Here is a 57671-nt window from a genome sequence, read left to right as displayed (position 1 = left end):
CCGCTCACCCAGGCCGGGCGGCGTGTGCTGGCCGCCGGTCGGTCGCTGGTACCGGTCACCGGGCCACTGTTCGCCGATGACGGCGTCGCCCGCGTCACCGATGTGGTCGCCGACAGCGATGTCCCGGTCGGCGCTCAGTCGCTGTATCGCGCCATGCGCGCGCTGGTGGCCGAGCGGCCGCTGTGGGTGCGGCGCATGGTCGGCGAACGCGCCGACGGCACGATCGAGGTACGGTTCACCGGCCGCGACGGCGCCCCGGTGCTGGTGGCGCTCGACCGGGACTTCGTCGCGTTCGACGGTCACCTCGCGTATCAGGCCGATCGGCCGGGACAACCGTTGTGGCCCGCCGCCATCCAGCGGGCCTGGGATCTGTACCGCGCGAGCCTGCCTGGCGAACTGGCCGACAACGAGTTCGACACCGCGCTGCGACCACCCGAAACCGACACCGCCGCCGAGGTCTGGGCCCCCGGGGGGATATGGCGGGTCGGCGGTGCCCGGGTACGCGCGAATTCCCTGCACCCGATGGACCTCGGGGCATCGTCGTTGGCGAGCCTGCTCGGCGATGCCAAGGCCGCCGCCGCGATCGCCGCGCTCGACGCCCGGTTCCGTGCCCGCGAGCGGGTGGCCGCGCAGCACCGGCTGTGGGAGTCGTTGCGTGCCCACCGGGCCGAGCTGGCCCGGAATCGCGGCTCTGCCAGGGGTTTCGACCTCGTGGTCCAAACCATGCTCGCGCGCCGCTACGACGACGCCGCCGCGTTCGACACGTTGCTGCGCCACCACCTCGGCGGCACCGACTCACGACCGGTGCGCCAACTACGCCGTCTGCTGCGGTCGGCAGAGCTCGATCCGATCGCGGACTGGCCGGAACTGCTCGACGCACTGACGACGACCGGCCGCGCCGCGAACGGCGGATACCACACCGGCACGGCCGATCTGGCGCGGTGGTTGCGAGCGAACGGCCCGCGTACGGCAGCCGGGTTCACCGCCCTGTTGCGCAGGTACAGCGCAGGTGTCGCGCTGTCGGCCGACCGGTGGGAGCGCGCCATCGATACGGTGCACGACCTGCTGACAGCATGGGAGAGCGATGCCCCGCTCCCGCAGGCAAGCGCCGCCCACGCCGGTGCGACGCTGCGCGCCTTGTTCGAGCGCACCGAGACACTCGTGGTGAGCACTCGGCCGAACTGGCCGACGACTCCACAGGACGTGGGCGTCGAAGGCGACTCCAGGTACCTGGTGACCGCGATCCACACCGACACGGCCAACGAGGTCGTCCTCGTCGAACTCCTGGACGCGCACGGCCGCCTGACCCTGCTCGAACCGCGCCATCTCAACCAGATCAGCTGGCTCACCGTCGCAGGCCGGGCCACACGCACGGCAGTATCTCTCGCGACCCCCACCGAGAGCGCGCCCATCCCGGCGACCCCGATGATGATGGACGTCGACGATCCCGTTGAGCTGCCCGGGCAGCCGATGGACATCGATGACCCCGCTGAGCTGTCGGGGCACTGGCCGGACAACCCGAACACCCCCGATGACGAACTCGCCGAGGATCTGCGCCGCCTCTTCGCCGAACCGGAAGCGCCCCCGCCACCGGTCCCCGTCGTCGCCCCGAACGCGCGGACCGTTGGCGCCGGTCTCTCGGTGGCTGCTCGACACCTCGGGCTCCAGATGCCGACGACGACCTCGCGCTTGGTCGGAGCCGAGCGCGGGTTGTACGTCAGTGACATCGACCGGAACCTGATCCGGATACGTCCAGTGGACCGGCCGAAGGTGGTGCGGCGAGCCAACGGCGTCGTCACCATCGAAATCGACCGCGAACGCCACCGCTTCGCCGAGCACGTCGTGACGGCCGCTTTCAGGACGCGACGGCGGGGCAGTACCACCCTCCTGCCACAGGGCACCGGCGTGGTGATCGACCGCGCGGGCCAGGCGGTGACCCTGGCGGGGAGAAAGTTCGTCATCGAGGCCGCCATGGCCGACTCGAGCATCGGGGTGCGCCTCGACGGTGCCGAGTACCATCGGGTCGCCCGCCGTCATGTGGTGGTCGAGCAGATCAAGGCGCGCGGCCCCCTCTTCGGCCCGACGAACCTGCCGATGCCGTTCGACGCGCTGCAAGGCGGGCTCGGTGACTGTTATCTGATCGCCGAACTCCGCGCCCTGGCCGACCGGCAGCCGCGGTTACTGGTCGAGATGATCACGGAGCACACCGCGCCCGACGGTCTGCGCACCTTCGACGTCCGGTTCTACAACCCGGTAACCGATGGCTGGGAATGGGTTCGCGTCGACGACACCTTCTACGCCAACGCGCGCGGTGAGGCCATCTACGCGGCGCAGCTCCCTGATCAGCCGCTGTGGCCTGCGGTCATCGAGAAGGCGTGGGCGGTCTACCGCGGCGCCGACAAGGGCGGCGGGTTCCCCGGCATCGTGGGCGGGAACTCGGACGTGGCAGGTGAACGCCTGCGCTCGGCCACGCTCCCCGGCTCGGCAGGCCGCACCCGTGCGGTGACCGCGCGCGAAATCGCCCTGTTCCATCATCCCTTCGAGCTCGATGACGAGACCATCGCGCACATCGTCACCGAGCACCCGAGCGAGGCCGACATCGAGTTCGGCCGCGCGGTGCTCGATCTGGAACCGGCGTTCCAGCGGTGGCGGTCCACCCCGGAAGGTAGGCGCGCCGACCGCGCGTTCAGCGCGTTCCTGCCTACGGCGACCGCTGGGCTCGTCGGCAAGCTGCGCTCGGCGCTCTCGAGCGTGGCCACGGTGGACGCCGACGGCACGGTCGTCGTGACCTCGACCGATGAGCGGTTGCGCGCGTTGTTGGACGTCGACGCGGACGTGCTGTCGACCGTCCTCGGCGGCCGCCTGGTCCGCGACGCGGTCCTCGCCGCCGCGCGTAGGTGGCTCGCCACCTACGGCGACGACGCCGGTTACCGGTCGTGCAACACGCCAGTCGAGAACGACTACTTCATCGACTATCTGAGTAAGCAGTGGAACCATCGGGTGACCCGGCTCGACAACGCGTGGCGGGCCTGGCAGGCGGACGCGCCCCTCGCCCACGACACGCTCGGACGCTGGCTCGCCGAGCGGATCGACTGGTTGCGCAGCCGTGGCGACAGCGTCACGCTCGGCACCAAGGACAGCTACGGCGCGGGCGAGGGCAAGTCGCCGTATGGCCTGTCCGCGAACCACGTGTACACCGTGCTCCGGGTGCTGCGTCCCAAGGGGCCACGCTCGGTACCGACGGCGGTGGTCGTCAGTGATCCTGGCATCCCCGACTCCGAGATCACGGTGCCGATCGCGCAGTTGAACCAGTTCGATTGCTTCTCGTCGGTCGGCGCCGGCGCCAGTGCCGCATTCCCCGGCGTGATCACCGCCCCGGCGTCGCAGGGACGCACCGCCCGTCCGCCCGTGGCCGGATTCGCTCCGCCGCCGAATCTGCCTGCGTCCATGCGCCGCGCCGGCGGAGCGTTCAACTCGCGCGCGCGGACCGAGGCGGCCACGCGATGGTGGCACGACCACGGCGCGAACTGGTGGGCCGCACTGGGATTCGACCGGATGGACGCGCAGTCGCGGTACGCGCTCGGCACGCGTTATCACCGGTTGCGCAAGATGGACGGCATCCCGGTCGCGGTGCGCGACGCGCTGAATCGCGGCTACCTCAGCGCCGAACTCGAACAGCTCACCGAACGCGAGCGGCTCGACACGCTGAGTGCGCGCGCGAGCAAGCGGCTCGTGCTGGTCCGGCGATTCGCCCGGACGCTGGACACCGCGCGCGACGCCATCGACGCGATCGCGGGCACCGAGCACTTCGTCGCCCCGGCGATCTATCTCACGCGCTGCGAACCCGACGCGTTCGGCGGTCTGGGTGCACTGGCGTTCGCCTACGGCGACCCCGAGCGGGCGAGGTCGGTGCTCTGGCATGTGCCGAGCGGTGCGTACTCGGGCGCGCTGTCGGGGGCCGAACTCTACGCCGGCCTCACCCAGCGGGAACAGGCCGGCCGCGGCGCCGTCGTGGTCTGGATGGATCACGCCGAGGCGTTCGAGCGTTCACTGGTCAGCGATGTCCGCAACGCGGTCTCGGCGCCGATGACCACGGCGCGTCAGCGCTTGGCCGACTCGGTGGCCCGGTTCCGGACCCTCCGTCATGTGTTGGCCGACAACGGATTCGCGCCCGAGCCGCGGTTGCTCGAAACCATCGATGAGCGGTGGCGCACCGACTCCGTGCGCAACCTGCTGCCATTGGCCGCGACCAGGGGAGGCCGTCGCACCCCTGCGGCGCTGGCCGAGGAGATTCTGACCGTCGAGGGAACCGTGCTGCCCGCGGGCACGACGGTGGAGATCGTGCGAGACAGCGCGCGGCCCGACGAGGTCCGGCTGCGCACCGCCGATAGCCGTTGGCACACCGTGAACGCCTCGGTCTACGCATCCGCGCTGCCGACCCTGGTCGAGGCCACCGGCCCGCTGTTCGTACCAGGACGGATGCCGAGCGTCGACGACGTCGTGCTCGGCGGGTTCACCCACGGCGGGGCACACATGCTGGCCGAGGAACTGCGCACCCTGGTGCGCGAACGGCCCGGCTGGGTGCGGCGGATGGTCCGCCGGCGCGCGGACGGGATGTTCGTCGTCCGTTTCACCGGCCCTGACGGGGAACCGGTGCTGGTCGAGGTCGACGGTGTTTTCGCCGAGTACGCGGGCCGAAGTGTGTACCAGCTCGATCGTCCGGGTCAACCGCTGTGGCCTGCGGTGCTAGAGAAGGCGTGGGCGGTGTACCGCGAGCGGCACCCTGACCAGCTGGAGCCTGCCGCCGGGCGAGCGGCTATCGGCGAGCACCCGGTCGCGGTGAGCGAAGCCGAGGTGACCGCCGCGTCACGCCACAGCGCATCGGTCGCGCTGCGGCCGACCGGACTGTGGGAGCCGGGCGGCCCCTGGGCCGACGCCCACGCGAGGACCCAGCGCTTCACCATGCATCCGATGCGGCTGTCCGAGTCGCAGCTGGGCCAGGCGCTCGGTGACCCGGTGGCGGCGCGCGCGCTCACGACGATCGCGGCCGCCTATCACGCCCGCCGGCAGCTCGTTGGCGCTGCCGAGCTGTGGGAGGCGGCGCGCGCCTACCGTGCCTGGCTCGATGATCCACGCCACGAGGTGAATCTCACCTCGCGGTTCGACAACGCGATCCAGGCCATGGCCGATCCGAATTACCATGACCCGCACGACTTCGCCGGCTGGCTCGACAGGGAGTTCGGCCAGACCTGGACCGAACCGTTGCGCGAGCTGCACGCCCACGTCGTCGCGATCGGATCCGATGCGCTGGCCGCCTTCCCCGAACTCGCCGACGCCCTCAGCGCAACCGGTGTCCACGAGGCCGGCCAGCCGACCGCGGGCGCGAGCTTCCTGCGCTGGTTGCGCGGCCGCGACCTCAGCGTCCCGCACGCCCTGTCGGCGTTCGTCCGCGAGGAATTCGCGCGGCTCGGCATGGACCGCGCGCGGCGGCTCACCGCCGGTGAGTCCGCGGAACAGCTCGGCTGGCTCTTCAGGTTCTCCGACGAGGACGCCACGACGGTGGTGGACAAGATCGAACGGATGCTGTCGGCGTGGGCCACCCCCGCTCCGCTCGACCTACCGACGGCGACGGTCGCCGCGAGCATGCTGCTCGACCGGTTCCAGGCGAGCCGGACGCTGGTGGTCACCACCCATCCCACCTGGCCCCTCACCCCGGTCACCGGTCTGCGCGGCGACAGTCGCTACGAGGTCACCGCGATCCATCGCGCCGCGCTGAACGGTCGCGTGGTGAGCGCGAGCCTGACCGATGCGCACGGCGTGACGGTCGACGTCCCGATCTGGTACTTCAACCAGTTCGCCGCGCTCACCACCGACGGCGTCGGCGTGCGCACCGCGACAGTGCTCCCCGTGGTCGAGCCGACCGCTCGCCCGCTCGTGCCCACCGACCTCACCACGGCCGACGCACTGCCGGTGCTCCCCACCGCGAGCACGTCGGCGCCACGCACCGGCCCGCTCATCGGCCCGGCCGGACCGGTGCCGCAAGACCTCGACGCACTGGGTGATTGGCCGTTCTTCGAGTCGCTGCGCGCGCACTTCGCGATCCCCGGCGCAATCGAGTCGGCCCTGCGGGTGGTCGTCGGCCGACCGGCAGACCGTGCGATCGGGCTGCACGGAGTGCTCGTCGACGGCGCGGGCAATCTCGTATTCCCGGACGGTCGGATCATCGCGCCGAACAGCGTCGTCGCCGTCGACGTGCTGGTCTCGGCCGCTGGACAGTCACGCTGGGTCCGGGTGGCGCCGATCTCACCGCATGCGGGGTTGCTGCCGCCGGGCACGCCGATCTGGCCGCTGCTGTTCCTCGAAGCGCACCGCAGTCTCGAACCGGAGAGTGTGCTCGGCGCGTCGGGCCTGGCCCATCCCCTGCGACTACCGGAAACGACGTTGGCGTCGCTGCTCGGCGACCGCGCGGCGGCCTCGGCGATCGTCGGACTCGCGCGCGACTACCGAGCGCGAGTGCACGTCGCGCAGCACACGGACCTGTGGGAACGCGTGCGACGGGTGCACGACATGGTTGCCGCCGCCGATCCCTACGCGAGCAGACGTTTCCGCCTGGTGCTCACCACCATGACCCGGACGCAGTACGACGATCCGGCGGCCTTCGCCGCGTTCCTCGCCGGGCAGTTCGGCCGGGGGCTTGCCCCGCAGCTGGTCGCCACGGTGACGGCGCTGCTGACCTTGCTGCGCGGCCATGTGGTCGCCACCGACCGCGACCTGTTCACCGACTGGCCCGAGCTGATCGCCGCCGTCCGGCCATCCACCGGGGATGCGCCGCCGAGGTTCGCGGAGTGGTTGCGCGCCAACGAGGTCGCCACCCCCAGCGGGCTGACGCAGTTCCTGCGCGCCGGACTGTCGCGCACCGCACTGAACGCCGAGGGTGTCGACACCGCCATAACGCGGACACTCGAACTGCTCGACGGCCTCGGCGACGACCATCCGCTGCCCCGCCCGCTGACCGTCGCCGTCGGCGCCACTGTGCGGGACCTCTTCGAGTCGAGCCGGACGCTGCTGGTGACCACCCGTCCGATCGCCACGGACGTCCAGGCCGGTGGGCTGCGCGGCGATCAGCGGTACGAGGTCGTCGCCGTCACCACCGCGGGTGACTCGGGTGTGGTGCTCAGCGCCACGCTCGTCGATCGAGCGGGGCGACGAACCACCGTGCCCGCGTGGTACTTCCACTTCTTCGCCGAGCTGACGACGGACGGGGCAGGCGAACGGGCCGCCACGCCGCGACCCACGCCCGCCGGGCTCGATCGAGACATCGCGGTGCCCGCCAGGGACACGGCTCAACCCAGCGTCGTGATCACCGGCTACTGGGCCCAGGCCGTGGCGCCGGTCACCACCGCGCACGGGGCGACACTGCCCGCAGGCGTGCCCATGCTGTTGGGTACGCGGACCGCGCGCCCTGGCTACCTGGTGGCGAACATGTACGGCGTCGACTACCTGATCACCGAGGCCGAGGCGGACCGTGTCGGGCTGCCTGCGCCGACCCGGTTGACCGGTCCGCTGTTCGGACGGCGCGGACCGGTGGGCGATGACCTTGCGGCGCTGAGTGATTGGCGTGCGTTCCGCTCGCTGGCCGAGCATTTCGCCGTCTCCGGCGCGATCGGCGACGCGCTGCGCCTGGTGCTCGACGACCCGGCCGGATCGGTGGTCGAGGTGACCGGGCTGCGGGTCGACGCCGCGGGCGACCTGGTTCGCCCGGACGGCAGCACCATCGCGCAGGCCGGCGTGACGGCCGTCGACGTGCTGGTCGGGCATCCGGCTCGATGGGTGCGCGTGGCGCTGTCCTCACCGTTTGCCCAGCTCGTCCCCCCCGGCGCCCCGCTGTGGCCGCTGCTGTTCGCCACGGCCAACGGCGCGGCGGGGGCTCGGTCGCACGGAACCGTGCCGCCCGGTTCGCTGGTGTCCCCACCCGTGACCGAGGTCGAGGTGCTCAGCAACTCTGCTGTGACGGCCAGTCAGGTGGCCGACCAGTCGGCGCCACTGCCGATCGTGCCGAGCGGCCTCGACATCGGGACGCTCGCCGTGCCTCCGGCCGGCGCGTACGGGCACACGCTCGTGAGCACCGGGTACCTGGCAAGCGCGACGCGCCCTGTCGCGACCCTGGTCGGCGTGGGGTTGCCCGCCGGGGTACCTGTGCGGGTCGGCACGGTGAGCGCGCCGCCCGGACGGGTGCTCGTCGAATGGGACGGCGTCACCTACCAGGTCGAGGAAACCGTCGCAGCCGGTGCCGGCCTGCCGATCCCCGGCAGGCTCCCTGGTCCGCTCTTCGGGCCGATCGGCCCGCTCGCCGAGGACCTCGCCTTCCTGGGCACTCTGCCGGTCGCCGATGCGATGCGCGCGCTGCTGAATGAGCCAGGTGGGATCACCGGCGCGTTCCGGCTCGTGTACGACAGCGCCGACCCGAAAACGGTGGACGTGGCGCGGATTCGCTATGACGCGGTCGGTCGGCCGGTCATCGCGTCGGACACGATGGTGACCCCGGTCGGCGGGGCGGCACCGTTCGATTTCTCCACCGACATCCTCGTCGAGGACGTGTTCGCCGTCGACGTGCAGGTGCTCGTCGGTACCGAGCCGACCTGGATTCGGCTCGGTCCGTACTCACCGCTCGCCGGGCAGCTGCCGCCGGGTGCGCCCACCTGGCCGCTGTTGCTCTTGCAAGCGCACGTGGCGGCCATGTCGCTGCAACCGGTCACGACCTCGTCCGTGTCCTACTTCGACGGGCCGCGACCACTGGTCGGTCCGCTGCTGCTGACCTCGCCGGTGGCCGGCCTGCTCGCCGCCGCCGAATCCGGCGATCCGGACACCCTGGCCCAGTTCGACTCCCGCTCCTTCGTCGCCGACCAGATCCGGGAGCTCACCCCGGCGACGCCGGACGCGCGTGCCTACGCCGACTGGTGGCGCGAGCACGGCGAGACATGGTGGACCGCACAGGAATTCGAGCGCATGGCGGCGATCGATCGTAGGGAGTTCGTCCTGGCCCATCGTCGGCTGGCGATGGTGCGCGACATTCCCGTGCACGTGCGCGACGCACTGAACCGTGGCTACCTCAGCGCCGAACTCGAACTGCTCACTCCGCGAGCGGCATCGGGTCTGCTCAGCGTGACCGAGGCGGCGCGGCTGGCTGCCGCGCGCGAGCTGCGTCAGCGCATCCGACGGATCGAAGCCCAGGTCGCGTACGCCGCCGTCCTGACCGCCACCGAAGCGCCTGCGGTGTATCTGGCCCACCTCGACTTCGACGAACTCACCCGCGACGACCTCGGCGACGTGGACGCCGCCGACGCCATGGAGTTCGCGTACGCGCTGCGGCCTGCGCACGAGCCCACGCTCACCGGCGGCCTCACGCACCCGAACCTCACCCGCGTGCTCGACCAGAACGACCTGGACCGGTGGCTCGGCGACGGCCCGCTCGACCTGGCCGGCGCCACCGCGGCGGGCAACCAACTGCGCGCGGTCTACGAGGCGAGCACGAGCCTGGTGGTGTACACGCGGCCGAACGCCGGGCACACCCCGGCCGGACTCGACGGCGGCCGGTACTACGAGGTCACCGGCGTCTTCACCGCAGGCCCGCACGGTCGGGTGCTGCGCGCCCGGCTCACCGACGCGAACGGCGCGCACACGCTGGTTCCCGCCTGGTACTTCAACCAGTTCGCGCGCCTGATCACCGTGGGCGACAGTGCCCGTTTCGCGTTGTCGGTCCCGGGCCCCGCCGGCTTCGACGACCCCATGGTGCCGGTGAACGCGCGCGCCGGCATGGGCCAGGTGCTCGGCGGGCACCTGGTCCGCGGCAACGGCCCGCTCACGACCGTCGACGGGCAGCAGTTGACCCTGATCGACACCCCGGTGCGCGTCGGGTGGCTGCCGGGCCTGCCCGACCAGATCCGGGTCGAGGTCGCGGGCACCGCGCATCTGGTCGACGTCACCGAGGCGGAGCGGATCGGCTTGCCGATCCCCCGAGCACTGTCCGGCCCGCTGGTGGGAGCCACCGGCATCGCGGTCCAGGACCTCGACGCGCTCGCCGACTGGCCCGCGTTCCAGTCGTTGCGCGCCTACCTCACCGCGGTCCCCGACGCGATCGGCCGGTCGCTGCGATTCGTGCGCGACAGCGGCGAGACGCTCGACGGCAGTGACGTGCGCGCGCTCGAGACCGGTGAGCTGGAGTTCGGCGACGGCCAGGTGATCGCGTCCGAGACGATCGTCGCCGTCGATGTCCTCCTGCCGCTCGACGATCGGCCGACGTGGATCAGAGTCGAGCTGTCGTCACCACTGACCGACCTGCTGCCACCGGGCGCGCCGAGCTGGCCACTGCTGTTCGCGCAGGCCCAGGGCGCGGCGCGGGTGCTCGACGAGCGGGTCGGCGCGCCACCGCTACTCGCCGACGCGGGCGGTGCACTGCCTGCGCCGAGCACGACCCTTGTCGAATACGCGAGCGTGCCGCGCAGGTTCGACGAGGACGATCCGAACATCGCCTGGTTCACCGAACAGGGCAGAGAGAGCCTGCGGCTGGTCGTGGGTCTCGACGGCCGGTTGTACCGCGCGAGCGACGGCAGCCTCTTCGACACCACGCGCGGCGTCGCGACGGACTCGCTCGCGCCCGACATCACCGTCGGCGCGAAGCGCGGATGGGCGAATCAGCGCGCGCTCGTCGCCGTCGACGAGTTCGGCAATATCTACGCCATCCCGGAGTCCGAGCAGCAGAGCTTCGAGGACCGGGTCACGCACGTGAGCCTGCTCGACGGCGGGCCCGCGGTCTTCGTCGGCGAGATCGAAGTGCGCCGAGGACGCCCGGTGATCCTCGCGGTGCACAGCACCGAATACCACGCCCCCACGATGTGGGCGGATCCGCTCGAACGCCTCGCAGCGGGCGTCGACCGACTCTCCACCGCGTCCGCGCTGCTCGTGGTGGCCAAGTACGGCGATCAGTGGGTCGATATCGCCGAGCTCACCACCGAGGATGCCGCGTGGCTCAGCCACATCGATGACGACGTGCTGCCCTCGCTGCTCACTGATGACACCGGCGATCCGACCCCGACCGTCGCCGCGTTCGCCGCCTCGGTGTCCACCACCCCGCCTCGGGTGGTGCGCGGTTCGGCCACCACGCCGCCCGCCTCGATCCCGCTGACCATGCCGACCACCCGCTCGGCCCTGACCGGCACGACAACAGGGTTGTTCGTCAGCGACGACATGCGCGGGCTGATCTACGTCGACGTGCACGACACACTCGAGGTGATCGCCCGCACGGCCGACCTGGTGACCGTGCTGTACGCGGGACTGTCGGTCGACCTGCCATCGGCGGTGGTGGAGCGCGGCTTCACCGATGCAGGCACCCAGCTGCTCGTCGCACGCACCGGCATCATCGTGGCCGATGCCAGCGGGCGGGTCGTGGAGCCTGCCGAGCGGGAGTTCACGATCAGCGCGAATATGGTCGACCAGCAGATGAGAGTCGATCTCGGTGCAGCCGGTCGGTTCCGGGTCGATGGCGACCATGTCGTGGTCAAACAAGTCACGGCGACGGGACCATTGTTCGGTGCGGATGGCCCGCACGCGACGGATCCGGTCCAGGGACAGATCGGGGATTGCTACCTCGTCGCCGAACTCATCAGCCTGGCGAGCAGGCAACCCGAGATGATCACCGAGATGATTACCGAACGGGTCCAAACCTGGGACGGCAAACGCATTTTCGATGTCCGGTTCTACGATCCAGGGGCCAACAGCTGGGTATGGGTCGCGGTCGACAACACCTTCTACGCCGACGACACCGGCAAGTTGATGTACGCGGTACACGACCCGACGCGACCGCTGTGGCCTGCCATCATCGAGAAGGCGTGGGCCGTGCATCGCCGCGGCGGCCGGGGTGGGAGCTACCAGGACATCGTCGCCGGCAATGCGGGAAAGGTCGGTCGACTGCTGCGTCCGCCGACGATGGACGGTCTCGCCGGTCGTACCAGGCCGACGCACGCGGTGCATCGCAACGTGCTCGGGTATCCCTTCGACCTCGATGTCGAGACCCTCGGTGAGGTGGTCGGCCATCTCGACTTCGCTCGCCTCGTGCTCGACCTGCCGCGAGCCTACGAACGCTGGCTCACCGGGCCGGGGGCGACGACCCGACTCGATGGCTCCTTCGCCGCGTTCCTCACCGAGCGGACGCGGACCATCGGCGACGCGGTCCGAACGGTGATGGCCGCGCTCGGCGGACACTCCACGGCCGACAAGCTCCGCGCGCTCATCGATCGCGACCCGGTGACGCTGGCCGAGGAACTCGGCGGGCACGGCGTGCGCGCGGCGGTCGTGGCCGCCGCCCGCGGCTGGCTCGCCGCGTACCGTGACGACGCCGCCTACATCGCCTTCAGCGGCGGCAGTGCCATCGCCCGCGACCCCAACCTCTTCGTCGACGAGCTGGCCGCGACGTGGCAGCACCGCATCCAACGCTTCGAGCGGGCAATGGCGGCCTGGAACTCCGAGCACCCGCTTCCCACCGACACGCTCGGCCGCTGGCTCGCCGAGCGGATCGACTGGCTGCACCGCCGAGGCGACACGGTGACCCTGGCCACGCGACCGACCTATAGCAGCGGCCGTGACGGCCACGCACCATCCGGGCTCCAGCGCGCGCATGCCTACGCCGTGCTCTCGGTCACACGTGCCGACGGGCTGCAGTCGCCGCCGACACATGTGGTCCTGCGCGACCCGGGGATCGCCGGTTCCGAGATCTCGGTGCCGGTCGCAGAACTCAACCAGTTCATCGAGTACTCGGCCGTCGGCGCGGGCAGCCACGTGCTGTTCAGTGACGATCCGGTGCGCGGTCAGCCGGTGAGCACGTCGACCGCGCAGCAACAGCGCTCACGACCGCGGACAGTGGCCACGGTTGTCACCGAACCGGCACCGGCTCAACCGAACTCGGCCACCGTCCCTTCCGAGGCGGTTCGGCCCGCCGCACGGACACTGTTCGGTGACATCGCCGCCCGGCTCACTCGGCGCCGAAACGACCGGCGAGCGGCTGCGGAAAGTCAACCGCGCCAAGCGAGTTGGTGGCAGCGCGCGTTCCGTCGCCAGCGTCCGGTCACCATGGACGCGCCGCGTGACCGGCGCGTCGCCGAAGCTCGAGCGCACCGTCCGCCGCCGCGCCACCGGATCCCCCTACCGCTCCCCGCGGTGGTACCCGCCGCCGCGGCCGACCATCGGGTGCTGAGCGAACGCGAGCGCGAGCGGCTGCGCCTCGTCATCGGCGCGGACGGGCGATTGCGCCGCGCGAGCGACGGCAGCGTGTTCGACACCACGCTGCGCGCACGGCCCGGCTCGTCCACCGCGCACGCGGTCTCGCGGGTGGTTGATCGGCGCGCGCTGTTCGTCGTCGACGCGTTCGGCAACCTCTACGCCATCGACGACAGCGAGCAACCAGCGGAACGGCGCACCCCGAGCAGCCTCCTCGCTGGCGGCGCGGCCGTATTCGTCGGGGAGATCGAGGTGCGCGACGGCATCGCGTCCGTGCTCCGGGTGCGCGGCGACGAGTACCCGATCACCGGGCCGATGGCGCTCGACGCGCTCGCCTTCCTGCGCGCGGGGCCCAATGCCCTGCGCACCCATCAGGATTTCCGCCTGCTCCGCTCCGCGAACGGGGTGTGGGTCGACATCGCCGACCCGGCGAACCTCCTCGACGAGCAGCCGAGACCGCCACTGACGGATGCGGTGCCCGAGCCGATCGCACTGGTCCCCGACGGCACAACCACCCCGGTGATCGGCGTCTACCCCCGCGCGGAACTGGTGCCGATGCCCGACCTCGGCCTGCGCACCGAGGACGGGCGAGTGCTCACGCCATTGCCCGGCGGACTCCTGCGCTACACCGAGAGCACGGCGTCGGTCCGGGTGCGCGATGGCGGCACCCAGGTCTGGGTCACCGGCGCGAACGGCGCAGGCTGGGTCAGCGTGGCGCGGCTCGAGGCCGCGGGCTTCGCCAAGGACCCGGGCGCGGGTCGGATGCTCGCGCGCCGCCAGGTCGCCGGGCCGGACGGTCCGGTGGTGTTCGCCGGTCCGGTCCGGGTGGTGCGCAAGGAAACTCGCGCAGTCGAGGGCAGGCAGCAGGTGTTGGTCGGGCGTGCGGGCCGCGCCGACGCGTGGGTCTACGCCGACGCGCTCGGCCTGCCGAACCTCACCACGCCGCGCGGGCCGCTGTGGCGCAACGAGACCGGACCCGTGCTCGCGGATCTGGCACAGCTGGGTGACTCGCCCGAGGTCCGGCAATTGCGGCGGCTCGTCAGCGACGAGCCGGGCCGGATCATGCGGATGATCCGCACCCTCGCGGGCGACGGCCACGAGGTGCTGCTCAGCGTGGACGGGCAGGCGCAATGGGTGCAGGTCGACGGTCGAACGACCGTGCCGAACAGGCCGGATCAACCGACTTGGCCGCTGCTGATCATCGAGGCCGCCGCGCGCGCCCGCTTCGCCGGCGAGCAACACGACGAGTTCCTCGCCTACCGCGATGTGATCTTCGATCTCGACGGCACCGCGCACAAACAGGGCCCCGACGCGGCTGGCCACGATGCGCTCGCGCAGCGAATCAGCCAGTGGCAGAGCGACGTTCACGCCGCCGCCGACTTCGACGAGGTGGACGAGCCGGGTCGAGGCGAATCGACGCAGCTGCCCGCGTCGATGGTGGTGCTCGGCATGGACACCAGCACCGAGCCGGCCCGATTCATCCTGCACGACGAGTTCGCGCGCGAGAGCATGGTCCGCACCGAGCAGTGGTTGGTCGACAACGGCTACGTGCACGACGTGCTGGCCGGGAAGGTCACGCGCCTCGACGACTCGGCCCTCTCGCTCGCACCGGCTGTCGACTTCGTGCGCGATCTCGGCCTGCGCATGGTCAACGGGGCGGCGCGCAATGTGCTGGGCGGCTACCCCGTGAGCGCCGTCGGCTACGTGGCGGCCGCGCTCGCGGGTGGCGGCCTGCGGCACTACCTGGGGGAGTGGTGGCGGTGGGGGCGCGCTGGTACCCATCCAGGACTCACCCTCACCCTCGTGCACGCGGTCGGCGGCCGGGAACTGCTCACCGCGTTGACCGCCGAGCGGCCGATAGACGCGCTGACCGAGTGGTTCGCCGGTCAGCGGATCGGCGACCTCACCGATCGCCTGCGCCAGTTCCTGCGCCAAGTGCGCACTGACCCCGATGCGCTGCCCGCTGACCGGAGTCCCTACGACGCGGCCGTGCGTCAGGCACTCACAGTGGCCGCCGAGGGCGACGCCCGGCTCGTGCTGCTGGGTGAGGCCGCGCGGGACAGCGTGCCGGCCCAGGTGCTGCGGCACCTCGGGGTGTGGGATCGGGTGATGTCGGCCGGTCGGTTCGTCGACCTGCTCGACGAGTGGGGTCGGCTGCCGTCCTCGGTGCTCGTGCGCGCGCTCGGCGACTTCTTCGCCGGGGTGCGCGCGGGACGCATCACCTTCGCGACGACCACCCTCTTCGACCGAACCGTCGTGGCCGCTATCGACTACCTGGCGCAGAACCACCTCGACCAGCTCGCGACGAGCAAGTACCTGTGGGTCGCCCTGGCCAGGACCGTTCTGCGCGGGATGGGGGAGAATGCGTCCGCGCCTTTCACCACCATCGGGCGTCAGGCCCGCCGCCTACTCGCGACGATGCGGACCGAGTCGGTCCCGCGCGAGCGCGACGCTGTCATCGAGCGCGATGCTGTCGTCGAGCGTGACGTCGAGATCGGGCGCGACGCCGACATCGGGCGGAACGCCGTTATCGAGCAGGACGCCGTTATCGGGCGGAACGCTGTCATCGAGCAGGACACCGTCATCGAGCAGGACGTGTGGACCTCGCTCTCGACGCCCATGCCAGGCAGCTGGCCTACCAGCGCCCCCAGCACCGATGCGGCCGGTTGGTTCGGGCGCTCCGCCATGAGCCAGGCGCTGCGCGGCTACCCGGTGACCGCGCTCGGCTACCTGGTCGGGGCGTTCGCCGTGCGCGGATTCTGGGACTACGTCGCCGAATGGCGGCGATCGCGACGGACCGAAGCGACCGCCCCGCCGACCGGATTCGCCTGGACCGTCCTGCGCGAAATCGGCGGTGGCGCGCTGATCACGGCCCTGCTCGACCGGCATCCGATCGACGCGGTCGCCGACTGGTTCGCCAAACAGTCCTCGGCGACCCTGCTCAGCGGTCTCGAGCGGTACTTGGTCAGGGTTCGGACCGACGGCATCGCGCTCCCAATGGACGCGCGCGAATTCGATGTCGTGCTGCGTCAAGCGATTCTGCTCGCCGCGCGGGCCGACTCGATGCGCCTGGTGCTCGGTGAGCTGGCCGCGTCAGGTGTGGTGCGCCAGGTCCTCGACCGGCTCGGCGTCCCCGAGCGGGCCGCCGCCGATCGCTCGTTGCTCGAGGTGCTCACCGGCCTGAGCGACCTGCCGTGGCACGACCTCGCACAGCGCCTCGGGGAATTCCTGGCCGATATTCGCGCGGGCCGGGTCGTGCTCACCGCGACCGGGCCCTTCGAGCGCGCGCTCGTCGCGGCCGTCGACTATGCAGCCCGCAACCACCTGCACCGCATCCTCACCAGCGACTCGCTGTGGGTCGGCGCGGTGCGCGCGGTCCTGGCCGGGATGCGCACGCACGCAACAAGCAGGCTGAGCCGGGCCGAACCGACGCCGGTCGAGCAGCCCGTGATCGACGCTGCCACGAACCCCGTTGTGGCACAGCCGGTCCAACAAGCAACACCCGAGTTGCCTGTCGATCGGTCGGCCCCGGTCCACACCGACTCGCTGGCCAACACCATCGCGCGCAACCTGATCCGCGGCTACCCGGTGACCGCCCTCGGACACCTCGCGACCGCGTTCGTCCGACGCGGCGTCGGGGAGTACATCGACGCCTGGCGGCGTTGGTGGCGGGCGGAGCCGGAGCGCGCACCGCAGGGCCTCGGCTGGCAGGTGCTGCGCGAGATCGGCGGGGTCGAACTGGTGAACGCGCTCGGCGCGCACCGGCCCGTCGACGCACTGCGCGCCTGGCTCACCCCGGAGCGGACACCGGCGCTGCTCGCCGCGCTCGCCGACTTCCTCGCCCGAGTCCGCGCCGGCACACTCGAGCTCCTCGCCCCGGCGACCCCCTTCGACACCGCCCTGCGCGAAGCCATCGAACTCGCCGCGCACGGCGATTCGGCGCGGGTGCTGCTCACGGAATCCCTGCGCTCGGGCCTCATCTGGGAACTGCTCGGCCACCTGGGCGGACAGCAGGCGCAGGAGCGCGTCGCCGCGCCAGGCGGATTCGTCGAACTCGTCGCCGAGCTCGGCAGGCGCGAGCCGAGCACGCTCGGGCAGGCGGTGCGTCGACTCCTGGCCGGACTGCGGTCGGGCGCGATCACGCTGCCCGCGACGAACGCCGTCGAGCGCGTGGTCCTCGCGGCGCTCGACTACGCGGCGACCAACCATCTCGACAGCATCCTCACCAGCGACTATGTGTGGATCGGTGTCGCACGGGCAATGCTGAAGTCCGCCGTGCGCGCTCGGCCGCGCACCACGCCCTCGCTCACCGAGGAACCGATCGAGCCGCTCATCGACCAGACCCAACATCTCGACGCCAACCCCGGGCGCACGCGCCTGCGCGACAACCACGCCGAACGTAGGCGGTTCGACGCGATGCTGCACCGCCTGGCGGCGCCGGCGGCGAACGTGGATGCGGGCGCGGCCACCGTCGTCACGGATTCCATTGCGCCCCTCGCGGATTCCGCTGTGCTCATGCCGCTGGCCGCAGCCGAGCCCGGCCGGTTCGGCTATCTCGCCGACACCGTCAACCGGCTCGTGCCGATCTCGCTCACCGCGACCGTGCGCGTGCTCGCAGTCGCCGACGGCGTCGTCGAATGCGAGATCAGCACGGGTGGTCAGCGAGTCAGCGTCCCCGAGTCCCTCGCCCGGCGTGCGTTCACCACCGTCGCGGTCGGCATCGAAACCAGGTTCACGATCGCCGCGCCCAAGCTGTACTTCCTCGACGAGTCGGGGATGGTGCGGGTCCGTGCGGCCAAGCAGCTACTGGTGCGGCCCAACTCGGCCGATCCGTCCATTGTGGAGGTTCAGGTCGGCCCCGGCCGCTTCCTCGCGATCGACCCGAGTGAACTCCCGATCCGGGCCGCACGCGTATCGAACCCGCTCTACGGTGCGACCGGCCGCCCCGAGCCGGGCGACGTGCGCCAAGGCGAGGTCGGCACCTGCTATCTGCTGGCGAGCCTGCTCGGCGTGGCCGCCCGGTCACCCTGGCTGATCGCCGATCTGATCACCGAGACCGTGGTCGACGACCGCCGCCACTTCCAGGTGCGATTCTTCGACATCACACGACGCCGATGGGACTCGGTCACCGTCGACGACACCTTCTACCTCACCGCCGACGGTCGCATGAAGTACGCGGCGAACCTGCCGGGGCAGGCGCTGTGGCCTGCGGTGATCGAGAAGGCGTGGGCGGTGTGGCGCGGCGGCGCGTCCGGCTACCAGGGAGTCGTCGGCGGCTTTGTCGGCTCGGCCACCTCGGCCCTGCTCGACCCGACACCGACCGGCCGGACAGGTAGGGCGCAGGTGACGCGCGCGCTCGATCAGCCGCTGTTCCAGCACCCCTTCGACCTGGACCTCGACACCCTGGCCGAGCACACGGGCAGCCTCGGCTTCGCCAGCATGATCCTGGAGATGGAAAGCGAATTTGCCACTGGCACAGCCGGTTTCGCTGAACACCTGGACAGTTCCCTGGCCGCGACCCGCGCCCACATCGCCGAGTTCCTTCGCACGCACGAGCTGCGCCCCGCCGACATCGCCACCAGCACCGACGCCGACCTGGCCCACCTGGCCGAACTCCTCGGCAGACCCCACGCGGGCGTGCTCGCCGCGCTGCGCGAGGCCGCGGCCGAGTGGGACGGCGTCGGCGCGTTCACCGATCACCTCGCCGCGGCCTGGACCAGCCGGGCCACCGCGCTCCGGACGATGCTCGATGCCTGGCAGGCGTCGCGACCGCTGCCCGACGCGAGCCGAGGAACCGCGCGCTGGCTCGTCGAGCGCATCGAGTACATCCAGCGGCTCGGCGACGTGGTGTCGCTCGGCACCGCGCCGAGCCTGCCTGCCACCTCGGTGCTGCAGCCCGGCCACGCCTACGCGGTCCACTCCGTGCTCCGCGACGATGACGGGGTCCCGGTCGCGCTGATCGTGGTCGACCCGCACGACAGCGCATCGCGCCGCGTCGAGCTGGCCGACCTCAACCAGTTCCGCACCTGGGGCTCCTTCGGCTCAGGCACCGCGTTCGCCTTCGGCCATCAGACGGTCGTGTCAGGTGGTCCGGCCCCACTCACTGCCGAGCCGAGCGATACCGCACCCCGCGCGCGAAATCTCTTCGGCGGCTGGGTGACCCGCCTCGGTCAGGCGCTTCGGCGCGCGCGCCCGCCCGCCGCGCAAGCGCCGCCCGCGCGCGGTTGGTTCCAGCGCCACCGAGCCCAGGCGGCCACTATGTTCCGCCGTCGCCAGCGCGACAACACCGTGCACGTCCCCGAGTATCCGCGCGCCGCCACTGAACGCGACGACCTCGTGCCGACCGTGGTCGAGTCGGATGGGATCGCACCGACAGTGGCTGAGTCGGATGGATTCGTGCCGGCGGTAGCTGAGTCGGATGGGGTCGTGCCGACCGAGCCGGATGACTTCATGCCCGAGGCGACGGATCACGGGAGTCGGCAGGCACCGCCGGTCGCGCAACTCGCCGTGGACACGGATCCGGCCGAGGCGATCCAGGAGCAGGTGGTGTCCGGGGAGCCCGCACTGGTCCCGACCGAGTTCGACGCCCCCACCCTGCTCCCGCCGGACAGGTTCGCCGCCCTGCTCGGCCTGCGGTCGGGTCCGGGGCTGGATTCGCTCGACCAGCCGCCATTCCCGGACTTGCCGGAGCTCGGCCCGATCGGCGAGATCGACCAGTCGATCGGCTTGTTCACCGGTGCGGAGATGGCGGCGCTCGACAACTTCCTCACCGACCCTGACGGGGACTCCGCAGCGCTCGCGGTCACCAACGGCGACAGCCCGTTCGCCCTCGAAACCTTCACCGATTCGACCGAATTCCTCACTGCCGGTGGGCCGGAACAGCCATCGCTGCCGGTGTCGTGGCTGGCTGGCCCGCTGCCCTTGGCGCAGGCGTCCGAGGTGAGTCCGTCCGGGCACCGAGCCGTGTTCACCCACTCCAGGCGCTGGATCTCGCTGGCAGCGACGACCGTGGTCGACGTCGACGGGCGCCCGGTGCGGCCCGACGCGAGTGGTCTCCTGCGCGAGTCGACTACCCCGACCAGACACATCGATATCGGCGCGGTGCTGCGGTCCGTGCTCACCCGGTCAGGGAGGCAACGCCTGGTCACCGACGCCGCGCTGGCCGCGGCCGGGTACCACTACGACGCGAGTCGGAGGGGTTATCGGCGGGCCGAGCCGGCCACCACCGTGACCGGCGAACAGGTGCCGATCTTCGACAACACCGAGATCGAGATCGATGCGCGCGCCACCCATGACGATCACCCGACCGCCGTCCGGGTCCGGGTGGACGGGCGCTGGTACTGGTTGGCCGAGGATCGCCACTCCGCGCTGCCGATCTACCGCCCGCACCGCCGATCGGGGCCGCTGTGGCACGCCACGGGACCCTCGGTCACCGACCTCACACCATTGACTGGCTATCCGGAGGCGTACGCGCAGCTCAGGGCGCTCGTCGCACAGGAGCCGGATGCGTTGCGCGCCATGATCATCGACAACGGCGACGACACGTTCGACGTGCGCATGCGGATCGGGGAGATGGAGAGCTGGGTGCGGACCAGCCGCTGGTACCCGACCTCGGCGCAGTGGCCCGCAGGCGCGCCGATCTGGCCGCTCCTTCTCCTGCAGGCCGCGCAGATGCTCGAGGACAAGGCGATGGCCGACGACCACACCGCCCGCGCGGCCGACGGCGATGAGGTGATGGAGCGCGTGATGTCGGGCCGGCTGGAGACCGCCGCCGATGGCACGCTGCGGCTGGTGAACGAGCACCTGGTCACCCTGCGGGACATCACCGACGAGTCGCGCACCGTGACCCTCCCCGAGAACTCCCTCGAACAGTTCGCCCTCACCGTGATCGAACCGGGCCTCGATGCCTACAGCGGCGACAGCGCCCCTGCGTATCTCGCCGGACTGCCGCCCGGCCCGCTGGCCCTGATCGACTCATCCGACGCGCCGGAGACCCCGACCGCCACCCTGACCGGCGCACGGGTGAGCTTGCCCCGCGTGTGGCTGACGACCGTCACCGACGACGACATCGCACCGCTGCCCAATGGCTCGTTCGTCACCGACCCTGACCGGCCGGGACCATCGGATCGCGTGTGGGTGCGCGGTTCCACCGGCGCCGATTGGGTGCACCACGACACACTCACCCGCCGCGGTCTCGCGGTGGTGCCCGGCACGAACGAGCTGCGTCGCACCTACACCTTCGCCACCGAGAACGTGACCCTCTACGACGGTGAAGTCGTGACCGTCACCCCGCTGGACGCCGATGGCACCCAGTGGGTGCGGCTCACCCGCGCCAACGGCGAGGACGTCGTCGTCCCCGCCGCCGAGGCGGCCAAGATCGGCGCGAGCGCGCCCGAACTCTTGGCCGGGCCGCTGTGGCTCGACGGTGGCCCGACCGTGGACGATCTCGCCGCGGTGTCGCCGCACTGGTTCCACCTGGCCGATGACGTGATCGCCCAGCTCACCGCGGCAGCCGCCGATCACCCCGAGATCGTGGTCGGCGCACTGCGTCCGGTGCCGGGGGAGTGGGCGGTCGATGTGGGGCTGCGTGACAGCTCGGGTACCGCACTGTGGTTGCGGGTGCCGTTGATGGGGGCGTGGCCATCCGGGCTCCTGCGCCAACTGGCAGCCGCCGAGCATCAGGCGGCGGTGTGGCCCGCGATCGTCGCGGTGGCGCACCGCTACGGCGTCGACCATCTCGTGCCGGTCGCCTACGAGGACGCGGTGCCGGGGCAGCACCGGGGCGACGATCCGGCACCCATCGCGCTCACCACCGAGAACGTCGCCATGAACCTGCCCACCATCGACTGGGCGAGGCCGACCTGGCACACCCTGACCGGGCCGCTGAGCGGTTCGATCGACTTCGAGGTCGTGTCCTTGCCAGCGGGTACGAACGTCATGATCAACTACAACGCCAGTACGTCCGAACAACTCGCGGTGACGACGGGCATCACCACCATGTACGTCGATCCGCACGCACTGACCGGGACCGGCCTGCCCATGCTGTTTCCGCTCACCGGGCGCCGCTTCTTCGGGTCGGGCGGTCCAGTGCCCGCGGATCTGGACGGACTCGGCGACACCCCGGCGATCGAGCAGCTACGGTCGTGGGTCGAGGATGACGCCGACGCCTTGCGTCGCATGATCCAACCGAGCACCGATGTCGACACCGCGCTCGTGCGCCTGCTCGTCGACGGAGTCCCGCGCTGGGTGAGGATCGAGCGCGTCACCGACCTGCCGATCTTCCGGGGCCGACCGCTGTGGCCGTACCTGATCCTGCGTGCCCTGCGCCTGTGCCAGCCCGAACTCTTCGGCACGCCGGCTCCGCGCACGGCGTCCACCACGACCGAGGCCACACTTCCGCCCACAGTGCCCGACCATTTCTCCGGGTTCGATGATCTCCTCGACGCGTCGGCGCGGGTTCGGCAGCGCACCGACATCGAGGCGGGCGAGCCGTTCCCGCTCACCACAGACAACGTCGTTGGTCAGCTTCGCGACCTGGAGGGCGACCTGCCCTGGCATTACGACCTGGAGCGAGAACTGACGATCCCCCGCGACGACGGGACCACGACGCGCTGGCCGGTCGGCACCCGCGTCGAATTCGAGTACGAAAGCAGCGTCGGCTCTCGGATCGCGATCCGGCAGGTCCACGCTGACCATGCGACGGCGCTCCTGACGCCCGAACAGTTGGCCGCGGCCGGGTTGCCTGCCTGGTCACCGTTGACCTCCACCACTCTCTTCCCCGCCGGCGGCGCCTCGGCGGCTGACCTGGACGGGCTCGGCGACACCGCGCTGATCCAGGGACTACGCGACTGGGTACAAGCGAATCCCGACGCCTTCAGCCGGATCGTCGAGCTCGGTCCCCGCGACGGGTTCGCGCGGGTGCGCATGCTCGTGCACGGCGAACCACGCTGGGTGGTCGTGCAACTGGTGACCGATCTGCCCATCGATGCGTCGCGACCGCTGTGGCCCTACCTGGTGTTGCGCGCGCTGGCCAGGTATGGACCGCATCATTGACATCCCCCCTGAGCTGCGCTGGCTCGGCTACCTCGTCGGCGTCGACCTGCCCGCGGCCGACGAGAGCCAGCTGTTCGCGATCGGGCAGGCCTGGAGCGCGGCCTCGCGCGATATCGCCGCACAAGTCGGACCGCTCGCCGATGTCCGTGCCAAGGCCACGGGGTCCTACCAGGCGGGCGCCGGGGCCGAGACGATCTCCGCGCTTTTCGACGAACTCCTCGACGGCGATGGCTCACTGGTGCGGCTGGCCGCCGGCTATGACGAATTGGGTAAGGCGGCTTTCGATTTCGGCACCACGGTCGAAGCGGCGAAGCTCATGATGATCGTCTCCTACGTCATGCTGCTCATGGAGATCCTGTGGGCGTGGGCCTTCCCGCCCACGGCGCCCGCCGTGGAGGCGGCGGCCGTCGCAGGCACCAGATCGGCGCTGCGGCGGGTCGAGGACGCGGTGGTCACCCGGATCGAGCAGCTGATCCTGCGGGCCTTCGGCGCGGCAGGGAACCGGGCGTGGACCAAGCTCGTGGTGAAGAACCTGGCCACCTACACGGTCAAGGGCACGGTGTCGGGGGTGCAGTCGGTGCTGGTCGACACCTTCGTCCAAGCCGGGCAAATGGCCGGTGGCACCCGCAGGGAGTTCGACGGCGACCAGGCGCTGCTGTCCTTCGGCGCGTCCTTCGCGGGCGGACTGTTCGGGCGGGCGGCGGCGCACTGGGCAGGGATCGGGTACGACGCCTCGCTCGGGCGGGTGCTGAACAATCGCGGACTGCTCGCCGCCGGGGCGCGCGGGGCCGCGATCGGGGCGACCGCAGGCGTGGTCGGCTCGGTCGGCGGGTCGATCGCGACCGCGTTGCACAGCGGTGACTGGGCCGGGTCGTTCACGCCGGGCGGGTTCGCGCTCGGTGCGGCGGGCGGTGGTTTCCGTGGCGCGGTCGCCGGTGGATCGCGTGGGCTCTTCCAACTGAATCGGGTGCCGGGCGGGGTGAGCAGGACCGGCTTCCTGCGCCACTTCCAGCTCGATGCGGAGGGCAATGTGTACCTCCCGGCCACCCAGTTGGCGGCAGCCGGGGTGCGGCCGACGGGCGTCCGTCCCGACCCGGTACCGCGACCACCCGACCCCGCGACCACGCCCCGCCAGCAGCGCGCGCTGCGAGCACTCGACCGACAGGACGCGGCCAACCTGCGCGACTACCGCGCCGAGCAGCGCCTCGCCCAACCGAGCTTGCGCGCCGACGCCGACACCGACCCGGCCGGACCGGAACGGCCTCCGCGCGCCCGCGCGGCCGGTCTGGGCGATGACGTGGAATCGGTTGACCGACAGCCGAAGTGGGCGGCGCGGATGGGCGGACCCGCGAGTGAGATGCAGGCGCGGGCCGACAGCACACAGGCCACGGCCGACCGCGCGCAGAATCTCGCCGACGTGTGTCAGCGGCAGGCGGACCGCCAGCAGACGCGCGCGGACTCCGAGGCCGACGTGGCCGCGGACAAACGCCGACGAATGCTCGACACCGAACACGACTTGCGTTCGCGCACAACGCGTCTGGCCGAGCTGCGTGCGAGTGACCAGCCCGATCCGCGTCGCGTCGAGCAAGCCGAACAGCGGGTCGCCAGGGCGAGCGCGGCGCACACGAACGCGGCGCGCGAGTACGAGACGGCGGCGCGCGGGGCTGCCGGTCACCAGCGGTTGGCCGACCAGGCCCAGCAGCGTGCCGACAGATTCCAGCACACCGCCGATCGCGCCCAGGACCGCGCCGACGCCGCCCGGATGGTGCGCGTCGATCCCGACGCGGTCAACCGTGCCGCCGCGGCTGAGGCAAGACCAGCAGCGAAACCGATCGGCGCGGAGAACAACTGGTGGCAACGCGCGTTGTTGCGCAGCGAGCAGCTCGGCAAGGAGTACGGCACCGGTGGCCCCGGCACCGACCACTACCAGAGCAAGGGCACCGACCTGCGCGCCAAGACCCGCCCCCGACTCGCCGACTATGTGCCGCCCAGCATCACCCCGTACAACGCCCCTGACGCCCCCGACCAGAGCGCCTGGGGCCGCGCGAAACCCGCCCCGACGCAGCCCGCCGACCCGGTGACTCCGCCGAACCCTGATGATCCGGTCGGTCCGCCGGATCCTGATGATCCGGTCGATCCGCCCGACCCTGATGATCCGTGCGACCCCCGCGAGCCCGAATCACCCGAGAATCCCGCGTTCACGTGATATTCCGCTGGCCGACCACTGCTGGCGAGCGCGAGTCCGCGTTGGCTTGTCAGGCTCGATCGCGTGCCTCAGGTCATCGCGATCGAATCAACAACCGAGCTGCGGACGGCCGGTCTCGCTATGGCAGAGGTGGCGTCGGCGATCCAGCACGCCGTCACCACCTTGGCCAATACTCTCGACCTCATCGGCGACCCCATTCAGGTGACCGAGCAGAGCGGCGAGACCACTGTGCGCGCGGGCGTCAGCGCCCGGCCGCCGTGGGGCGACGACTCGCACGGCACCACCTTCGCCGACGGCCCGACCGGCTACGTCGCGCTCAGCACGAACCTGCTGCAGGGCGGCTTCGACACCGCCCGCACCCTCACCGAGTTCGCCACCGGCATGAAGCGCGCGGCGGGTGTCACCGAGAGCGGTGAGCACGACTCGGCGACCCTGTTTCGCTAGAACCCTCGCGCGTACCTACGGCCCAGCTCACCTCCAACCAAACCCTCGACTGCTCCCCAGCCTGTTCGCGCGGACGCTACGGCCCAGCTCACGTCCGATCAGACCTTCGAGGCCGATCCGCTCGCGGCCCCCACGCGACGCAGGTGCGCTACTCGGGCGGCAGATGGCAGATCTGCACGAGTTCGCGCCCGCGCGTGCGGGACACGAGCATGCCGCGTCCGGTCGGGTACTGTGCCGGGCGGATATCGCTCAACAACACGCCCTCGTCGCGCGGCGTGCTCATCAGGATGCCGTCGACAGACATGTCCTTCATCGGCCCGAGCACGCTGTCGTAGAGGGCGCGTCCGGCGCCGCCCGCCCGCCGGGCGATGATCACGTGCAGGCCGATGTCGCGGGCCTGGGGAAGCAGTTCCATCAGCGGGGCGAGTGGATTGTTGGCGGCGATCATGTCGTAGTCGTCGACGATCACATACACCTCGGGCCCGGTCCACCAACTGCGATCCCGCAATTGGGCAGGCGTGATGTCGGGGCCGGGCAGTCGTTGGGAGACGAAGCCGGCCACCTCTTTGAGCGTGGGGATCGAGGTCTGCGCCGAGGTCGAGTACCCGGCCAGGTGCGGGCCGTCGATCGCGCCGAGCATGGTGCGGCGATAGTCGACCATGATCACGCGCGCCTGGTTGGGATGCGAGTTCTCGACGATGCCCTTGGCGATATTGCGCAGCAGCGTTGTCTTGCCGCAGCCGACGTCGCCGAAGATCAACAGATGTGGCGAATCCTCGAAATTCAGTGCCAGCGGGGCCAATTCGGATTCGCTGAGCCCGATCAGGATATTGGTGTGGTCGACGCGGACGCCGAGTTCGGCGGCGGTCGCGATCACCTGGTCGCGGTCGAGGACGTCGGGCAGCATCCGCACCGCCGGCGCGCGCCGGTCGCCGTAGTGCTCGGTGAGCGCGGACTTGGCGCGTGCGACGCCGTCGGCGAGGGTGCCGGGGTCGACGTCGGTGTCCAGGCGCGGCAACGCGATCAGCATGTGCAGCTTCTCCGGGGTCATGCCCCGGCCCGGTCGGCTGATCGGCACGTGCACCGCGAGCCGTCGATCCATTTCCGAATCGGTCGGATCGCCCAGGCGCAGTTCGATTCTCGTGCCGATCTGGTCCTTCACATTGGGGCGGATCTCGGCCCACCGGTTCGCGCCGAGGACGACGTGGATGCCGTAGGAGAGCCCCCGGGCGGCCAGCTCGACCACCTGGGGTTCGATGAGGTCGAACTCCTCCCGGAAGGCCGCCCAGCCGTCGATCACGAGGAAGACGTCGCCGAAGGCGTCGCCGGAGAGCGGGTGGGCGTCGCGTTCGGCCGCGGGCAGCTGCGCCAGTTCGGCTTTGATGCGGCGGAAGTCGCGCATGTTCTCCACCCCGTGCGCGAGGAATCTCGCCTCCCGGCCGCGCAGCAGGCCGGTGAGTTCGGCGATGGTGCGCCGGACCCGGTCGGTCTCGAGGCGGCCGGCGGCCGAACCGACGTGCGGTAGGCCGGTGAGCGCGGCAAGGGTGCCGCCGCCGAAGTCGAGGCAGTAGAACTGGGCCTGTTCCGGCGTGTGCGTGGCGGCGGCGCTGAGGATGATGGTCCGCATCGTTGTCGATTTGCCCGACTGCGGACCGCCGACCACGGCGATATTGCCCTGCGCGCCGGACAGGTCGATGGCGAGCACGTCGCGCTTCTGCTCGTAGGGCTTGTCGACGATGCCGATGGGCAGCCACAGGTTGCCGCCGCGATTGGCCGCCGCCCGCCAATCCTGTTCCGGCAGCAGCATATCCACCGTCGGGGAGATGTCGAGGGGTGGCAGCCACACCTGATGGGCTGGCCTGCCGTGCCCGGTGAGCCGGTCGACCACCACCTGAAGCAGCGAGCGCTCCGGCTCGGTACCGGTGGGCGCTTCCCCGAGCAGCGCCCCGAGATCAGGCAACTCGACCGGGATGGGTTCTTGCTCGGCGGGCTCGGTGCGGGCCTGCGGGGCCAGGCGCGACGCGACGAACAGCTCGACACTGCCGGTCGCAGCCGTCACCGGCCCAAGCGCCCGACTCGCGGTCGGCGGCACATAGGTGCCGGAGACGTAGGTGGTGTTGAACCGCAACGGGTCGGCCGAGTCGCTCTTGAGGTAGCCGGCGCCCGGCTGGCCCGGCAGATGGTAGGCGTCGGTGATGCCGAGCACCTGCCGCGATTCGCCCGCCGAGAACGTCCGCAGGCCGATGCGATAGGACAGGTGCGAATCCAGGCCGCGCAACCGGTTCTCCTCCAGCCGTTGCGAGGCGAGCAACAGGTGCACCCGCAGCGACCGGCCGAGGCGGCCGATCATCACGAACAGTTCCGCGAAATCGGGTTTCTGGGAGAGCAATTCGGAGAACTCGTCGACGATGATGAACAGCGCGGGCAGCGGATCGAGCGGCGCGCCGTTGGCACGGGCCTTCTCGTACTCGGTGACATTGGCGAAGTTGCCTGCTGCCCTGAGCAATTCCTGGCGCCGATTGAGTTCACCGGCGAGCGCGTCGCGCATACGGTCGACCATCGACAGTTCCTCTTCGAGGTTGGTGATCACCGCCGAGACGTGCGGGAGCGGGTCGAGGCCGAGGAAAGTCGCGCCGCCCTTGAAGTCGACAAGGACGAGGTTGAGCAGGTCGGGGGAGTGGGTGGCGACCATCGAGAGCACCAGCGTGCGCAGGAATTCCGACTTCCCGGATCCGGTGGCGCCGATGCACAGTCCGTGCGGGCCCATGCCGCCCTCCGCCGACTCCTTGATGTCGATCTCGACGCGCGTGCCGTCGGGGGTGATACCGATCGGCACCCGCAGCCGCTCTCGTGGTGAGCGGGGCCGCCACACCGCGTCGGCCTCGATCAACGCGGCGTCGGCCACCCCGAGCATGGCCATCAAGCCGGGGTCGACGCTCATGTCCTCGCCCAGGTCGACGATCTGCGCGCTGGTGGCGATGCGGTAGCGGGCCATGCCGCGCCCGAACGTGCCTGCCACCATCAGTCCCACCAGGTCGGGTTCGGCGAAGTTCTCCACCGCGCCGCTGGTGCGGGCACCGATCACGCCGTCGTCGACCACCAGTTGCAGGCCCCGCCGCACCGCCAAACCGGTTTGGGGAGCGGTCAGGTCGAGCACCGTCACCGAATCGAGTCCGGCATCGCTGACCGTGCGCTCGGCGCCGCTCACGTACCCGTCGTCGATGACGACGACCAGGTGCAGTCGGCCTGCGGTGGTCGGCGCGTTGCGCAGGAACCGGCCGCGCTCGAGCAGGTCGTCCGACAGTGCGGTTTCGAGTTCCGACAGTGACTCGTACAGCATCCTGGACGAGCCGATCCGGTCGGTCTCGCGTGGATGTTGCAGGTGCGGAAGCCATTTCGTCCACGCCCAGGCCGGGCCGTCCGGATCGGCGGTGACAATGGCGAAGATCATGCTGTCCGGACCGTGGAAGGTGGCCAGCTCCATGAGCATAGCGCGCACCAGCGCGCGTCCGTGGTCGCGGTCGCCTTCGATGTTGACCGCGGGGAACGCGCGCAGGGAGATCGCCGTCGGCAGGGCGTGCACCACCGAGTGCGTGCGCACGAAACGGCGCAGCGCGACGGTGGCGACGGGTTCGAGGTCCTCGAGCGGAACCGTCTCGGGGCGAGCGAGTTTGGTCGCGAGCCGGTGACTGCCGACGCCGATGCGCACATGCCCGAAGTCGGGGTCGTTGGTGCGGCGCTCCCACATGCGCCTGGTGCCGATCAGCGCGTGCAGGTCATTGGGGTGTGGGTGGCTCCAGAACAGTGCCTCGCGCTGGGCCGTGCCGGTGGCGCGGACGTCGCGGCGCAACTGGTCGAGATAGCGGAAGTAGTCCTTGCGCTCCTCATTGAGTTCGCTCGCGTGTTTGGCGCCGCCGCCGGTGCGCCCGGCGAACATGCCGATCATCGACATGAGCATCATCATCGGGAACATCATGGTGAGCGGGTTGGTGAGCATGGACGCGCCGCCCATGGTGAACATCAACGCCATCATGCCGACCATCGCCACCACCATCACCAGCGGCAGCAACCGTTGCCACAGCGGCGGCGGCACCGGCGGCGTGATCTCCGGCGGCGCGTTGAGGATGACTTCCCCGCCCGGCGGACGCGGCGGCGCGATCCTGGCCAAGCGAATGAATCCTTGTGTGCCCATGGGTCATTCCTTCGGTCAGTCGTCGCCCGGCAGGACGAGTGGTCGGCGGTGCGCGCGCCGATAGGGCATGGACAGGATGAGCAGGATCGCCAGGACGCCAAGACACGTGGCCGCGCCACCGATGCCGATCCGCTCCGGCCACGGACTGACGTGAGCCGGCGGATTGGGGCCGGCGATCGGCGCCCCAGCGGTCGGGTCCGCGTCAACCGCGGCGGGCAGAACGGCGGTGAGCGCGGCGACCGGATCGATCAATCCGGCACCGATGCGGCCGTCGGAGCCGTCGCCCGGTGCATGTGCGGTGCGCACGATCCGGTCCATGACCTGGCCGGCGGTGAGCTCGGGAAAGCGGGCTCTGACCAAGGCGGCGAGGCCCGCGACGTAGGCGCTGGCGAAACTGGTGCCGTTGATCGGGGCGACCTGGCCGTCCGCCTGCGGTGTGCCGTTCACCAGACCGGTCCCGCCCGGTTTGCTGTCGAGCGACATCAGATTCGAGCCGGGCGCGGCCACCCCGACCCAGGGACCGAAGAGAGTGAACGCCGAAGGGGCGCCGTCACTTTCGACCGATCCGACCGAGAGCACATACGGAACGAACCACGCAGGCGTCGCGACGGTGCGCACGGCGTTCCAACCACCGCCGTTCTGCTCCTTGCACGCGCCCTGCTGCTGCAGGTTGCCCGCCGCGGCGACTACGACCACATTCCGGTCATAGGCGTAGCGCAGCGCGGCTCCGAGCTGACCGTCGACCGCGTCGGTCCCAGCCGGGCGACACGAGACAGCCGAAATGTTGACCACCGTCGCGCCGCTGTCGACCGCGTGCACGACCGCGCTCGCAAGCGTGTCGACGGTGCCGTATCCGCCCGCCGACATGCCGCCGGGACTGTCCTGGCGGTAGCTACCCTTGGCCTCGAAGGCCAAGCTGGTCTGCCGAATCGCGAGAATCCCGGCCTCGGGCGCGACACCGATGAAGCCGTCGCCACCGTCGGGGGCCCGCTGGGCGGCGATGATGCCGGCGACCAGGGTGCCGTGCCCGTCACAGTCCTCGGTGCCATCGGTCCCGGCAACGTAGTCGCCGCCCGCTGTGACACTGAGTCGAGGGTGGGCGTTGACGCCGGTGTCGATGACCGCGACCAGCTGACCGGCGCCGCGACTGAACGTCCACGCCGCGTCGAGCCCGAGCGTCTTGCGCACGCTGGGAATGCCGAGCGGCGCGGGCCCCGTCCAGACCGGTTGGGAGCACAGCAGTCGCTGCTCTGCGGGTTCGGGCGGGGCGACGGGGGCCGAGGTGTCCAACAGGCCGGGGTCGACCACCGGCGGCGGTATCGCGTCGGCGGTGGATGCCGACAGCGCGAGCGACAGGGCGCCGACGCAGCACAGGGCAAACCTACGCATTGCGCGCGATCGCGTAGATGTCGAGAATCCAGAACACGAGCGGTCCGACGAGACAGATCAACGCGTACTCGATCAGTTCGGCCGCGCGCTGCACCACCGGCGAGATCTCCAGCTGCGGCCCTGCCACCCCGATCACCATGGCCAGCGCGGCAACTCCGACGAGCACCGCAGCTGCCACGAGCGTGTATTCGGGCATCGTGACGCCCCACACCACGATCGGCGGGATCGATGCCGCGAAGCCACCTGCGACCAGGACCGCGGCCTGGGTGAGATCGGCGAAAGCCCGTCCACGCCTGGCCATGATGACGCCGACAGCAGCGGCGAGCACCGCGCGCTGCCACCAGTGGTCGGGTTCGACGAGCACCATCACCCAGGTGGCCGGCACCAGCACTGCGACGATCCCGAAGATCATCCCGGACTGGTAGTCGTTGGCCAGCCGGGACCGCTCGGCGAGCCCGGCCGCCGAGGGGATCGCGGTCGCGCCGATCGCGCCGACGCCCTCGATGGTCGGTCGCGGCTCGTGATCGCGGGGGTCGATCGCCCCGCCCGCGGTCGGCACCGGCGGCACCGGCAACCGCGCGGACGCGACCGCGATCCGCGGGACGAGGGTGATGCCGAGCAGCGCGACGACCAGGGCCGCAGTAGCTACCGTTGCCGCCGAAGCTCCCCAAATCGTGATTACGCCCGCCGCCACACAACCGAAACCGGTCACGGTGATGACGCCGGTGAACATGGTGGCCCGCACCGGGATCAGCCGCATCGCCGGCACCGAGGCCAAAAGCGCCGCCGCGCAACCGAGTAGCAGATGCGGGGCGCCGGCGCTGCCGGGGACCAGTGCCGCCGCACCCACCGCGCTCAACAGCACACCGTTGAACGCGAGCACGGTGGCCGCTGTCGATGCCGTGTACTTTCGCGCGACCAGACCAGCGCCGACCAGCACCAGCACGCCCGCGCCCAGACCCGCCAAGCCGGCCACTATCCCGTACCCGCGCGCGGCTGCGACCAGCAGCAGCAGCGCCGTCCCCAGCACGGCCGTGATCGCCCCCGCCATGCCTGCCCGACCGGCCGACTCGCCGCTCCAGCCACGGAAGGCGTCGTCGGTGAGCCGGGCGACCGCGTCGATCACGTCGTCGAACAGCGGTGGTGACTCCACCGAGTCCACCGCACGCAGCACGAGCAGGTCGCCGTCGAACACCTCCGCCTCGGTGAGCGTACGTTCGGGCTCGATCGCGGCGTGCCCGAGCCGGGACAGGGTCCAATGCCCGGCCGCGATCGGGCCGTTGTCCTCGTGCTCGGACAGGTCGGGGTTGCGGGTCGCGATCAACGCGACCAGGTCGGGAATGAAGTTCGCGATCGGTACCGCGGCAGGCAGCACCACATCGACCTGGGTGGTATCGCCGATCACCGACACCCGGCACAGCTGCGGCTCGACAGTCGTTGACTCCGTCACGTCGCGAAAACTAACAACGCCGAGCACAGCGTGCGGGCGGTCGCGGGCCAGTTCGCTGTCCATTCACCCAGGTGCGGGCGCGACCTGGGGATTCGACGGCGGACAACTCGCGCCGGGTTACGTGAGCGTGAATGTGCGGGGCGCGCGGCTGCGATCGAGGTGACGACGCGGCGATCGTGCGGTTACGTTGCGCGCATGTCAGCGATTCGGCAAGCACAGCAGGTCTTCGACGCGGGCGTGCTTTCGTTGGGATTGACCGTCGACGGCCAGCAGGCCGCCAAGAACCTCGACTACGCGAAGGTGGCGTTCCGGCGCGCCACCGAACTCGACCCGGACATGTGCGACGGCTGGCTCGGCCGTCTCGCCGCGGGGGACACCGCGCCCGAGGTCTTCCGGCAGCTGCACCGCACCTCGACCACCTCGCTCGCGCGGGAACAGCGCCGCCTCGGCCTGCCGCCGCGCCAGCTCGCCGGGCGCTTCCAGATCGGCCAGTACATCGACTATCCGGCGGCCAGTCTCACCGAGATCTGGATCGCCTACGCCATGCATCTGTTGGGCGACAAGCAGTTCGACGAGGCCGAGCGGGTGCTCACCGAACTCGACGAGCGCCGCAAGAAGATCGACGACGACCCCGATCGCGCCCACGACGACCGGGTGTGCGCGTACGCGCGCGCTGTCATCTACTTCACCGCGCAGCTGTGGCCCGACGTGATGGCCGTGCTCGCCGGCTCCGCGGAGTGGCAGGACCAGTACATGGCCGTCGGCGCGCACGTCATGGTCGGGACCGCGTGCGCGCATCTCGGCCTGTTCGGCGAGGCCACGCGCCGCCTCGAACACGCAGAGCGCGGCCCGATCCCCGCCGCGCGCACCGCGGCCATGTACTGCCGTGGCCTTGCCCTGCGCGAACAGGGCAACGAGGACGAGGCGCGTGCCCTGTTCGAGACCGTGTACAGCCAGGTGCCAGGTTTCGAGGCCAACGCACGCGCCATCGCCGACCCGACCTTCCGCATCGTGGTGACCACCGGCGAACAGATCGCGGCCAGGGTCGACCGCTGGGACCCAGGATCGGCGCCATCGCTCGACGAGACGGCCCAGCGCGAACACGAGGATCGTGCCGAGACCATCCTCGCCTCGGCACGCGCCGAACTGGACGCGCAGATCGGGCTCGCCGCGGTGAAAGTCCAAGTCGCCAAACTGCAATCGACCGCGACCATGGCCAAGATCCGCGCCGAGAAGGGTCTCAACAGCATGCCGCGCGGCCAGCACCTCGCCTTCACCGGCCCGCCGGGCACCGGCAAGACAACCATCGCCCGCGTGGTCGCCAAGATCTACTGCGGGCTCGGCCTGCTCAAGACCGACAAGGTCGTCGAGACCAAACGCTCGGATTTCGTCGGCCAGCACCTGGGCTCGACCGCGATCAAGACCAACGCGCTCATCGATTCGGCCATGGACGGCGTGCTCTTCGTCGACGAGGCCTACACCCTCATCCAGTCCGGGCTCTCCGGTGGCGATGCCTTCGGCCGGGAGGCCGTCGACACGCTGTTGGCCCGCATGGAGAACGACCGCGACCGACTCGTGGTGATCATCGCCGGTTACGACGGCGAGATCGACCGCTTCCTGGCCAGCAACGACGGTCTCGCCTCGCGCTTCGCCAAGCGCGTGAAATTCGATTCCTACACCCCGGACGAACTCTGCGAGATCGGCGAGTTCATCGCCCGCAAACGCGATTCGGCGGTCGCGGCCGAGGCCATCGAGTTGCTGCGCGCGGCCTGTGCCGAACTCTACGACGCCGAACGCGTCGATCAGAGCGGGTTGCCCAGGCGCGGGGTCGACCTCGCGGGAAATGGCCGCTTCATCCGCAATGTCATCGAGAGCGCCGAGGAGGAACGCGAGTACCGCCTCGCCATGAACGACTCCCTCGACCTGCGCGCCCTCGACGAGGAGACGCTCATGCGCATCGAGGCCGATGACATGCGCAAGGCACTCGACATTGTCCTCGCGGCCCTGACGTAGTCGGCGCACCTGCCCGATCAAACTCCCGACATCGCCATCGTCTACTGGTTCAAGGTTGAGGCGACGTTGTCGGACGACTCCGTGGATTGGCTGTTTGTCGAACACGGTCCGAGGGCGGGACTCATGGTGGGCAGTGCCCGGTCCGACCACCGTTTCCCGGCCGGGGTCAGCCCGGCTGCGGAATGTTCGCCCTCTGTGTCGCGTCACTAATTGGGTGTTCAGAAGGGCTCGGCACCCAGCGGCCGCCACCCACTAGCTCCTGTGGCGGGGCTTCGAGTTCGGCGATGGGTCCATGGGTTCCTCCTCTCGGTTCTTCAGGAGCGCCACATGTATCGAAATGCGCTGTACCACAATCCGTTCCAGTGTTCCATCGGGTCGAATGAGTGCGAAGAAACGTCGTCACCGGTGGCAACAGTGTGAAATGGTCGCTGAGACGGTCGCGTACGTAAGTGACGTGCACACCCGCGCGCCTGTACCGCTCGACCTGGCGGTCGACCCCGTCGCAATGGATGAGCTGGTCGTTGAGATGCTGTAGCGCCAGTAGGGGACAGCGTGGGGCCTTGGTTTCCAGGCGGATGTCGTCGAGGACGCCACGTAGGCGGGGCTGGGCGAGGACCTGGCCTCACGGCGGGACAGGTGATCGTCGATGCTCAGCCCGGACATGCGTAGTAGCGCGAGGATCGCGGGCAGTCGTTCGGCCCGCGCCAGCAGAAGCTTGCCAGATCGCCGAGGGCATCCGCTTCGTCGTCGGGGAACCGTTTCTGCAGGTCCTCGCTTTCGCGGGCGCGGCCTTCAACCTCTGTTAGATGTTCGTCGAGGCGTTGTTTGTTCTCTACGCCATCCGCGAATTGGGTTTCGGTCCAGGGGCTGATCGGCTTCATCATGGCGCTGAGCGCCGTGGGCGGAGTGACCGGTGCCGCCACTGCGGCGCAGCGCGAAGTCATCGACCCTTAGCACGGCGCGGACTGATCCGCTCAAGGCGTGCAACTGAATCTGGCGAACGCTCGAGATGTGGAGTATGTGTCCGGGAAAGATCGGACTCTTAACCAAGAATTTTCTCGATTACCTGTAGGTATGGTCTGCTTAATCCAAAAAAACCGACCGAGAGCCGGTAACTGGTCCATGCATATGTGATCGGGTGCACACTCCCTGTCATGTCTCTGATGAGTCGCCACGGAATCTTGATAAACGCCCGGACCTCCGGGACGGGACGTGACACCGACCGGTCACGACTGCGGGGGCCTTCTCGGGTGCGCTCAGCCCAGCTGGTCCGCAGCCGCAGCAGTCGAGCTTGCGCTCAGGGGAGTTCCTGGTGAGGTTCACCGAACTCGCCGATTATGCGTTTCCCGCCGGACACGTCGTGGAATGGTCGCCGCACGCCGAACCGGGGCGAATGAGCTGCTCTCTCGATCAGCGCCGCATCTCACATAACCACGAACGGCACCTGCGCGGCATTCTCGACGCGACACCGCCAGAGGATCAGTCCTGGATCGGCTGCGCCTTCCGCGTTGTTGGTCCGTTCGACCACGAAGCTTGGCGCAACACACTGAGCACCTGGATCCGGCGGCACGAGGTACTGCGCAGCCACGCTACCGTCGAGGACGGCACCCCTACTCGGTACACCCTCGAGTCCGCCGCAATCCGTGTCCGCGCTCGGACTGTCGGCAACCTCGACGGGACCGCCGCACGACGCCATGCGGATCGAGTGCTCTCCGCCAAGACCTCCCCGCTGCACTGGCCGTCCTACCTGTTCATCACCATCGCTGGCGTGGGTGGATTCACCGTCGTGTTCGGTGCCGATCACGCCATCACGGACGGCTACACCGTGGCAATGGTGGCCTCCGAACTCGCTGTGCTGTACGACGCGGCTCGCACCGGCGCCTCCGATACCGTCCTTCCCGCGGTCGGCAGCTACCTGGAGTTCAGCGAAGCCGAGCGCGCCCACTCCGAGCAGATTACCGGCGACCATCCAGCGATCGAACCGTGGCGGCGATTCGTCGCCGAACCCGAACCGGACCGGTTCGGCACCACTCTCGCCCCCGCACATGCCTGCGTGTTTCCGCTCGCCCGTGGTTATGGTGGCGGTCCGCGGAGACCTCAACGAACTCTGTCGCTACCGCTGCTCGGCGCCGACGAGGCCACCGCAGTCACCGCCATCGCCCGCGGCCACCACACCGGCTTGTTCGCAGCTCTGCTCGCCGGACTCGGTTCGGTCACCACCGCGTTGCGCGGCCGCGAGGATTTTCGCACAGTCGTACCCCGCTGCACCCGTGCCGCCATGGCGATGAACGCCAACACTGCCGGCTGGTTTGTGGACTTGTCCCCAGTCACCATCCACACCGCGACCGCCGCGAGCTTCGGCGAACTCATCGCAGCCGCAGGCAGCGAACTGCGCTGGGCTCGCAGTGAGATCGGCGTTCCCTTCGGGCGCGCCTGCGAACTGCTTGGCATCGAACCGCATATCGCTTTCTTCGCGTCATTCATGGATCTGCGTGCTGTCCACCGGCTTCATCGCCCCGCGGAGTTCTCGTTCCTGCGTGGTACCAATCATTCCCCCGACGACCACTACTTCTGGTTCTTCCGAACCGATCAGGGTCTGAGCGTGAGCGCTCGCTACCCCGACACCGCCGAATCGGCTGAGGACGTGCACACAACTGTGCTGCGACTGCGCGCCCTGTTCGCCGAACTCGCCCACCACGGCGACATCGACGCACAGTGCCCCACTCAGCGGGCGGGCTTTGGTGTGACCGCACAGGTGCCCCACCCTCGCCGCACGATCCAGCCTGAGAAAGCGACCGCTACATGAGTGTCCTTCAGACCGACCTCTCGATCGAGGACTGGTCCCCCGAGGCGGGCGAACTGCTCGAATTCCGGCCCGACGAGCACGCGATCGCTGCCGCAGCGGCCGCACCGGCCAGCGATGTGCCGCCGTCGGTGTTGACACGGGCACACATCACCCGCTGCATCGAGCTGCGCCGTGCGGGCCGCCGCCCGTCTCCCGGTCTCGTCCTGGCCTTTCGGCTGCCGGGGCGGCTGGACCGCACCGCGCTGCGCGAAGCGTTCCGGACATTCATCCTGCGCCATGAGACATTCCGGTCCTGGTTCGCTCCCGCCGCTGACAACGAATTGATCCGGCACGAAGATCGGTCCCAAGACGTCGCCTTCACCACCGTCGAACGCGGCACGTTCGACTGCGGTGATGCAATCCGCGCCGAATTGTTGCCCGACTTCATCGAACGGTCCGACGCCCTAGCCTGGCCCGGCTTCGTATGCGCCACCATCGATCACGGAGATTGCGGATTCACCGTCATCTTCAGCGTCGATCACGCACACAGCGACGCACTGTCCATGGGCCCTGCGTTTCTGGAATTACGCACGCTGTACACCGCCTACCAACAGGGCAACGAACCACCATCGCTGACCGACGTGGGCAGCTTCGTGGAATTCGCTCGCACCGAACACGAATACACCGGCAATGTCGGCCCGCAGGCCGAGCGGGTGCGCGAATTCGTTTCCGCCCTGCGCAACGCGGCGGCCGAATTTCGCCCGGTGCCGGTGGACCTCGGCCTAGAACACCGACAGACCGCGCCGAGTGGCCAGATCCAGCTCGCGCTGTTCGATGATACGGAATCCGACCTTTTCAGCGAACGGTGCGCCGCGCACGGCGGCAACTTCTCGAGCGGTCTGTACGCTGCGCTGGCCCTGACCGAACTCGAGCTCGCCGGATACCACCACTTCACGGCGCTCAGCGTGTACGGCTTGCGTAACGAACCGCAATATCTGATGGCGCAGGGCTGGTTTGTGAACCTGCTGCCGGTGTCGTTCGAGGTCGGGCACAAGGCACAGTTCAGCGAATTGGTCGGCACCGCGCGTGCCGCGTGTGACTCGATCAAGCCACTGGCCCGGGTCCCGCTGCACGGCGTGCTCGAGCATGCGCGGGCGAGTGGACCGGTGCCCGAGCCCAGCGAATGGCGCCAGATCTCCTATGCCGACACCCGTCACATCCTGCGTGCGCTACAGCTCGAAAACGAGGTGTCGGTGAGCATCATGGGCTCGCGCAACCAACTCTCCGGGCTGACGCCGTTCTGGTTCACCCGCGACCTCGACCACACCTTCGTCGCGGTCCGCTTCCCGGACACGTCGGCTGCACGCGAATCGGTCACCGCGTTGCTCACTCACTTGCGGACCGTACTGCGAACGATCGTCGATACCGGCGACTACACGGCAACCAATACCGACGACGCCTCGCTGTCGCCGACGAAGAACGCGTAATGCCATGGAAATCATCATGATCGACGAATGGGCGCCCCAGCCCGGCGTGCTGATCGAGATCACCCCGACCGATGACGCGGTGCGGAGAATGCTCGACGCACCGGTTTCCACCGTCAAGCCCACCTCCGTGCAGCGATTCCACCTCCGGCACAGCTACGCCGAGCGGCAGCGTGGCAATGTCCTGGCCGCCATGTGTGTGCGCGCGTTCATGCTCGCGGGCCCGCTGGACGAGGCCGCATTGCAGCGCGCCGCGGAGGCGTTCGTGCGACGGCACGAAACATTGCGCTCCTGGTTCCGCCCCGACAGTTTCGCGGGCACCGGCTTTGTTCGGCACCTCGCCGACGACGGCCCCATCGGGTTGCGGATCGCGGATCGGGTGCGATACACCCGATCCGCCGACCTCCGGGAGGCAGTGACGCGGGTCGTCGACGCACACGCGGGCCGACTGCACGGCGTAGACACAGCTCGATGGCCCGCGTTCTTCGTCTGCGCCGTAGATCACGGCACCGACTGCACCGTGATCTTCGGTGTCGATCACGTCAACTCCGACGGCAATTCGCTCGACCAGGCGGTCTATGAACTCACCACCGCATATGAGGCGTATCGAGCGGGCACCGTGCCCGAACTCGCCGAACCGGGCAGTTTCGTGGAATTCGCCCGCGTCGAACAGGACTCGTTGAAGGCCGCGGACACCGATATCGCCGCGGTGCGTGACCTGGTGGCGGCGATGCGGCGACATCCGAATGGATACCCGCAGCCGCCGATCGAGTTCGGCCTGTCCGGCGCGGAAACCGCACCTGGCACCCTGAGCCGGACAACACTACTCGACGGGACCGGCGCCGCGAACTTCGAGCGCCGGTGCCACAGTTCAGGCGCGGGATTCGGCGCGTCCTTGTTCGCCGCGCTGGCGCTCACCGAGGCCGCGCTGGATGGCCGACGGATCCACGAGTGGCTCAGTCTGCGCAGCACCCGGCTGGAGCCCCGATTCGCCACCGCCCAAGGATGGTTCGTGAACATCGCGCCGATCCGGATCGAACGCGACGAGGGAGATGGATTCGACGAACTCGCGGCTGCGGCCGCGGCCGCGGTGCGCGCTACCCACGTTCTCGGCGCCATACCCATGCTGGGCTTGCTGGCGACCGACCCGGGCGGCATTCCACCGATCACGCCGATGGTGTCGTACTTGGATCTGCGTCGCCTGCCCAGCACCGGTCTGCCGAATCTCCACGCCCACCACAGTTTCCGCTTCCGACGACCCATGGGGCGCAGCACGCAGACCTGGTTCGACCGACACGCCGACCGCGTCGAGGTCACGATGCAGCATCCCGACACGCCGATCGCGCGCGCGACGGCCGCCCGCTACCTGGCCGCGCTGCGCGAGACCATGACCGCGATCGCGCAACCCCACGTCATGGAGGTGCGATGAATTCCCGTCTCGCCGATTTGGACTGCCTGAGCGCCCGAACCCAGAAGATCCGCGGGCCGGTCGGCATCCACTGCGTGTGGCTTTACGACCGCGCGGTGGACCTGGCCGGGCTCCACGATTTCCACGAGGCCCTGCGGCGCGGACCGCTCAGCCGCACCATTGTGCCCGCCGCGTTCGGCCCTGCGGGCGACCGCTGGACCGCCGTCGGCCGGTTCGCCGACCTCGTCGTCGAACCAGGCCAGGTCAAACGCGCCGAACTGCAGGAATGGATCGCCGAGCGCGCCTGCGCCCAGTTGTCCGTCTACGGTGGTCCAGCCTGGCGATTGACGGCCGCTGCACTCGACAACGACACCGCGGTCGTGTCGCTGCTGGTGTCGCACAGTCTCGCCGACGGACTCGGCACCTATCTCGCGGTCGCCGCCGCCGTGCACGGCCTACATCTCGCGCCCACCTACGACTCCGACGGATACGGCCGCCTGCGCCTGTTCGCCGATGAAGTCCACTCAGCCGTGCGCCGCACCATCCGTGCCGCCAAAGCGCTCCCTCGAGCACTCACGGCGACCAACGAACGCCGGAACGTGCTGTCCGCTGGCGTAGTGGCGACGGGCTTGCCGACGTGGTCCGCACGCCCCCGCATCCCGGTGGTCGGGGCCTCGGTGCCCGCTGCGGAGTGGAAGGCCGCGGCGGACGAACGCGGCGGATCGTCGAGCACTCTCGCGGTCGCGATCAGTGCCGGCATCGCTACCGCCCTTGGCCGCACCGACGAGCAAGGTAAGGCTGGCGTCTCCATCGCTGTGAACACCCGCACCGCCGACGACTTCCGGGCCAACGCACTCACCGAAATCCATCTCGACGTCGACGTACAGGACGGACCTCTCGCCGATCTGCTACCCCTGCGCCGCCGAATGAAGGAAATGCTCACCGACCCGTCATGGAAGCGCTCCGTCGAAGCGGGCATCACGGTAGCGGCCGTGCTTCCACGATCACTGCTGCCGACCGTGGTGCGTTCGGTGTTCGCCGCCGACTACCTGTCCACCGGATGTTCACTGCCCGGCGCCATGGACGATGCGGTATTGCGGATCGACGGGGCGCCAGCCACCGAGGTGTTGGTGTACCACACCGTGTATCAGCGACTCGAGTCGGAAGCGGATCTGTGTGAACGGGGCGGAGTGCTCACCGTCGCCGCCGTCGAGATCGCCGGCAAAATCCGGCTCTCGATACGTGGCTGGCACCCGACCACGCGTGCCGATGACACTGACCTCGCCCATGTCGTGTCCGACGTGTTCCGGGGATACGGGCTCGAACCCCACATCGTCCGATGACCACCATCCGAAAGACTCCGTCATGACCTGCGAAACCCCCGCCATCCGCGCAGATGAGCTCGGCAAGGACTTCGGCTCATTGTGTGCCGTGCGTTCGGTGGATCTGCTGATCCCGGCCGGTTCAGTATTCGCGTTGCTCGGCCCGAACGGCGCTGGGAAGACCACTACGGTGCGGCTGCTATCGACCCTGTTGCGGCCCGACCGCGGCCGCGCCGAGGTCTTCGGCTACGACGTGGTGCGGCAACCAACCGCCGTGCGCTCGATGATCGGGATCACCGGCCAGTACGCGTCCCTCGACGACAATCTGTCGGCGCGTGAGAACCTGATGATCTTTGGCATGCTGCTGGGCTGGTCTGGCCGCGTGGCCACCCGGCGCGGCGACGAACTGCTCGAACAGTTCGAGCTAGGCCACGCAGCGACCCGGCCCGTACGCACCCTCTCAGGCGGTATGCGCCGCCGCCTCGACATCGCCACGACGCTGCTCGGGTCGCCGCCGCTGATCTTTCTCGACGAACCGACCACCGGGCTGGATCCACACACCCGAATCGGCATGTGGGACACCGTGCGAACGATGGTGGCGCGCGGCAGCACAGTCCTGCTCACCACCCAATACTTGGAGGAAGCCGACGCTCTGGCCGACCGGATCGCGATCATCGATGACGGCACGGTCGTAGCAGAGGGCACGGCTGATGAGCTGAAGACCTCCATCGGCGGCGCTGTGTTGCGGATCAGGTTGCGCGACGGTGACCGTCGCGGTGAGGCCGTCGATGTGCTGGCACGGATTGCCGCCGCACAACCGTCGGTGTCGGCGTTGGACGGCGAGATCACCACCGCGCTCAGCGACGTCGATCGTGTCACCGACGTGCTGGTGGAGCTGCGTGGGCACGACATCGCCCTCGAGCACATGACTGTCGACCGTCCGGATCTGAACGAGGTGTTCCTCACCATCACCGGCAACCTGATCCAGACTGGGGAGCTCGCATGACTGTCACGACGGAACTGTCAGCCACTCCCGATTCCGTAGCCCCCACCATCACCAGGGTGAGTCCGCGCGCTGCGGTGCGCCAGGCAGGGGTGATGGCCTACCGGGTGATGCTGAATTACCGGCGCAGCCCACAGTTGTTGTACGACGCCATCTTGTGGCCGATCGCCGGGCCGGTATTGTTCGCGAATCTGTTCGGGATAGCGCTGGCCGGCAGCGTTCGCGGCTACCTGCCACATATGATCCCCGGAGTGCTGGTGCAGATCGTGCTCACCGCGGCGGTGGCCACCGGTGTCCATCTGTGCGAAGACATACAAACGGGGGTGTTCGACCGCTTTGTGTCGATGCCGGTGTCCCGGTTGGCCCCGGTGGCGGGCACGCTCGTGGCAGGCATGCTGCGCTATGTGCTGTCTGGTGGTTTGGTGGTGTCGACCGGCGTGGCCATGGGTTACCGGCCGGAGCAACCCATCGGGCTGTTGCTGGCGGTACTGCTGGTGATCTACTGCACGTTCGCGATGAGCTGGGTCTTCGCCACCGTCGGCATCCTGGTGACCAAGCCGTCGGCCGTGCAGGGTATCTCGGTGATGATCCTGATGACGTTCACTTTCGCGTCGAACGCGATAATCCCGCCGGTCGCGATGCCGGATTGGTTGCGCACGTTCACCGAGGTCAACCCGGTGTCACACCTGGTGTCAGCCGTCCGAGCCGCCGCGGATACCGGCGCGTTCACCACTGACGCTATCTGGTCGTGGGGGGTGTCGACGGCGGTGATGCTCGTTTTCGCACCGGCAACGGTGCGTCTTATCCGCTCGCGTAACTGATAACTCAAGTCGGTACCTGTCGACCACGCCGAAGCATGATCAAAGACATAGTCGCTTCGACGGCGGGAACAGAGCGGAGACAGCATCTCCTGCGATGCTCGACGGCGGGAGTGCCGTGGTCTGAACTCCGTTCGGGAGGAGGAGCCCGGCGACATGCTCGCCGTCCGGGAAGCTGATCGGCTCGGCCCAACCTCTCCCGTGGCGTCGTAGTCGCCTGGCAGTTGCGCACGGCGAAGCCAAAGCGGCGCAGGTAGCCTGCGGCGTCCACCGGTCGTTCAGACCAGTACGGCGCCGCCGCTCAGTGCGCGAGCAGGTCACTACTGATCGTGGCCGCCGCTGGTCAAGTGACGGTCCTGCGCGGAGTGTCGATCAAGGCCAGGGGCCATCGGGTGGACAGACGCAGGTGTGTGGTTGCCTCGGTGAGTCGTTGGAAGGTTGTGGAGGCGCGGCTGAGGCGGGTGATCGTCGTGGTCAGCAGGATGGGGTCGCCGGGTCACGATGTTACGGTCGGCCCGGGTGTCGGGGTGAGTGTGGAGGGTGGCGAGCTGTTCGTTTGGTCGCGATAGTGGCCCCACAGCTGCTTGACAGTCATCGAGTCCGACAGCTCGTCATCGAGATCGACACGGATGTCGACGGCGGCGGCCCGATGTGTCACGGATGTAGATGCGTGCCTTCCAATGACCGGGGGCGATCTCGGTGAGCATCGGCTTGCCGGTTACCCTGAGAGGCCTCGGTGGTCTACCCCGTCTCACTGTCGTGCTCGGGTGGCGTGTCGCTCGAGTTCGTCAGGGCAGATTCGAGTGCGTCTATGTCCCAACGGAATTCCTTCCCAACTCGGATAGGTTTGGGTAGCCAGGTGTGCTGGCCTGGTTGGTGGGCCCAGCGTCGCAGCACTTCTGGGTGGATGCCGAGGTGCTCGGCTGCGGTTCTTGTGTTGACCCACCGACGCAGCGGCGCCGGTGTCGGTTCGGTGTCGAAAGATCGTCACGCATCGGCGCGTCGCTGGTCGTAGTGGACATCGATCACTGATGGGCGGTGCTGCCCGCCGTGCCTGCGAGGTGATGGGCCGTCGCGGAGAAAACTCGCGTTCTTGTTCGGAGTGCGGTGGCACGCGCGGTTCCGAGGGCTGTGTAAATCGGGAGGGCGTTTCGACCACACTACGCACACCGTCTGATTCAGCGGACGTCATTGTTGCTGGACTGACGGCGCAATCGTCCTGAAGCTCCTCTTATCCGGCGGTCTACTCCGCCAACCGCCGCTCCAGACAGGGCGGGTTGGCGGAGGATTTGAACCTGCGGCCACTTGACGCCGGTTCGCGTCGACTCGAAGCTACCGGAAAGTGCCCAAAATCACTGGTAGAGAAGGACTTCGGCGCGCGCCGCATTCTGGTTGCTTCCCATCGTTTCCCGCTGTTTCCGGTTATTTCTGTGTGTTTAATGTGTGTTGGGTCGAGTACTGCGGACACGGCTTTGCTGCGCTTTCGAGAAGTCGTCGACTGCGCCTGTGCTCGGTCGGTGTCGTGACGATGCACGGGCAGGCTGCTCGATGGACGGCTAGGGTGCTGTGGCACTGCGATATGACGGTGGCTGCTGAGGGCGCGTGATGAGGTGGTGTGTATGTGGAGCCGGATGCTGGTCGGCCTTGTCGGTGATTTCGGTTCGGAGCGGTCGAAAGTGAATGAAATTTGGCTGGTTGGCCTGCAAACGCGCAGGTCAATTAGTGTGCTCCCCGCGCGAGCGGGGATGAGCCCTCGAACCAGTCGCGCGGCGGGTTCTCCCCGATGTGCTCCCCGCGCGAGCGGGGATGAGCCCCGGTGTACAGCAAGGACCGGGCGACTGTCGTGGTGCTCCCCGCGCGAGCGGGGATGAGTCCGATACCGGTTTCGCGCCGAGTTTGGGAACACGGGTCGGCGGAGCGGCTCTGGGTCGCGCAGTTCGGCAGCGCTACCCTCCCGTAGGCCGCTGGGCAGACTTTCGCCCTTGGACTGCCGGCTCCGTCGAGCTTCTACTCGTTGATCGTCCCGTGGCGAGCCGTAGTCAGGCGCATCGAGAATCGACGGTGCAGTTTGTGACCGATCGGGGTCCGGTGGTCCCTTTTCCGATTCGACCACTCGATATTTATTGATGGATCATTATTCTTGGTATGCCCTCAGGGGATCCATCCCCTGAGGGCATTGTCAAGACGAGGTGGTCTGCGGGAACAGTGCCTCGTCGTACCCGGGTGCTCGGCTGGCGTTGCGATCATCCTGGGTAATTTCAGACCCTACCTCGATTGTTACCGATAAGTAGTCTCGATAAGAGGTGGTTACCGGTAAGTAGTGTTCGGGTCTGCTCCTAAACGGTATGACAGATCGAACGCAGGTGGCATGCCCTGCACACCCCGGCTGGACACGAAACACGAGAATGGCCTGTGAACAGGGCGTTAGACACGCTGTGCCGTTATGGATGTTTGCTGGTGGTCGTTGACGCTCCGCAGGACACGCCGATATGCCATGTGGGCCAGGGCACAGTCTGCACACCGTTGAACGTCCGCTGAGGTTTCGGCGAACTGATGTTCGACACTGGACGGTAGATCTGTTGGACGCCAACTTCGATCATTCGGATATTTGATCGCTCCGAGGGGGCGTTATCTTCCTGTGATGGGGCACAATGGCCGGAGTCGGGGTGGTTCACCGCCCCGACGACTGGTGTGTGAAGCGGGAACTTCCACGCCGGTGGTCGTGACTTGCTTTGCTTTTGAGTCTCGGCTGGCGCGACGTCGGCACCCGCCCGGGTGCCGACGAATCGTTGGCGGCCGGGTGCAGTTGAGCGCGTCTTTGTGATGGGTGTCCTGCGTGTGGGTGGCGGGCATCAAGAAGGAGATCTTGCCTGCCCCGGCCTCCAGCATGACCTGGAGATGACAACCTCGATGCCCAAGTTGCGGCGGCAGCGCCACGACCTCGAATCTGCCGTACCCTCTTCACTGGCAGTAACCAGCCCACCGCTAGCGGCTCCGGTCGCGTCACTGTCGTGGCCGGAAGCCTTCCTTACCGCGATCATCGTGGTGGCCGGCTTCGCTTCCCACGTGTTCCTGGTCTCGCACGGCACCGCCCCTGGTGATGCGGTGAAGTCGTTGATGGCGATCGCGATCCCGTTGGTGGCGTTGGTATTGCCCAATGCTGTCCTCGGTGCACTCGCTCGGGGCGTGCGTCGGGCGCTGATCGCCAGCATCGGAGCGGGCACCCGATGAGTCTGCAGTTGCCCCTTGGGGCGGACAACGCCACCACCGATGACGAGGCCGCCGCGGCGTTCATGGCGATGCTGCGGCGCATCCATGAAACATCCGGCCTGACAGCGGGACAGGTCGCGGCGTTCTCCGGGCTGCCGCGTTCGACGGCATACCGGTTCATCAATAAGCAGAACAACTCGCTGCCGAAGAACCGCAACCAGGTCCAGGCGTTCCTGGACGCGTGCCGGGTGCCCGAACGTAGTGCGGCGACCATACTGGGAATGTGGGATGAGATCCGCATCAACGGTGGCGGCCGGGACAAGAGTCATATCCTCATCGAGGTACCGCCTGACGCAGACGCCGAATCTTCGCCGCCGTCGCCGACGACCACGCTGCACGAGCCAGGCGATGACGAAGACCCCGCGGTCACGCTGTCGGCGCTACGGCCGGACGGGCACCCTGTTCCGGACGCGGCCGAACAAGTCGATGCTGCACCCGAGGAGGAGGTGGTGGGCTCCTTCAGGTCGCCTTCCGCTCCGTCAGGGACGGAGTTCTACGCCATCGTGCAACCGAAATTCGGCTCTACGGACCGGAATACCGCCAGCCTGGAACTGCGCCGGGTCGCCACCAAATGCGGCCCTTTGGCGATGACCCTGCTCGCGATCTATGCCTTGGCGGGCGCCGCCTGGTTCAGCCAGAACCTCTCTGGCGGCGTCATCGGCTTCCTCGCCACGGTCACCGTGGCCGCTGTACTGCTGGCGATCGCGGGACGCACGCTCTACAAATCCGACTCGATCAGGATGACCGCGACCAAGTCGATCGCGGCGGCGACCAGCGGGATCGGTGTGGGTTTGCTGTCTTGGGTGACAGTCCCGATAGTGCCCTTCGCTATGTTCACCGGTTTCATCGTGTTCACGATGGCACCCCGCTGGTTCGACCGATCACGGTGGACCAAAATCGCTTCCGCGCCTGGCATCTTCGCCGCGATCGCCTCGTTGTGGTGCGGTGCGGTCCTTGCGACCACTACCGCCGCGACTGGGTTCGCGCTGCCTGGAGCCGTGTTCCTCGGCGCGCTGACCACCATTACCGCGACCGTTGAGCTGGCTGCCTACAGCCCCGACAAGAAGAGGCCCCCACCAGCCTCGACAAACCCCTACCTCCACATCGGTTCCTCCGACTCCCTATGGCAGCGCAGGCCCGAGTAGCTGTCATCTCGTCGGACGCGCGGGCGACTCGCCAGGTCGGTGGACTCGTCCGCGCGAAACGTACCCACTGGCGGGCGCGAGTGCCGGTAGGTGCTGATGGCGAACCTACCGGCGACGGGGATGAAGGCTTCCTCGGCATGGCCGAGGACCAGTAGCGGTGCGTGGGGCAGTGTGCATTCGGTCGATCGTTGAATAGACGGTGCGGGGGTCTGTCAGCCGGTAGTGTGTGATTCCTCACGCCGTGTTTCGCTGTCGCGCTGCAGGTTTGGGCAGTCAGTCGCAGGTCGTCCAGGAGGGGGAGCGTGTTGCCGGAGCAGAGTACGATGCCCGAGCGCAGACTGCGGGAGCTGCGCGAACGGACGATCGCGGCGCTGGAGGAGCATTTCCGGCCGGCGACGATCGGCTACCTGTTCGCTGTGGCCCGAAAGCGCCTCGGCGAGGACCGTTTCGTCGAGGATGTCGTACTCGACTGCTATGTCAAGCTGCTGCACCGAGTCGTTGACGTACCCGCCGACGAGGCCGAGGTAGCGCTCGAGCAGATGACGGATTCGTACGCATCCCGGACGTTCGTGTCGACGGTGGTGTCCAGGGCCGCCATCGATCGGGTCCGCCGGAAGCAGAGGGAGAGCAGCCTCGACGACGGAGAACTTCCCGAACCCGATTTCGGGGAGCTGCGCACCGACCCGGCCGACGGTGGCGGGGAATACGTCTTGCATGATCCCGCTGCTGAAGTGGTGCGACGGGATATGAACGAACTGACCCGTGCCGGTGTCGGCGCCATACTCATGGCGCTGTGGAACCGCAGAAACCGCCGGGCCAAGACCCTGCTCAGTCTGACCGATCAGGACGTCGAGCACCTCGCGCTGCTTTACCGCTTCGTGCCGGTGCTGTATCCACAGGGCAGCACCCGCGACTCGGACCGCGGCATGAACAACCTGCTCGCCACGCACTACGGTGTGAACAAAGGGACGATCTCGCGCCGGACGACCCGCATTACGAACATCACCGGGCTCGCCCTATACCTGGCGTGTGTCCTTGGCTGGGCATCGACCAGGCCCACGGCGACCGACGCCGAAAAGCACTTCGACGTCTTTGACGGGCTTTCCGCCGACCCCAGCCGGGCTGGCGACCTCATCCGGCTCCGGCTGGCCGGACGCTCGCTCCGCACCAGCCCCGCCCATGGCACGCGAGCCGATATGTCGGTCTTCTCTACTGAACTCGCAACTGAGCTCGCCGCTCGACGCAAGAAGGTTTCTGCGCAACAGCCAGATCCGTCGCCTCCGCAGGATGTGGGTGACCGGGCCGTCCTCACAGAACGGTTGCACGCTGCCGAGACCCGTTACGCCGACGATGTCACCAGCCCCTATCCGGCATGCGTCGCCGTCTGCGGCCCGCACAACCCGGTAATGTACCGACCCCTGGAGTTCTGAATTATGGCCGGACTCTCGGACGATCCCATCGCCACCGGCGAGCTCGACCATCTCCTGATCTTCGATGTAGACGACGAGTTCGATCCTGCCGACGCCACCGATGCTGGCGATGAAGACGCCGGGCCGCAGGCCCCGCTGCTCGAGGTCGCCGCGGTCGCCGCCGCGCTGACCGGCACAGCTCGGGTGCCGACGGAGATCGCGCGCGCCTCGGTCCTCGGGTTCGACTCCGAGCTCGCTCGGCTCGTCCTCGCCGTCCCCGAGTACCAGGACCAACTGCGCAGGCACTGGACCGAGCATGGCGTAGCCGAGCCGGTCCGTGCCGCCGCCGCAGAGGATTCGGAGCTGGGGCAGTTGTGTGCCCAGTTGATCGAGCGCTGCGGGACCGGAAGTGCCCAGACGGCATCCGATCCAGCAGAAACGTTGCGCGACAACGTTATCGCGGGGCCGTGGTCTGTTGCACCGACGCTGCCCCGGATCCGCGCGGCCGCGAGCAGTGAGCCGACGGCTCCGGTGTTCCGGGTGCGCAACGACGACTGGGGTCTCGAGTACGTCCAATCCGTGGCCGAGGACGGCAGCGCCCTGATCGAGATTCGGGTTCTCCCCGAACAGGCTGAGCCCCTGCACATCGTCCGGGTCGACTTCATGGACACTACGCGGCTGGTCGTGCTGCGCCTCATCCGCGGCGTGCTGTCCGGGCACGCCAGAGTGCCGGGAACGCCTGCATGGGCACCGGACGGCGCGGCCATTCATCGCCCATTGTCCGCGGAGACCGTGCCGGACTCTTGGCTGCCGGCGGTCACCGCCGCCGTCTCCGGCGCCTCCACCAGCGAACGCAACTTGTGGCGCCGAGTGCACCGTGCACTCGACGCGGCGCACCCGGTCGCCCGCGCGATCGAAGCGGGCATGCGATGACCGAGACCTCAGCGCACGCCCACGATGACGCCGATGAACGCGACCGGCTTATCGGCAAGGAACAGCAATGGCTGCGCCGTTGCACCGCCGCCATCGGCGCGCCTGGCGCCTTTGATGAGCTGCGCGCCGCACTTGCCGAAGGCGAGCAGGTATACGAAGCTCTGCAATCACACGCGCACGTCGATTGGCCGATCCCCGCCGGGGCAACGCATCCGGAACCGCCCGCCGAGTACAACGACGCCGAGGAAATTCCGACCCCTCTCATGGCAGCGGCACGAGTAATCCTGACGCTGGCCGAAGCCCTGGACGGCCACCACGATTCCCACGATGCGATCTCCCTCGCGCTACGTCATTTCGACGCGTGCGGTGTGCACTCGGTGGGCAACCACCTGCTGGGCAAAGGGGGGCTCACCTCCGGCGCCGGCCCGCTGCCGGAACTGGTCGCACGGCTGGTCGGCGAGGGCGCCCACCCCAGCCGCGGCTTTGTCATCCTGCTGCTCGGTGTGCTCGCTGGCAGATCACCGAAGGTCAAGCGCAGCACCAGGGTTCCAGTGGTGTTCGTCTCGAACAGCACCCAACACCGCAACGCCGGCGACACAGGTTGGCTGACCGTGAGCCTGCTCGACGAGGGCCCGAGCGGGCTGCACGCCGATCCGGAGCTGATGGCTTTTCTCCTGGCAGACACCGCGCTCGATCGCGGCCTCGCCGAATCCTGGGAGGCGAGCGGTCTTCCCACGACCGACAGCTGCGTCATTTGGTCGGTGACCGACTCGGTGGGCAACCCCTGCGACTCGCTGCAAGGCGACTCGATGGCAGCAGCCTTTGCGGTTGCCCTCGACGACCTGGCGCCCCGCACAACGCTGCGCCGCCTACGCCGATTGCGCTCACTCGATCCGAACAGCGTGGTCACGGCCGGGCTCCGCGACAAAACCTTGACCAAAGTCGAAGGGTACGAGGCAAAGCTGGATGCCGCTCGCGCGCAGCAGTGGCGCGTGGTGGTGGCCGGATCGGCGCTCGACGAGGCGGCTGCGACGGGGATCGACGTAAAGATCATCGGTGCGGACAGCGTCGACGACGCCATCACTGCCACCCGAACCAGGGTGAACACGACTTTGGTCGGGGTATTGGCTACGTTGGCCGTCGTTCTGACCCTGGTGATCCCGATAGCCGCAGTGGGGTACTCGAAGTACCAGGAGAGCAGACGCGCCGAGCTCGCTACCGAACTCGCCGCGCTGTCGCGAGAGAAGGTCAACCAGGACTCACGGCTTGCCGCGCTACTCGCACTCGCTGGCGATTCACTGAATTCGACGGAGACGACCCGCGCAGCGATGCGGACCGTGGCTGAGAACAACAAGTCGGTGGTGGCCTCCGCACACGCAGCCGACAGCGCGGTCGAGTACGTCGCGTCTTACGGGACAACCGTTCTCACCGCCGCGTGGAAGGACGATTCGGTGAAGGCATGGGCGCTGCCCGATATGCGACCGCTCGGCGAGATTTCCGTTCCGGCACCGGTGTGGGGTATCGGAGGTGGCGGGTACCGTGCGACCGGAATGTTCGCTGTGGTGGCCGGCTCGACCCTACGGATCTACCAGGGCGTCGACGGGGTGACTCCAGGCGAGGCCGCCGTCTTTGAGAGCGGGTTCGGCGGCTCGGAAATCTTCGGGCCGTTCGTGGACCCGGAGAGCAATGCGGTGGTCGCCTTCGACGCGAACTACCGTGGTCTCTTCTGGGCTCCCGGTATGGAGGAACCTGATCGGTTCGATCTGTCGGTGAACGCGGAGAACTCGATCGCAGAACCGGGCATCGCGGATGAGACAGTGGTCGCGGTCAGCAACTTCAACAAGGCTGCCGTCTTCGAACCCTCGATCCAACAGGCCAAAGACACCTCGAACCAAACGGTCACCATCGCGGGCTCGAACAACACGCTGCGCCAGTTCACGATCGAGGCCGCGCCGGGACAGGCCCCGCCGAGTGAGGAACCCGGAAACTACGACTCTCCTCCGGATACCCGGCGGATCTACTCGACTCGGCTTGTGACAGAGGACGCCGGTGCGCCGATCCACGCGGTGGCGATTTCGTCGGAGGGATCCATCCTTGCCGGCACCGACGACGGGCTGAAGCAATTCCACCGGCACGGCGATGACGCCGACGTCAACGGGTTGATCCGTGACAGGATCACCGATTTCGCGTATCTCGGCTTGTTCTCCGACGAGTTCGCGGTGGTTACCTCGAAGGGGCTCGGCTACGTCGAGGACGGGCGGCTGACAGCGGCGCTGACCAACACCACCGCCGACGCCGCCGTCGACCGGGCCATCCGGTCGATCGCCAAAACACAGGACGGCACTGTTGTGGCCGGACGCGCCGACGGCAGTGTTTTCGTGCATGACCCCGCCAACTCGATGACCCGGCTGAAGCAGCGATACGGTGCTACAGCCCTCGGGTTTACCCCGGACGGCCTTCTGATGATGGCGGGCGTTGCTGGCAAGGCGTCGAACGAATTCGGCAGAATCGCGTTGGAAGAGATGTCCAGGGAGCGTGAGGCGGAGCAGAAAATCAGCACTCCCTACGGCCTGCCCGTTGATGTGAGGCCAGGGCTGAAAAATTTCCGGTACACCCTCGGCGACGTCGAGGCCCAAGTCTTCTCGGTCGCTGCCGACGAGCGCTACGCCGCTGCGGCAGGTTACCGGCGATCGGATGCCGCCGCCACCGTGTGGATTTGGAATCGCTCGGACGAGACAACCGAGTCGCATTTCCGTGTGCTGCGATTTCCTGGCTCTCGCCCGGAGGATGGGCCGGACCTCGCGAGCGCAGTCACGTTGTCTGCCGACGGCAGTCGCGTGTACGGCCTGTCGCCGTCGCGAGCGGTGGTCGTCGCGTGGGACTCCGCGAGCGGAGACGTGCTGTGGACGCGTCCGCTCGCGATGGAGAGCCACCCCGACGCGATCATCAGAACGTCGGCCACCGTCGACACGAACCGCAAGCTGTGGTTGATCGATTACTGGAGTCAGGGGCAGCGAGCGCACGCGGTCATCGATCTCGACACGGGGGAAATCCGGGAGCCGACGATGTTCGCCGACTACCAAGACAGCTTCCTTTCACCGGACGGCAGCAAGGTCGCGGTAACCAGGGCAAACGAGGTCGCGATTTACTCCATCAAAGGTGAACAACTGGTCGCACCGGTCAATCTCGGCTATACCGTAGGCGCTGTCGCGTGGTCACCCGACAGCACGCGGATGGCGATCGACCTGTTCGGTAGCGGCCAGATCACTTTCCGCTCCGCCGACCGGCTCGATGAGGTGGCGCCGGTCTGGCGGGTCACCGGGCTCGGCGACCTCGATCAGGTAGCCGAGTTGGCCTGGAGCCCGGACGGCAACTACCTCGCCGCCAGCACCGGAACGAATGAGCGTGGCTCCTTCTTCCGAACGAAGAATGTCGAGGTCCTGCTCGTCGAGAATCTCGACATGCGGACCGCGATGTGCAACATCGCCGGCTCAGACCTCACGACTGCGGAATGGTCTCAATACGTCGGCAACGAAACCGAGCAGTTTCCGCTCTGCGTATCGGAAGGAGACCGCTGATGAGGAGGTATCGGTTCCTCGTCCGGTTCGCCTCAGCATCAGTGCTGCTCCTCGCGATCGCCGGCTGCGGGAAAAGTAATGACCAAGCGACGACGCCTACGGAACCGGGCGGTGCGCGACCCGTCGAGCACAACGACATCATGAACGCCGAAGTACCAAGTCTCTGCAAACATGAACCGGGACGCCTGGTCAACGGGGTACTGGGGCTGCAGGACCCTCGCCGTGGACCGGTGATGATCGGGTTCACTAATGGCGCCGAGCCCGGCACAACCCGCCCGCACGTCGCCTACGGAGACCTCACCGGCGACGGAGTCGACGATGCGGCGGTAGCGATGATCTGCACCGCCGGCGGGGTCGGCTGGCCGCCCTCGGTGCAGCTCTACACAGACGGCGGCGCCCGACTCGGCGGCGTGAACATGGCTGACTTCGACTACCAGGAGAGCGGACGGGGGAGTATCGAGACACTGGAGATCCGTGACCGCACTGTGTACATGACGTGGAAAGGGTATCGCGACAATGACTCTGGGTGTTGCCCCTCACTTCCGCTGCGTGGCGAGGCCCGCTGGACCGGTACCGAGGTCGTCGTCGAGAACGTCGAGGCGACCGAGTAGCCCGCAGTTCCCGCGCCGACGGTCGGCTACCTGCTCAGGCACAGCACCCCGTCGTGTCCGCCGATCGTGGCGCGGTCGCTGCTCGGCGGCATCTCCTCGACAACTCTGTCAGCGACCGAGTCCCGCAACCACGACTGTGGCATTGCGACGAGCGGCAACCGCGGCGTGGGATTTGCGCGGCGGATGGCTCCGATATGCCCGGCAATCGCGCGGGTGGAAGCGCTGACGTGGCCTTCAATCCATGCGATCAACTTGCGGCGAGGTTCAGACCGGTGACCATAGTGCTGGTGCACGAGTTCTGGTGCTCGTACAGCATCAGGACTATGGGATCGAGTTCGCCCGCTGGCAACGTCTGACATCGCGGTCAGATGGGCCTGATGCCACCGGCCGTCGGACTGAGGTAGGCAGGGTCGATACCCCGGTTTCCGGCGCGGACCGCCGACTCGGTCCCGATCACCCCCATATGAGCGTGGCCGCCCGCGTGTGGGCACCGCAGGTCTGGTGCACTCTACGTGGTTAGCGCGAGCGCGGGAGCGGCCTCGGCCGCGATCCACACCTTCGGCCGACATTGCTTTCAGCAGCGGGCGGCGAGGGTGCCCGATCCCCAGTAGTTGAGAGGTGCCGGGCGATGAAGCGCACATGGCCATGGGGCGGCCCGCTCACTCTCCGAGAGTCGATGTGGTCGTGACGCAACGTTGCTGCCCTTCGATCGTCTCCCCCTTGAAAGACGAGCAACCGGCTCGTCCTTCTCCGGGAGCGTCGGGGGCAGATCCGAAAGGCCAACTGTCGCAACCCTCCTTGGATCTCAACTGGCTCGACAGATAGGGGCGTGACAGGACATGTGGGAACAGCTGGGCAAGACGGTGCGTTTGGCGATGCGCGACTCGGACAAGCTGATGCGGTTCATGCTGTGCGTTATCGTGCTGACTGCGTCGGTGACAGTGTTGATGTTCGTGGCGGCCGCGGTCGCCTAGGCCTTCGGGGTCAGATAGCCGCAGCGAGCGGAGATGTGCATGGCGAGGCCGCCCGGTTCGCGGGCGTCCTCGCCGATCTTCATCGAGCGGTAACCGGCAGCGCGCACAAGCCCAAAGCGGAGCTGGGTCGATGCAATTCGCCAGTAACCCCGAAAAGATCGTGTCACCCAGCGCGAAAACTATTGCGAGCGAAGGCAATCCATTGGGTGGTAGGGTATGTGTCGCCGTCATCCACCCGCCGGTCGTGGAGAAGATCCTCGCCGATCAAATCGACTTCCTCACCACTCAGCTCCGTTCGGCAGCGCTACCTCCCGTATGCGGCTGGGGGACTTGGGCTTGAGTCCGACCTGGACGCGGTCCCCGCTGGGCTTACCATGCGCTGGAACTCGGGTCGGTCGAGGGATGCGTAAACCACATCAAGATGATCAAGAGACAGATGTGCGGCAGAGTTGGGCTTCCACTGGCGCACAAAGGCGTGCTTCTACGGCCGTGCAACGGTGACGCCGAATCCGTGGTGTTGTGGCACCGCCTGCGGGCAGAGCTCGCGCCCAGGTCAACGACGAGAAGGCCAAGCTCGAAACCGAGCGCGACATCCTGCGTTCGGCGACCGAGTATTTCGCCGGCCAGACGCGCTGGTGACCCGCTTCCAGTTCGTCGCCGACCAGTGCCACACCTTCGAGGTGAAGCGGATATGCCGGGTCATCGGCCTGGCCCGATCGTGGTGCCACGCCTGCATCAGTGCCACCGACAAATCGAGCAGCCCGCGCTGATGCCGATGCTGACCTTGCCACTCGGATCCGCGCCGTCTACGACGCCGACAACACCTGCGGGCGGCCCCGGATCACCGCCGAGCTCGACCACGGTGCACCTGCCGGAGAGCGGAGCAACCACAAACGCGTCGCAAGGACTATGCGCGAGAACAACATCTAGGGTTTGCGGCTACGCCGCGGGCACCGAACGACCGTGCCCGACCTGCCGATACCGGCCCAAGATCTGGTCCGCCGCGATTTCACGGCGTCGATACAGAACACCGAATACATCACCTACCTGCCCCTGCGGAGACGACGAATTCTTGCACTTGGCCACGGTGATCGACTGCTTCTCACACCGCGTGGTCGGCTGGCCGATTGCTGAGCACATGCGCACCGAACTGGTCGAAAACGCCCTCACCGCCGCAGCCGCGACCTGGGCAGTCTCGCCGGCGCGGTCTTCCACGCCGACCACGGAAGTCAGTACACCGCAAAGACGTTCGCCGTCCTGTGCACGAGGTTGGGCGTCACTTTATCGACAGGCGCGGTAGGCACGAGCGCGGATAATGCCCTCGTGGAATCGTTCAACGCAACCCTGAAACGCGAGACGTTGCAGGGCGCGGCCCGGTGGGAATCACCGCAAGCGGCGCGGTTGGCGGTGTTCCGGTGGATCACCCGCTACAACACCCGGCTAAGGCATCCCTCCCGCGTCTACCTCAGCCGCGTCGACTACGAAAGCGCCCACGCAGTCGATAGTGTGGCTTAGGCCGCGTAATCACAAACTCCGTGTCCAGTCTCCGGGGTCAGGCCCGTGATCGGTCAGGAGGTCGGTGGGGCTATTGGCGATGACTATGACCAGGTGCAGGGTGGGCGTCGTCGGGGGCAGTTCCCTGTTGTCGAGTGATCGACTGTGGGTGGCTGGGTTTTGGTGGGATAATGCCACCGTGATCACATGGCTCGCACAGGTGGCGCAGGACAAGCAAGATCTTGACGAGGCGGGGATGTCCTGGAAGGACTTGGCTCCGTTGGCGGCCGGTATCGGATCAGTGATTTCGGCGTTCATCGCGGGCTTGGTTTTGGTCGCGAACCTGGACACCAGTTGTGCGTGAATCTCGACACCACCTGCGCGAGCGAGATTTTCGTGTTCGCGAATTCTGACACCACCA

At 68.4% G+C, this 57671-nt stretch carries 25 protein-coding genes and 1 pseudogene (1 of these 26 running past the window's edge); 19 read left to right on the top strand and 7 right to left on the bottom strand.

Annotated features, from left to right (window positions below):
* From ACWEVR_RS28255 to ACWEVR_RS28245, 3 genes are all read left to right on the top strand, one after another.
* Nucleotides 1–23322 carry the 3' portion of a C2 family cysteine protease gene (locus ACWEVR_RS28255; RefSeq protein WP_452469397.1) on the top strand. 8355 nt of this gene lie to the left of the window's left edge, so the window shows 23322 of its 31677 coding nt (coding positions 8356–31677); the start codon falls outside the window, past its left edge; the stop codon is at nt 23320–23322.
* Nucleotides 23306–25528: a WXG100-like domain-containing protein gene (locus ACWEVR_RS28250; RefSeq protein WP_452469396.1), complete on the top strand. Its 2223-nt coding sequence runs from the start codon at nt 23306–23308 to the stop codon at nt 25526–25528. Before ACWEVR_RS28255 ends, ACWEVR_RS28250 begins: the two co-directional genes overlap by 17 nt.
* Nucleotides 25529–25591: 63 nt before the next feature.
* On the top strand, nt 25592–25972 hold the full coding sequence (locus ACWEVR_RS28245; RefSeq protein ID WP_452469395.1) for a hypothetical protein: 381 nt from the start codon (nt 25592–25594) through the stop codon (nt 25970–25972).
* A 148-nt stretch (nt 25973–26120) separates the two neighbouring features.
* On the opposite strand, the gene eccCa is transcribed toward ACWEVR_RS28245, so the two are convergent.
* Genes eccCa through eccD form a run of 3 tightly spaced genes read right to left on the bottom strand, consistent with a single transcriptional unit; the run spans nt 26121 to nt 33003 of the window.
* Nucleotides 26121–30164, bottom strand: coding sequence for a type VII secretion protein EccCa (gene eccCa / locus ACWEVR_RS28240; RefSeq protein ID WP_452469394.1), 4044 nt, complete (start codon nt 30162–30164; stop codon nt 26121–26123).
* Nucleotides 30165–30179: 15 nt separating this feature from the next.
* Nucleotides 30180–31553, bottom strand: coding sequence for a type VII secretion-associated serine protease mycosin (gene mycP / locus ACWEVR_RS28235; protein WP_452469393.1), 1374 nt, complete (start codon nt 31551–31553; stop codon nt 30180–30182).
* Nucleotides 31546–33003, bottom strand: a complete 1458-nt coding sequence (gene eccD / locus ACWEVR_RS28230; protein ID WP_452469392.1) for a type VII secretion integral membrane protein EccD — start codon at nt 33001–33003, stop codon at nt 31546–31548. The genes mycP and eccD overlap by 8 nt, the downstream gene beginning before the upstream one ends.
* A gap of 195 nt (nt 33004–33198) precedes the next feature.
* Here eccD and eccA point away from each other — a divergent pair, with 195 nt between their 5' ends.
* Nucleotides 33199–35016 carry a type VII secretion AAA-ATPase EccA gene (eccA, locus tag ACWEVR_RS28225; RefSeq protein WP_452469391.1) on the top strand — a complete coding sequence of 606 codons (1818 nt, stop codon included), beginning with the start codon at nt 33199–33201 and terminating at the stop codon, nt 35014–35016.
* Between the two features lie 166 nt (nt 35017–35182).
* Here eccA and ACWEVR_RS28220 read toward each other — a convergent pair.
* Together ACWEVR_RS28220 and ACWEVR_RS28215 are read right to left on the bottom strand one after the other, a co-directional pair.
* A pseudogene (locus ACWEVR_RS28220) lies at nt 35183–35623 on the bottom strand (hypothetical protein); the annotation flags it as partial.
* Between the two features lie 43 nt (nt 35624–35666).
* Entirely contained in the window at nt 35667–35900 is a 234-nt protein-coding gene (locus ACWEVR_RS28215) for a hypothetical protein (protein WP_452469390.1), read from the bottom strand.
* A 428-nt stretch (nt 35901–36328) separates the two neighbouring features.
* Between ACWEVR_RS28215 and ACWEVR_RS28210 the strand changes: the two genes are divergently transcribed.
* The 14 genes from ACWEVR_RS28210 (at nt 36329) to ACWEVR_RS28145 (ending at nt 56686) form a co-directional block, all read left to right on the top strand.
* Entirely contained in the window at nt 36329–37822 is a 1494-nt protein-coding gene (locus tag ACWEVR_RS28210) for a condensation domain-containing protein (RefSeq protein WP_452469389.1), read from the top strand.
* Nucleotides 37819–39288, top strand: coding sequence for a condensation domain-containing protein (locus tag ACWEVR_RS28205; protein WP_452469388.1), 1470 nt, complete (start codon nt 37819–37821; stop codon nt 39286–39288). The genes ACWEVR_RS28210 and ACWEVR_RS28205 overlap by 4 nt, the downstream gene beginning before the upstream one ends.
* A 16-nt stretch (nt 39289–39304) precedes the next feature.
* Nucleotides 39305–40714 (top strand): hypothetical protein, encoded by a 1410-nt coding sequence (locus ACWEVR_RS28200; protein WP_452469387.1) that lies wholly within the window; start codon nt 39305–39307, stop codon nt 40712–40714.
* Nucleotides 40711–42036, top strand: coding sequence for a hypothetical protein (locus ACWEVR_RS28195; protein ID WP_452469386.1), 1326 nt, complete (start codon nt 40711–40713; stop codon nt 42034–42036). The genes ACWEVR_RS28200 and ACWEVR_RS28195 overlap by 4 nt, the downstream gene beginning before the upstream one ends.
* A gap of 22 nt (nt 42037–42058) precedes the next feature.
* Nucleotides 42059–43021 (top strand): ATP-binding cassette domain-containing protein, encoded by a 963-nt coding sequence (locus ACWEVR_RS28190; protein WP_452469385.1) that lies wholly within the window; start codon nt 42059–42061, stop codon nt 43019–43021.
* Nucleotides 43022–43113: 92 nt separating this feature from the next.
* Entirely contained in the window at nt 43114–43839 is a 726-nt protein-coding gene (locus ACWEVR_RS28185) for an ABC transporter permease (RefSeq protein WP_452469384.1), read from the top strand.
* A gap of 2820 nt (nt 43840–46659) precedes the next feature.
* Nucleotides 46660–47067, top strand: a complete 408-nt coding sequence (locus tag ACWEVR_RS28180) for a hypothetical protein (protein ID WP_452469383.1) — start codon at nt 46660–46662, stop codon at nt 47065–47067.
* A gap of 62 nt (nt 47068–47129) precedes the next feature.
* On the top strand, nt 47130–48251 hold the full coding sequence (locus ACWEVR_RS28175; protein WP_452469382.1) for a hypothetical protein: 1122 nt from the start codon (nt 47130–47132) through the stop codon (nt 48249–48251).
* A gap of 302 nt (nt 48252–48553) precedes the next feature.
* Nucleotides 48554–49681, top strand: coding sequence for an RNA polymerase sigma factor (locus tag ACWEVR_RS28170; protein WP_452469381.1), 1128 nt, complete (start codon nt 48554–48556; stop codon nt 49679–49681).
* A 3-nt stretch (nt 49682–49684) separates the two neighbouring features.
* Nucleotides 49685–50593: a hypothetical protein gene (locus ACWEVR_RS28165; RefSeq protein WP_452469380.1), complete on the top strand. Its 909-nt coding sequence runs from the start codon at nt 49685–49687 to the stop codon at nt 50591–50593.
* A complete protein-coding gene (locus ACWEVR_RS28160; RefSeq protein WP_452469379.1) occupies nt 50590–54171 on the top strand; it encodes a WD40 repeat domain-containing protein in 3582 nt (1193 codons plus the stop codon). The genes ACWEVR_RS28165 and ACWEVR_RS28160 overlap by 4 nt, the downstream gene beginning before the upstream one ends.
* Nucleotides 54171–54782, top strand: coding sequence for a hypothetical protein (locus tag ACWEVR_RS28155; protein WP_452469378.1), 612 nt, complete (start codon nt 54171–54173; stop codon nt 54780–54782). Before ACWEVR_RS28160 ends, ACWEVR_RS28155 begins: the two co-directional genes overlap by 1 nt.
* Nucleotides 54783–55621: 839 nt before the next feature.
* Nucleotides 55622–55756, top strand: coding sequence for a hypothetical protein (locus ACWEVR_RS28150; protein WP_452469377.1), 135 nt, complete (start codon nt 55622–55624; stop codon nt 55754–55756).
* Between the two features lie 738 nt (nt 55757–56494).
* A complete protein-coding gene (locus ACWEVR_RS28145) occupies nt 56495–56686 on the top strand; it encodes an IS3 family transposase (RefSeq protein ID WP_452469376.1) in 192 nt (63 codons plus the stop codon).
* Between the two features lie 9 nt (nt 56687–56695).
* Here ACWEVR_RS28145 and ACWEVR_RS28140 read toward each other — a convergent pair whose 3' ends face one another.
* A complete protein-coding gene (locus ACWEVR_RS28140; RefSeq protein ID WP_452469375.1) occupies nt 56696–56980 on the bottom strand; it encodes a hypothetical protein in 285 nt (94 codons plus the stop codon).
* A gap of 45 nt (nt 56981–57025) precedes the next feature.
* Here ACWEVR_RS28140 and ACWEVR_RS28135 point away from each other — a divergent pair, with 45 nt between their 5' ends.
* Nucleotides 57026–57271 carry an integrase core domain-containing protein gene (locus ACWEVR_RS28135; RefSeq protein ID WP_452469374.1) on the top strand — a complete coding sequence of 82 codons (246 nt, stop codon included), beginning with the start codon at nt 57026–57028 and terminating at the stop codon, nt 57269–57271.
* A gap of 9 nt (nt 57272–57280) precedes the next feature.
* Here ACWEVR_RS28135 and ACWEVR_RS28130 read toward each other — a convergent pair.
* A partial coding sequence (locus ACWEVR_RS28130) for a hypothetical protein (protein ID WP_452469373.1) occupies nt 57281–57671 on the bottom strand: 391 nt, incomplete at its 5' end.

It is taken from the genome of Nocardia sp. NPDC003979, from assembly GCF_053605015.1.
Note: the sequence above shows the minus strand (reverse complement) of the source record. Positions and strands in the feature narration are given on the sequence as shown.

Coding starts and splice junctions, on each gene's coding strand:
- ACWEVR_RS28200 (WP_452469387.1), top strand. CDS start 39,305: ATGATCGACGAATGGGCGCCCCAGCCCGGCGTGCTGATCGAGATCACC.
- ACWEVR_RS28150 (WP_452469377.1), top strand. CDS start 55,622: ATGTGGGAACAGCTGGGCAAGACGGTGCGTTTGGCGATGCGCGACTCG.
- ACWEVR_RS28175 (WP_452469382.1), top strand. CDS start 47,130: ATGGCGATGCTGCGGCGCATCCATGAAACATCCGGCCTGACAGCGGGA.
- ACWEVR_RS28190 (WP_452469385.1), top strand. CDS start 42,059: ATGACCTGCGAAACCCCCGCCATCCGCGCAGATGAGCTCGGCAAGGAC.
- ACWEVR_RS28205 (WP_452469388.1), top strand. CDS start 37,819: ATGAGTGTCCTTCAGACCGACCTCTCGATCGAGGACTGGTCCCCCGAG.
- ACWEVR_RS28160 (WP_452469379.1), top strand. CDS start 50,590: ATGACCGAGACCTCAGCGCACGCCCACGATGACGCCGATGAACGCGAC.
- ACWEVR_RS28250 (WP_452469396.1), top strand. CDS start 23,306: ATGGACCGCATCATTGACATCCCCCCTGAGCTGCGCTGGCTCGGCTAC.
- eccA (WP_452469391.1), top strand. CDS start 33,199: ATGTCAGCGATTCGGCAAGCACAGCAGGTCTTCGACGCGGGCGTGCTT.
- ACWEVR_RS28180 (WP_452469383.1), top strand. CDS start 46,660: ATGGGTGTCCTGCGTGTGGGTGGCGGGCATCAAGAAGGAGATCTTGCC.
- ACWEVR_RS28195 (WP_452469386.1), top strand. CDS start 40,711: ATGAATTCCCGTCTCGCCGATTTGGACTGCCTGAGCGCCCGAACCCAG.
- ACWEVR_RS28155 (WP_452469378.1), top strand. CDS start 54,171: ATGAGGAGGTATCGGTTCCTCGTCCGGTTCGCCTCAGCATCAGTGCTG.
- ACWEVR_RS28165 (WP_452469380.1), top strand. CDS start 49,685: ATGGCCGGACTCTCGGACGATCCCATCGCCACCGGCGAGCTCGACCAT.
- ACWEVR_RS28215 (WP_452469390.1), bottom strand. CDS start 35,900: ATGATGAAGCCGATCAGCCCCTGGACCGAAACCCAATTCGCGGATGGC.
- ACWEVR_RS28185 (WP_452469384.1), top strand. CDS start 43,114: ATGGCCTACCGGGTGATGCTGAATTACCGGCGCAGCCCACAGTTGTTG.
- mycP (WP_452469393.1), bottom strand. CDS start 31,553: ATGCGTAGGTTTGCCCTGTGCTGCGTCGGCGCCCTGTCGCTCGCGCTG.
- eccCa (WP_452469394.1), bottom strand. CDS start 30,164: ATGGGCACACAAGGATTCATTCGCTTGGCCAGGATCGCGCCGCCGCGT.